The 51,502-nt window shown below is 39.4% G+C and carries 45 protein-coding genes and 1 other RNA gene (1 of these 46 running past the window's edge); 17 read left to right on the top strand and 29 right to left on the bottom strand.

All coding sequences use genetic code 11. The annotated features are described in order from the left end of the window. Positions 1-604: 604 nt before the first annotated feature. Entirely contained in the window at positions 605-1,258 is a 654-nt protein-coding gene (locus HWV58_RS21030; protein ID WP_175635973.1) for a YceH family protein, read from the bottom strand. Positions 1,259-1,454: 196 nt separating this feature from the next. On the opposite strand from HWV58_RS21030, the gene HWV58_RS21025 reads away from it, so the two are divergent. Next, positions 1,455-2,501 (top strand): NAD(P)-dependent alcohol dehydrogenase, encoded by a 1,047-nt coding sequence (locus HWV58_RS21025; protein WP_175635972.1) that lies wholly within the window; start codon positions 1,455-1,457, stop codon positions 2,499-2,501. A 47-nt stretch (positions 2,502-2,548) separates the two neighbouring features. On the opposite strand, the gene HWV58_RS21020 is transcribed toward HWV58_RS21025, so the two are convergent. The 3 genes from HWV58_RS21020 to HWV58_RS21010 form a co-directional block, all read right to left on the bottom strand. Next, entirely contained in the window at positions 2,549-4,162 is a 1,614-nt protein-coding gene (locus tag HWV58_RS21020) for a S8 family peptidase (protein WP_175635971.1), read from the bottom strand. Between the two features lie 137 nt (positions 4,163-4,299). Continuing rightward, positions 4,300-4,743, bottom strand: coding sequence for a GNAT family N-acetyltransferase (locus HWV58_RS21015; RefSeq protein WP_175635970.1), 444 nt, complete (start codon positions 4,741-4,743; stop codon positions 4,300-4,302). 145 nt (positions 4,744-4,888) lie between these two features. Next, positions 4,889-5,380: a YajQ family cyclic di-GMP-binding protein gene (locus tag HWV58_RS21010; RefSeq protein ID WP_175635969.1), complete on the bottom strand. Its 492-nt coding sequence runs from the start codon at positions 5,378-5,380 to the stop codon at positions 4,889-4,891. Between the two features lie 76 nt (positions 5,381-5,456). On the opposite strand from HWV58_RS21010, the gene HWV58_RS21005 reads away from it, so the two are divergent. From HWV58_RS21005 to HWV58_RS20995, 3 genes are all read left to right on the top strand, one after another. Further along, entirely contained in the window at positions 5,457-6,056 is a 600-nt protein-coding gene (locus tag HWV58_RS21005; protein ID WP_175635968.1) for a hypothetical protein, read from the top strand. A 100-nt stretch (positions 6,057-6,156) separates the two neighbouring features. Next, positions 6,157-8,217 carry a polyphosphate kinase 1 gene (gene ppk1 / locus HWV58_RS21000; RefSeq protein ID WP_175635967.1) on the top strand — a complete coding sequence of 687 codons (2,061 nt, stop codon included), beginning with the start codon at positions 6,157-6,159 and terminating at the stop codon, positions 8,215-8,217. Next, positions 8,217-9,098, top strand: coding sequence for a Ppx/GppA phosphatase family protein (locus tag HWV58_RS20995; protein WP_175635966.1), 882 nt, complete (start codon positions 8,217-8,219; stop codon positions 9,096-9,098). The genes ppk1 and HWV58_RS20995 overlap by 1 nt, the downstream gene beginning before the upstream one ends. Before the next feature lie 45 nt (positions 9,099-9,143). On the opposite strand, the gene HWV58_RS20990 is transcribed toward HWV58_RS20995, so the two are convergent. The 5 genes from HWV58_RS20990 to HWV58_RS20970 form a co-directional block, all read right to left on the bottom strand. Further along, the gene (locus HWV58_RS20990; protein ID WP_175635965.1) at positions 9,144-9,500 is read right to left on the bottom strand and encodes a DUF5655 domain-containing protein; all 357 of its coding nucleotides are present in this window, start codon (positions 9,498-9,500) and stop codon (positions 9,144-9,146) included. 6 nt (positions 9,501-9,506) lie between these two features. Beyond that, positions 9,507-10,232, bottom strand: a complete 726-nt coding sequence (gene pgl / locus HWV58_RS20985) for a 6-phosphogluconolactonase (RefSeq protein ID WP_175635964.1) — start codon at positions 10,230-10,232, stop codon at positions 9,507-9,509. Positions 10,233-10,326: 94 nt separating this feature from the next. Continuing rightward, positions 10,327-11,841, bottom strand: a complete 1,515-nt coding sequence (zwf, locus tag HWV58_RS20980) for a glucose-6-phosphate dehydrogenase (RefSeq protein WP_175635963.1) — start codon at positions 11,839-11,841, stop codon at positions 10,327-10,329. 29 nt (positions 11,842-11,870) lie between these two features. Continuing rightward, positions 11,871-13,286 (bottom strand): NADP-dependent phosphogluconate dehydrogenase, encoded by a 1,416-nt coding sequence (gene gndA / locus HWV58_RS20975; protein WP_175635962.1) that lies wholly within the window; start codon positions 13,284-13,286, stop codon positions 11,871-11,873. Between the two features lie 101 nt (positions 13,287-13,387). Next, entirely contained in the window at positions 13,388-14,146 is a 759-nt protein-coding gene (locus HWV58_RS20970) for an ROK family protein (protein ID WP_175635961.1), read from the bottom strand. Between the two features lie 165 nt (positions 14,147-14,311). Between HWV58_RS20970 and HWV58_RS20965 the strand changes: the two genes are divergently transcribed. From HWV58_RS20965 to HWV58_RS20930, 8 genes are all read left to right on the top strand, one after another. Then, positions 14,312-15,529, top strand: coding sequence for a sterol desaturase family protein (locus HWV58_RS20965; protein ID WP_175635960.1), 1,218 nt, complete (start codon positions 14,312-14,314; stop codon positions 15,527-15,529). A 609-nt stretch (positions 15,530-16,138) separates the two neighbouring features. After that, positions 16,139-19,357, top strand: a complete 3,219-nt coding sequence (locus tag HWV58_RS20960; protein ID WP_175635959.1) for a SusC/RagA family TonB-linked outer membrane protein — start codon at positions 16,139-16,141, stop codon at positions 19,355-19,357. A 7-nt stretch (positions 19,358-19,364) separates the two neighbouring features. Beyond that, a complete protein-coding gene (locus tag HWV58_RS20955) occupies positions 19,365-20,945 on the top strand; it encodes a SusD/RagB family nutrient-binding outer membrane lipoprotein (protein ID WP_175635958.1) in 1,581 nt (526 codons plus the stop codon). 9 nt (positions 20,946-20,954) lie between these two features. After that, positions 20,955-22,493: a DUF5689 domain-containing protein gene (locus tag HWV58_RS20950; protein ID WP_175635957.1), complete on the top strand. Its 1,539-nt coding sequence runs from the start codon at positions 20,955-20,957 to the stop codon at positions 22,491-22,493. Positions 22,494-22,574: 81 nt separating this feature from the next. Then, a complete protein-coding gene (locus tag HWV58_RS20945; RefSeq protein ID WP_175635956.1) occupies positions 22,575-23,984 on the top strand; it encodes a calcineurin-like phosphoesterase C-terminal domain-containing protein in 1,410 nt (469 codons plus the stop codon). Between the two features lie 6 nt (positions 23,985-23,990). After that, entirely contained in the window at positions 23,991-24,890 is a 900-nt protein-coding gene (locus HWV58_RS20940; RefSeq protein WP_235972788.1) for a glycerophosphodiester phosphodiesterase family protein, read from the top strand. 20 nt (positions 24,891-24,910) lie between these two features. Continuing rightward, positions 24,911-25,813: a glycerophosphodiester phosphodiesterase family protein gene (locus HWV58_RS20935; protein ID WP_175635955.1), complete on the top strand. Its 903-nt coding sequence runs from the start codon at positions 24,911-24,913 to the stop codon at positions 25,811-25,813. A 25-nt stretch (positions 25,814-25,838) separates the two neighbouring features. Beyond that, positions 25,839-26,537 carry a GDSL-type esterase/lipase family protein gene (locus HWV58_RS20930; RefSeq protein WP_175635954.1) on the top strand — a complete coding sequence of 233 codons (699 nt, stop codon included), beginning with the start codon at positions 25,839-25,841 and terminating at the stop codon, positions 26,535-26,537. Between the two features lie 332 nt (positions 26,538-26,869). On the opposite strand, the gene bioD is transcribed toward HWV58_RS20930, so the two are convergent. The 4 genes from bioD to HWV58_RS20910 all read right to left on the bottom strand — a co-directional run bounded on the left by bioD (position 26,870) and on the right by HWV58_RS20910 (position 30,000). Beyond that, positions 26,870-27,478, bottom strand: coding sequence for a dethiobiotin synthase (gene bioD / locus HWV58_RS20925; RefSeq protein ID WP_175635953.1), 609 nt, complete (start codon positions 27,476-27,478; stop codon positions 26,870-26,872). Beyond that, entirely contained in the window at positions 27,471-28,601 is a 1,131-nt protein-coding gene (locus HWV58_RS20920) for an aminotransferase class I/II-fold pyridoxal phosphate-dependent enzyme (RefSeq protein ID WP_175635952.1), read from the bottom strand. The genes bioD and HWV58_RS20920 overlap by 8 nt, the downstream gene beginning before the upstream one ends. Positions 28,602-28,691: 90 nt before the next feature. Beyond that, positions 28,692-29,144, bottom strand: coding sequence for a hypothetical protein (locus tag HWV58_RS20915; RefSeq protein WP_175635951.1), 453 nt, complete (start codon positions 29,142-29,144; stop codon positions 28,692-28,694). Between the two features lie 79 nt (positions 29,145-29,223). Continuing rightward, the gene (locus HWV58_RS20910) at positions 29,224-30,000 is read right to left on the bottom strand and encodes an XRE family transcriptional regulator (RefSeq protein WP_124559950.1); all 777 of its coding nucleotides are present in this window, start codon (positions 29,998-30,000) and stop codon (positions 29,224-29,226) included. A gap of 133 nt (positions 30,001-30,133) precedes the next feature. Between HWV58_RS20910 and HWV58_RS20905 the strand changes: the two genes are divergently transcribed. Continuing rightward, positions 30,134-30,484, top strand: coding sequence for a GIY-YIG nuclease family protein (locus tag HWV58_RS20905; protein ID WP_175635950.1), 351 nt, complete (start codon positions 30,134-30,136; stop codon positions 30,482-30,484). 73 nt (positions 30,485-30,557) lie between these two features. On the opposite strand, the gene HWV58_RS20900 is transcribed toward HWV58_RS20905, so the two are convergent. Next, complete coding sequence (locus HWV58_RS20900; protein ID WP_175635949.1) at positions 30,558-33,710, bottom strand: peptidase MA family metallohydrolase; 3,153 nt, start codon at positions 33,708-33,710, stop codon at positions 30,558-30,560. 167 nt (positions 33,711-33,877) lie between these two features. Further along, positions 33,878-36,331 carry a transglycosylase domain-containing protein gene (locus tag HWV58_RS20895; protein ID WP_175635948.1) on the bottom strand — a complete coding sequence of 818 codons (2,454 nt, stop codon included), beginning with the start codon at positions 36,329-36,331 and terminating at the stop codon, positions 33,878-33,880. 143 nt (positions 36,332-36,474) lie between these two features. Between HWV58_RS20895 and HWV58_RS20890 the strand changes: the two genes are divergently transcribed. Then, the gene (locus tag HWV58_RS20890; protein ID WP_175635947.1) at positions 36,475-37,353 is read left to right on the top strand and encodes a polyphosphate kinase 2 family protein; all 879 of its coding nucleotides are present in this window, start codon (positions 36,475-36,477) and stop codon (positions 37,351-37,353) included. Positions 37,354-37,357: 4 nt separating this feature from the next. Here the strand turns inward: HWV58_RS20890 and rnpB are convergent. From rnpB to HWV58_RS20840, 10 genes are all read right to left on the bottom strand, one after another. Next, positions 37,358-37,738, bottom strand: an RNA gene (gene rnpB, locus HWV58_RS20885) — RNase P RNA component class A. Positions 37,739-37,873: 135 nt separating this feature from the next. Further along, positions 37,874-38,296 carry a c-type cytochrome gene (locus tag HWV58_RS20880; protein ID WP_175635946.1) on the bottom strand — a complete coding sequence of 141 codons (423 nt, stop codon included), beginning with the start codon at positions 38,294-38,296 and terminating at the stop codon, positions 37,874-37,876. A gap of 129 nt (positions 38,297-38,425) precedes the next feature. After that, positions 38,426-39,076: an SCO family protein gene (locus HWV58_RS20875; protein ID WP_166211824.1), complete on the bottom strand. Its 651-nt coding sequence runs from the start codon at positions 39,074-39,076 to the stop codon at positions 38,426-38,428. Positions 39,077-39,212: 136 nt separating this feature from the next. Then, positions 39,213-39,608: a YHS domain-containing protein gene (locus tag HWV58_RS24330; protein ID WP_217707038.1), complete on the bottom strand. Its 396-nt coding sequence runs from the start codon at positions 39,606-39,608 to the stop codon at positions 39,213-39,215. A gap of 4 nt (positions 39,609-39,612) precedes the next feature. Then, entirely contained in the window at positions 39,613-40,044 is a 432-nt protein-coding gene (locus HWV58_RS20865) for a hypothetical protein (protein WP_175635945.1), read from the bottom strand. Positions 40,045-40,053: 9 nt separating this feature from the next. Continuing rightward, on the bottom strand, positions 40,054-41,031 hold the full coding sequence (locus tag HWV58_RS20860; protein ID WP_175635944.1) for a transporter: 978 nt from the start codon (positions 41,029-41,031) through the stop codon (positions 40,054-40,056). Beyond that, complete coding sequence (locus tag HWV58_RS20855) at positions 40,994-42,004, bottom strand: cytochrome-c peroxidase (RefSeq protein WP_235972787.1); 1,011 nt, start codon at positions 42,002-42,004, stop codon at positions 40,994-40,996. Before HWV58_RS20855 ends, HWV58_RS20860 begins: the two co-directional genes overlap by 38 nt. A gap of 27 nt (positions 42,005-42,031) precedes the next feature. Continuing rightward, positions 42,032-42,802, bottom strand: a complete 771-nt coding sequence (locus HWV58_RS20850) for an MbnP family protein (RefSeq protein WP_175635943.1) — start codon at positions 42,800-42,802, stop codon at positions 42,032-42,034. A gap of 172 nt (positions 42,803-42,974) precedes the next feature. Beyond that, positions 42,975-43,259 (bottom strand): hypothetical protein, encoded by a 285-nt coding sequence (locus HWV58_RS20845; protein ID WP_175635942.1) that lies wholly within the window; start codon positions 43,257-43,259, stop codon positions 42,975-42,977. A gap of 404 nt (positions 43,260-43,663) precedes the next feature. Beyond that, a complete protein-coding gene (locus tag HWV58_RS20840) occupies positions 43,664-45,400 on the bottom strand; it encodes a phospho-sugar mutase (RefSeq protein WP_175635941.1) in 1,737 nt (578 codons plus the stop codon). A gap of 262 nt (positions 45,401-45,662) precedes the next feature. Between HWV58_RS20840 and HWV58_RS20835 the strand changes: the two genes are divergently transcribed. Together HWV58_RS20835 and lysA are read left to right on the top strand one after the other, a co-directional pair. Further along, entirely contained in the window at positions 45,663-46,976 is a 1,314-nt protein-coding gene (locus HWV58_RS20835; protein ID WP_175635940.1) for an aspartate kinase, read from the top strand. Between the two features lie 318 nt (positions 46,977-47,294). After that, positions 47,295-48,467, top strand: coding sequence for a diaminopimelate decarboxylase (gene lysA, locus HWV58_RS20830; protein ID WP_175635939.1), 1,173 nt, complete (start codon positions 47,295-47,297; stop codon positions 48,465-48,467). A 64-nt stretch (positions 48,468-48,531) separates the two neighbouring features. On the opposite strand, the gene HWV58_RS20825 is transcribed toward lysA, so the two are convergent. From HWV58_RS20825 to HWV58_RS20810, 4 genes are all read right to left on the bottom strand, one after another. Beyond that, positions 48,532-48,744, bottom strand: a complete 213-nt coding sequence (locus HWV58_RS20825) for a hypothetical protein (RefSeq protein WP_175635938.1) — start codon at positions 48,742-48,744, stop codon at positions 48,532-48,534. Between the two features lie 280 nt (positions 48,745-49,024). Then, positions 49,025-49,606, bottom strand: coding sequence for a hypothetical protein (locus tag HWV58_RS20820; RefSeq protein ID WP_175635937.1), 582 nt, complete (start codon positions 49,604-49,606; stop codon positions 49,025-49,027). Between the two features lie 17 nt (positions 49,607-49,623). Then, positions 49,624-50,001: an SRPBCC domain-containing protein gene (locus HWV58_RS20815; RefSeq protein ID WP_175635936.1), complete on the bottom strand. Its 378-nt coding sequence runs from the start codon at positions 49,999-50,001 to the stop codon at positions 49,624-49,626. A gap of 83 nt (positions 50,002-50,084) precedes the next feature. Then, positions 50,085-51,275 carry an acyl-CoA dehydrogenase family protein gene (locus tag HWV58_RS20810; RefSeq protein ID WP_175635935.1) on the bottom strand — a complete coding sequence of 397 codons (1,191 nt, stop codon included), beginning with the start codon at positions 51,273-51,275 and terminating at the stop codon, positions 50,085-50,087. Between the two features lie 112 nt (positions 51,276-51,387). Between HWV58_RS20810 and folB the strand changes: the two genes are divergently transcribed. Continuing rightward, positions 51,388-51,502: the start of a dihydroneopterin aldolase gene (gene folB, locus HWV58_RS20805; protein WP_175635934.1), read on the top strand. It continues 254 nt past the right edge of the window; only the first 115 of its 369 coding nucleotides appear in the window; the start codon lies at positions 51,388-51,390; its stop codon lies beyond the right edge, outside the window.

The raw sequence follows: 51,502 nt of genomic DNA, 5'->3' as shown, positions 1-51,502 counted from the left end.
AGATTCTAAAAGGCAAAAAAGAGTGAGGCAATATCTCCGTGAGAACATACTATAAGAAGTTGTTTGGGCACAAATCAACTCTCACTCTTTTTCACTTAAATATGTTAAATTTATTATTTTTAAATTTCACAACAAACATAGGAGGCACGGAAAAACACGGAGAAATTATTGGGTAATAGTTAAATAACCAATATACAATAACCAATTATCAAGGGGGGCTGAAATGTATTCCATTCAGGAGTCACAAATAGATTAGTTATAAAGGTTTTTAGAAATGATGGTTGGATTTATGGGATTAGACTAATGGACTATTGACCAATGAACCAATTACTAAATAACCAATTATCAAACGGGTTTTGAAATACTCTCCACGAAAGCATCAATGACGATTTAGTTATGAAGATTTCTAGATTAGGCTAGGCTTCTCTATCATTGACAGTTTTCAATAGAAAATCGTCATTGCGAGGTACGAAGCAATCTTACAACTATGGGTTAATAGCGACAGGTAAGATTGCCTATCCAATGAAAAACTGGCTTCGAAATGACGTTCGGGCTATGGGTGGGGACTAATGAACTATTGACCAATAAACCATTGACCATCAAACTATTTATCCATCAATAAATTAACCAGTTCTTTCAGTTCTTCAACTTCCTTTTCCAGTTTTTCGATACGGTTTTCTAATTCTGCGGTATCGAATGGAGCTGCTGCTACGGTTGTTTCAGTTTCCGGTTCTGGGGTAATCTCAGCCTGTTCTCCAAGGAGATGAATAAAACGGGCTTCTTTTTGTCCTGTTCTTTTGGCCAATTGTTTTACAAAAGCGGGTTCCTCATCTGATAGCTTTTGAAGTTGCGCTAAAACTTCTTCAATACTCTCGAATTCGTATAATCTGCCTGAGTTACTGTTAATTTCGCCAGGAGTTAAAGGGCCACGTAATAATAAAAGGCAGATGATAGCTAGTTCAGAAGGCAACAAGGGATAAGCGATTGCCAGGTTGTGTTTATATTTAGTTGCACGACTGGAACCACCTGTAGCTGTTGAGATTAACCCTTTAATTTTAAGCTGGTTTAAGGTTAAGGTAATTGTTTCTTCATCGTAATTTACTACCGGGTTTCTCGAGCTTTTTTGGTTGCAGGCAGCGGTTAAGCTATTCAGCGTCATTGGGTAATAATCTGGGGTGGTCCGGCTTTTTTCTATTAATGCGCCTAAAACACGTTGTTCTTCTGCAGATAAATCGGGTAGTGGTTTTACGTTGTCCATTTTATAAAAATATAAATTGAATGAATATTTTGAAAATTATTTTGCTACAGCTTAATTTATAGGGGATTAGTTTAAAAGGGCTCATGTTTTAAGGTTTTTGCAAATAGAAATGCAACAATATGGCATATCCGGAAATGAAGCAGGCATGACGAATGCTAAAGCTTAATCTTCTAGCTTTGAATAAAACTTAAAATATATGATAGCTGCAAAAGGATACGCTGTTCACAGCCAAACCGATAAACTGGCTCCATGGAATTTCGAAAGAAGAAACGTTGGACCAAAAGATGTATTGATCGAAATCTTATTCAGCGGAATTTGCCATTCCGATATTCACCAGGTGCGTAGCGAGTGGGGACCTGCAAGGTACCCAATGGTTCCGGGCCACGAAATTGTGGGCCGCATAACCGAAGTAGGTTCGGCGGTATCTAAATTTAAAGTAGGCGATTTAGCGGGTATTGGCTGTATGGTTGATAGTTGTAAGGAATGCCCAACCTGCAAAGGCGGTCAGCAGCAGTTTTGCGAAAAAGGCGAAACCGTTTGGACTTACAACAGTGTAGAGCGCGATAAAACTACGCCAACTTACGGTGGCTACTCGAACAAAATTGTTTGTACCGAAGAATTTGTGGTTCATGTATCAGATAAACTTCCCCTGGCTGGTGTAGCACCTTTGCTTTGTGCCGGAATTACAACCTATTCGCCCATTAAAAGATGGGGCATTACCAAAGGACATAAAGTTGCCATTTTAGGTCTGGGTGGTTTAGGCCACATGGCGGTTAAATTTGCCGTTGCCTTTGGTGCCGAAGTTACGGTTTTAAGTACTTCTCCCTCAAAAGAAGCTGATGCCAGAAAATTAGGTGCCCATAATTTTGTGGTGACAAAAGATGCTGAACAACTGGCTCAATATGCGAAGCATTTCGATTTTATTATCGATTCGGTTTCAGCACCACATAACTACGAAATGTACTTTAAGCTTTTAAAGGTTAATGGTGTACACATTTGCGTAGGTTTACCGGCAGAGCCAATTAAATTCCCGGGTTCGGCTTTAATGCATGGCAACAGGGCTTTAACAGCTTCGAGTATTGGTGGTATTGAAGAAACGCAGGAGATGCTCGATTTTTGTGCGGCGCACGATATCGTTTCGGAGGTGGAAGTAATTAACATCAATTACGTAAACGAAGCCTATGAGCGGGTATTAAACAGCGATGTAAAGTATCGCTTTGTAATTGATATGGATACTTTATAATTCGATAAAGAAGTCAAGTTTTTAAAACTTGACTTCTTTAAAAATATTTATTTAGCAGTAGTTTTACCTGAGTAAGTAGCTGCTAATTTCAACGCATTGTAAGTATTAACGATACCTCCACTGATACAAAGATCAGAAAAAGGAACTGATACTTTCTCAGCACCTGGCTCTTCGCCTTTAGCATAAGAAACATTGTGGTTTACTTTTGTAACCGATTTAACAATGATTTCTTTAACCTGAGAAGCCGTTAATTTCGGATAGTAAGAACGGATTAAACCCGCTAAACCTGCAACAACAGGTGAGGCCATACTGGTACCATCTAAGTTTTTGTATTTAGAACCCGGTACAGTAGAGTAAATGTGTACACCTGGGGCAAAAACATCAACCTGTGTTTTACCGAAGTTAGAGAAACTGGCTTTTAATGTCTCATCGTCTGTTGGGCCAGAAGCGCCTACTGTAATCCACGATGCGATGGTTTTTTCATCCAGATCTTTATGGTTAGGGTAATTGGTTTCTACATCGATATCTTTGTTTTCGTTACCGGCAGCTTGTACAATCAATACGTCTTTAGAAGCAGCATATTTCATTGCATCATTAACAATTGCTTTATTCCAGCTATAGGCTTTACCAAAGCTCATGTTGATTACTTTAGCGCCATTATCAACCGCATAACGGATACCGTTTGCTACGTCTTTATCGCGTTCATCGCCATTTGGTGTACAACGTACACCCATAATGGCTACATTATCTGCAACACCCCAAATCCCGATTTTATTGGTTCTATCGGCTGCAATAATACCGGCAACGTGCGATCCGTGCATGGCATCCGGACCGGCAACATCATTGTTTCCGTAAAATTTCTCGTTAACATCATCCGGATTATCGCCAACAATATCGCGTGGGTTATAATCTAAGTTCAGGTTATATTCTGCCTGGCGGGTGTAATAATCGAAACCTTCTTTAATCTGGTCTTCGTAAAAATCTTTAAAGCTACCTTCTTCCAGTTGTTTTGCCAATACGCTTTGTATGCGGCCTTCAATTGGGGTGCTTGGTTTAAAGTTTTTGAAGTCTTCGGCAGTAGGATTTTCTTTGCCGATTTTTTTAACCACAGCATCAAGTGCGTTTTTAAATCCGCTAATGCCGGCTAAGTTTGCTTTAGCTTCGCCCAGTTGTTTCTCGAGGTCAGCTCTTTCTGCCTTAAAAGTTTCCCAGTCTTTCTTGTCTTTTTCTGCAACGTTTGCATCTGTTGTATTGGCAAAACGGGCCATATCGCGGCGTACCAAACGGGTTAACTCCAAGGTTTCAAAGTTTACCGATCCCTTTGGGCCACCAATGAAGTTCCAGCCATTAATATCATCGGCATAACCGTTTTTATCATCGTCTTTACCATTGCCGGCAATTTCTTTTTTGTTTACCCACATGATGCGTTTTAAGTCTTCATGTGTAGCTTCCACACCACCATCGTTAACGGCAACAATTACCTTAACCGATTTTTTGCCTTTTAAAAGCTCTTTATATGCTTTTTCGGTACTGATACCGAATGTACTATCACTTTTAAGATCAAGATTTTGCCAGTTTGCCTTTTGTGCCTGTACCAAAGCCGGTACCGCACTTACGAGCGCTGCACTTAAAAGCGCGCTGAAAATTCTACTTTTATTCATTCTATATTTTTGAATTAAACGCCGAAAGTTAATTTTAATTTTTCTATTAGACGAAAATGTATTAAAAATGATGTTTTCGGCACATTCCAAATAAAAAAATCCAGAAGGTTTTTCATCTGGATTTTAATTATGTTCGTTTATTTAGGCTCGCTGTAAATATTGGGAATTACAATACCCATTTGCCTTTCAGGGTTTTCGATTGCTGCAAAACCAAATTGTTCGTACAAGCCATGGGCATCTAAAGTAGCCAGCTGGTAGCGGCGCAGTCCCTGCAAATCGGGGTGGAAGATCATGAACGACATTAGCTTTTTGGATAAACCTTGTCCGCGGTAATTTTCTGCTACGTAAACATCGCAAAGCCAGGCAAAGGTTGCCTTATCGGTTACCCAACGGGCAAACCCGACCTGTTCATGGTTTTTATAGATGCCAAAGCAGAGCGAATTTGCAATTGAGCGTTTTACCGTTTCTAATGGGATATTTTTTGCCCAATAAGATTCTACACTTAAGTAATGATGTATGGCTTCGATATTTAAAAGCTCCTTTTTGTCAGAGAATATGAATCCGTTCTCGCTGATTTCCATTTTTTTAGGTTAATCGTAAGGGTTGGTTAATCGGTTAATTGTTTACAGGGGTTAACTGTATATTGTTCATTGGTTCAGTTGTCAGTAGTTCATTCGTAAGAATTTACTAAAACAGTTAACCGATTAACCAGTTTAAACAGTTAAACTAATTCCGCATGTTAATGTACTGCAAAGGTTGTCCGAAATCTTCGCCCCGGCATAAACTGATTACTGCCTGTAAATCATCGATTTTTTTAGCGGTAACCCTTACCTGATCGTCCATAATGGCTGGCTGTACTTTTAAGCCGCTGGCTTTAATTTTAGCAACAACTTTCTTGGCTGCTTCTTTATCCAAACCTTCCTTTATGCTGATTTCTTTTCTGATCATATTGCCCGAAGCAGCTTGTTCTTCACCAAAATCAAGGGCTTTCGGATCCAGGTTTTGTTTCAGCATACGCGAAATGATTGATCCTTCAATGGCTTTTAAGCGCATATCATCTTCGGTAACAATGGTTATCACATTGGTTTTCTTGTCCAGATCGACGGTGCTTTTCGAGCCGTTGAAATCGTAGCGGTTTAAGATTTCTTTTTTTGCATTGTTAATGGCGTTGTCGAGCGTTTGCGCATCAACTTTACTTACTATATCAAAAGAAGGCATGGTTTTAGCTTTAAAGTAAAAAAATAAGTAGATTTAGTAGAAATTATTCTGTCCTCACAAAAAAACGAAAAATAATATGAAAACCACTAAGCCGAAGTCTCAAAAAAAGATCACGAAAAAGGAAGTGAAGAAACAATTAGAGCAATCTATAACCGACAAATTTCTGGAAGTAATCAAAAGTTTAGGCCATGATGTATCAGAAATCAGTGTGGAAGTGGGGAAGGCCAGTAAGCGTGTTGCGAAAAAGCTAACCAAGAAATTTACCATCGTAAAGGCCGAAGTTGGACAAAAAATAGATGATTTGGTGCATGCATCGAAAGAGAAAACCAAAGAGGTTAAAAAGCCTGTTGCTAAAACACTGAGTAAATCGGAAAAAACTGCAGAAAAGGTGGTGAAGAAGGCAGTAGCCAAAGCCAAACCTGTAGTGCAGAGCGTTAAAGTTGCTGCTATTGCTACCGAAGAAAAAGCCGAAAAAGTATTGGCAAAACCAGAAGCTGCAGTTAAAGAAATAGTAGCGAAGGCTGTACCAGTAGTTAAGAAAGCTGTTCCGGCAAGTAAAGTGCCTGCAAAAACGGTAACAGCACCAAAAAGCGAAAAAGCCGCTCCGGTTAAGAAAACAACAACAAAAGCAGCCACAGCAGTTAAGAAAACAGCTAAAACACCAGCCAAAAAATAAATTTGTTAACGTTAATACGTCAATTAATTAACATCGATTTAACAAATTAATATGCAGTTTTGAACATCCCTGTTTTGGCAGGGATTTTTTATTTTTTTAAATGAGTAAGAAGAAGATACCGTTTTTTAACCGCGAAATTAGCTGGCTTTATTTTAATGAGCGCGTGCTGCAGGAAGCAGCCGATGAAACTGTGCCGCTAATTGAACGTATTAAGTTTCTTTCGATCTTTTCGTCAAATTTAGAGGAGTTTTACCGTGTTCGTGTCGCTACCATGACCCGTTTAACCAATCTGAACGACAAAGCCAAAGCACTCTTAGGATTTAACCCTAAAAAAATCCTGAATGAGATTAAAAACATCGTAGTAAAACAGGAACGCAAATTCGACCAGCTTTTTCAGGCTACACTGATCAATGAACTGGCGCAGAACCGGATTTTTATTTTAAACGATACCCAGCTCAATGTAAGCCGTGGCGAGTTCGTTAAAAATCATTTCAGGGATAAAATTTTATCGAACCTGGTGCCCATTATGCTGGATATGGATAAGCCTTTTCCTGAACTTAAAGACAGGTTTCTGTATTTCTTCGTTAAATTATCGAAAAAAGATACCAAGTTAAGGGAAAAGTATGCGTTGATCGAAATTCCGCCCAGTTTACCGCGGTTTCTTGTACTACCAGAAACAAACGACTTAAAATTTATTATCCTGGCCGAAGATATTATCCGCTATTGCCTGGATGATATCTTCTATATTTTTACTTACGATAATTTAGAAGCGTACTCCATTCAGTTAACCCGCGATGCGGAGTTGGATATTGATAACAATGTGAGCGATAAATTTATCGAAGACCTTAAAAACAGCCTCGAAAAGCGCAAAAAAGGTAAACCAATGCGCTTGTTGTACGATTCGGCGATGCCTTTAAACATGCTTACGGTTTTGGTAAACAAGCTTAAGCTGGAGGCAGAGAGTTTAATTCCGGGGAACCGTTACCATAAGTTTGGCGATTTTATCGCATTCCCGAATGTGGGTAAAAAGGAGTTGGAGTACACGCCTAATGTTCCGTTAAAGGTGCACGATTTACACCGTACACAAAGTGTCTTTGCCAAGGTTGCGCAAAAAGATTATCTGGTTAACCTGCCATACCAATCGTACGATTATATCATTTTGTTTCTTCGCGAGGCTGCTATCGACCCGAAAGTAACTGAAATACAGATTACACTCTATCGCCTGGCCGAAAATTCGAAAGTAATTAATGCTTTAATTAATGCAGCAAAAAACGGTAAAGCGGTTTCGGTTGTACTGGAACTGAAAGCCCGTTTCGATGAACAGGCTAATATTTTCTGGACAACGCGTTTAATGGAAGAAGGCGTTAAGGTAAATTATGGCCTTACCGATTATAAAGTGCACTCTAAAATTTGTTTGGTTAAGCGGATTGAAAAGGATAAACCGGTGTATTACGCCAATTTAGCCACCGGTAACTTTAATGAAAAAACAGCAGGTTTATATTGCGACCACAGTATTTTTACGGCCAGAAAGGAAATTACCAACGATTTAGTTAAACTTTTCGATGCCCTGAACAAAAGAACCGTTACTGGTGGTTTTAAGCATTTAATTGTTTCGCCATTAGAAAGCAGGTCGAAACTGGTTAATTTCATTAACCGCGAAATTAGAAATGCCAGGGCCGGTAAAATGGCTTACATCCTGCTTAAAGTGAATAGTTTGGCTGATGAAGGCATTATTGCCAAGCTTTACGATGCGAGCAATGCAGGGGTTAAAATACAGTTGATTGTACGCGGCATTTGCTGCTTAATTCCGGGTGTTAAGGGCTTTAGCGAAAATATTACGGCCATCAGCATTATCGATAAATTTTTGGAGCATGCGCGTGTTTACATTTTTGGCAACAACGGGAAAAACGACATGTATTTATCATCAGCCGACCTCATGAGCCGGAATTTCGAACACCGCGTAGAAGTGGGCTTTCCGGTATTAGATCACGATGTTAAGCAGGAAATACAGGATATTATCGATCTGCAACTGCAGGATAATACCAAATCAAGGCAAATTAATGCCTTGAATAACAATAAATATCATAAAAACAGATTAAGTAAAAAAATAAGAGCGCAGGTAGACATCTACAACTATTTAAAAACCAAGCATCAATCATAATGTTAAGATACGCAGCTATAGATATCGGTTCGAATGCCGTGAGGTTACTCATTGCCGATATCAGCAAACAGGAGGGAAAATACAAATACAAGAAAAATACGCTTATCCGTGTGCCATTAAGGCTTGGCGATGATGCGTTTTTGGATCAGCATATTTCGGAGAAAAAATCGGCAGATCTGGTAAAAACCATGACCGCTTTTAAAAACCTGATGGATGTGTATCACGTTTCCGAATACCTGGCCTGTGCTACTTCTGCCATGCGCGAAGCCAATAACGGACAAGATATTGTAAAGCTGATTAAGCAACAAACCGACCTGACCCTCGAAATTATTGAAGGACAACGTGAGGCTAATATCATCTACGCCAACCATATTGAAGAGGAACTGGATGAGAATAAAACCTATCTCTACATTGATGTGGGTGGTGGTAGTACGGAATTATCAGTTTTTGTAAAGGGCGTACCCGAGGCTTCGAGGTCTTTCAATATCGGTACCATCAGGATGCTCGATAACCAGGATAAGGAAGAAACCTGGGATGAAATGAAAGACTGGGTAAAAGAACATACCAAAGCTTACAAACATTTGGCTGGCATCGGAACGGGTGGAAACATTAATAAGCTCTTCCGCATGTCGGACGAGAAGGAAAACGCACCTTTATCGTTGCAAAAGCTCAATGCAATGTATAATAAGTTAACCAGTTACTCTTTAAAGGAACGGATTAATACACTGGGTTTAAATCCTGACCGTGCCGACGTAATTATTCCGGCCTGCGAGATTTACCTGACTTTAATGAAATGGACAGGTATTAAGCAGATTTACGTGCCTAAGGTAGGATTAGCTGATGGTATTATTAAGCTTTTGATAGAAGAAAAACTGGATTAAGCTGGTTGTTAATTCCTGGTCCGTAGAGATATGGACCAAGGCTTGTTAGTCATTTTTCATCGCCATTTTCAGGAACCCTTTTACTTCATCATTTACATCTTCTTCAAAATAGATTCTTAAATGGTGGTTAAACTGATTGGTTCCGGGTACCTGTGCAATTTTGGTAAAGCAAAGGTTGTCTTCATGAGCCTTATCGAACGGAATAACTACATGAATGAAATTTTTGCCCAGTTGGGTAATATAAGCGAAGCTTTTTTTGCTTTCAACAGCAATCATCGATTTAGTAGGACGAAGGCTAACTGTGCCCAGCTCCGCTAGTTGAGCAACAAAAAAACGGAATAACCCTAAGGTATATTCCGTTTTTCCGTTTAAAAAGTCTGATAACTGTTGCTCGTCAGACATGGTAATTTAATCTTCTAATAATTTAGTGGCTGCCTCGTCGGTAAACCAGGTTAATTTACCCTCAATTGGGTTAATCAGTTGAGAAGGGTAGGTATCTACATCTTTTTGTGTATCGCCAATTACATGCTTTAAAGCTTCTGCCTTGTTCTCTCCAAAAACCAGGAAGGCCACATTGTCGGCCTTATTGATTAACGGAGCAGTAAAGCTGATACGGTAAGTGTTTAATTTCTCTACAAATACCGAAGCAATGTTCACTTCTTCATCTTTAACCAAAGTAGTATGCGGGAAAATAGAGGCGGTGTGCGCATCATCACCCATACCAAGCAGAATCAGATCGAAAGCAATATCATCGCCGTTAAAATGCTTATCAATTGCTTTTTTGTATTCTATAGCCGCTTTTTCAGGTGCTAAAGTAGTATCTACATAAAAGATATGATCTTCTTTAATACCCAACGGATCTAAAATTGCTTTTTTAGCCATTAAGCCGTTATAGTTGTCGTCGGTGGCCGGTACATTGCGCTCATCGCCGAAAAAGAAATAAACTTTTTCCCAGTCAATCCTGTGCTGGCACTCTGTTGCCAAAAAGTGGTACAAAGCTTTTGGTGAGCTACCTCCGGTTAAAACAAAATTAAAGCGATCGTTTTCTTCGATAGACATTTCTGCAATCTTGATCACGTAGTCGGCTAAATCCTGATTTAACTCTTCGAGGGTTTTGTATATGAGTAAATTCATGCTGTGAGTAATATATACGTCATGCTGAATTTATTTCAGCACCTCTCTTTTAAAGAGACCCTGAAATAAATTCAGCATGACGTTTGGGTGTATTTTAATCCTTATTCTTCAATGGCAGGTTAAACCAGTGGAAACCATCTCTTGCAATTAGTGCTTCAGCTTCTTCGGGTCCCCAGCTATCGGCAGGGTAATTAGGGAAGTTGATTGATTTTTTGCTTTCCCAGGTGTTTAAGATTGGCATAACCAACTCCCAAGCTGCCTCTACCTGATCGCCGCGCATAAACAGGGTCTGATCGCCCATCATGGCATCAAGCAATAAAGTTTCGTAAGCTTCTGGGGTATCGCCTTCGTAAGTTCCTTTGTAATCGAAAACCATATCAACCGGGTTCAGTACCATATCCAATCCAGGGCGTTTAGCCTGTACCTGCATGCGGATACTCATTTCTGGCTGGATGCTGATTACCAAACGGTTTTGTTGCCAGTTTTCGGTTACACCTGAAGAGAAAATCTGGTGCGGTACATCTCTGAACTGGATGGTAATTAATGATGAAGTTTGGTTTAAACGTTTTCCTGTTCTCAAATAGAAAGGAATGCCTTGCCATCTCCAGTTATCGATGTGGAATTTAACTGCAGCAAATGTTTCGGTATTAGAATGTGCATCAACACCTTTTTCCTGACGGTATCCAGGTACTTCCTTACCTTCAACCCAACCTTTACTGTATTGCCCACGAACGGTATGAAAACGGATATCTTCTGCAGAAAAAGGACGCATAGCCCTTAAAACCTCAACTTTACGGTTCCTGATTTCATCAGCATCAAAATTAATTGGCGCTTCCATTCCAACTAAACAAAGCAATTGCAACAGGTGATTTTGAATCATATCTCTCAAAGCACCAGAACCTTCATAATAACCTCCACGATCGCCTACGCCTAATTGTTCGGTTACCGAAATTTGAACGTGATCGATGTAAGATCTGTTCCATAACGGCTCGAACAATGCATTGGCAAAACGGAAAGCCATCATGTTTTGTACCGTTTCTTTACCGAGGTAATGATCGATACGATAGATCTGTTTTTCGGTAAAAATGGTGCTCAATAATGTATTGAGCTCTTTTGCCGATTCCAAATCGTGTCCGAAAGGTTTCTCGATAACAATACGGCTGTTGTCTTCGTCTTGTGTAAGTTTATATTTCTGTAAACACTCGGCAATAATCGGGAAGAAGTTTGGAGCCACAGCAAGGTAGAAAATTACCTGTGTGTTCGGTCCATATTCCTTCTGGTATTTTTCTACCGCATCTTTCAGGTTTTCGAAAGTTTTAGGCTGTGCAAAATCGGTAGGGCAATAGTGGATGGTATTTCCAAAAGCATCCCATTTCTCCTTTTTTACTTTTCCGCTGCGCGAAAATTGGTTTACAGCTTCTTCTAAGGCAGTTTTGTAGCTGTCGTCAGTAAATTCGGTTCTACCAGTACCAATAATGGCAAACTTCTCTGGCATGTAACCCTCCATAAATAAATTGTATAGGGCAGGTGCTAATTTTCTTTTGTTCAAATCACCTGTTCCGCCAAATATTACAAATATGGTCGGGTTTAATGCGGTTTTGGTTTTCATTTTTTGTCTTTGTTCGTAAGTGTACTTGGTTATGATAATTTGTTCCAGTCGGCATGGAAAACACCTTCTTTATCAATACGTTCGAAAGTGTGCGCACCAAAGAAATCTCTCTGCGCCTGTATTAAGTTAGAAGGCATCCGGCCTGTGGTGATGGTATCGAAATAAGTCAGGGTAGAGGCAAACGCAGGAATACCTAAACCTGAGTTGATACAGGCGGCTATCGTTTTGCGTGTTCCGGCTAAAGTACCTTTAATGATGTTCTGGATTCCAGGATCGCCAAAAAGGTGCTCTAAAGCATTGTTGTTATCGTAAGCTTTATAAATATCGGCTAAGAAAGTAGCCCTGATGATGCAGCCACCGCGCCAGATTTTTGCAATTTCCTGTAATTGTAAATCGTACTGGTATTCTTTTGATGCCTGCACCAATAAGTGCATACCTTGTGCATAAGCACTGATCATCGAAAAATAGAAGGCATCTTCTAATTCATCAACGGTAACTTCAATTTTAGTGTCTTTTTTGCCAAATGCTTCTTCAAGCGATACCCTTAATTTTTTAAATTTAGATAAATCGCGGTTAGAAACAGCTTCGTTAATGGTTGGTACAGGTAACTGAAGTTCCATCGAAACTTCTGAAGTCCATTTTCCTGTTCCTTTTGAACGTGCTTCGTCTTTAATCTGATCTAAAAGATCGTTTTGAGTTTCTGTATCTTTAAAGACAAAAATTTCAGTGGTAATTTCCAGAAGGAAAGACTGCAGTTTACCTTCATTCCATTTTTTGAAAACTTTATAAATTTCGTCGTTAGAGTAGCCTAAGCCATTTTTAAGAATGCCATATACTTCAGCAATGAGCTGCATAATGGCATACTCAATACCATTGTGTACCATTTTTACAAAGTGACCAGAAGCGCCCGGACCAATGTAGGTTACACAAGGATCGGTACCAACTTTCGCGGCAACTGCATCAAAAACATCTTTTACTACATTGTAAGCTTGTTTGTCGCCACCCGGCATCATACTCGGACCGAAGCGCGCACCTTCTTCACCACCTGAAATACCCATGCCGAAGAAATGTAAACCATCTTTCTCCAGTTCATCTACACGGCGGTTAGTATCGGTAAAATGTGAGTTTCCGCTATCGATAATAATATCGCCTTTGCTTAAAAGCGGTTTCAATTCGGCAATAACGCTATCTACAATCGGGCCTGCAGGTACCAATAAAATCAGGGTACGCGGTGTTTGTAAGCTCGAAATAAAGCTTTCAATATCATTAAAGCCTTCCAATTGATGGGTTTTGCCTTCTTCTTCAAGCTTAGCAATCATTTTGGTGTCTTTATCGTAACCGGTTACCGAAAAGCCTTTATCAGCCATGTTTAATAAAAGGTTGCGGCCCATAGTGCCCAAACCAATCATTCCCAATTTATATTTTTTCGAATCGTTATTTGCCATTTTTTATTTTTTTGAATGCACCCAAAAATAGGGTTTACAAATTAATATTGCAGATTTTGTTGTTAAAAGATTGTAATAAACAGTGATTTTTTAAAATAGTGCTATTTTTTAGGAGATACCGTGAAAATATTATACTTATCAGCCAGTTTCCAGAGTTTTGCACCCCCTTTAATGCCATCGCGATTGGTTACAATCTGAATATTGCTTTCGAGTTTAAAATCGATTTGTTTCGAATTACCGCCGCCAATGTAAAGCGTATCGTAATTAAATACCGTTTTATAGGTTTCGATTACCTTTTTAAGCCTTTTGTTCCAGCGTTCTGCGCCAATTTTCTCGAAGGCTTTATTGCCAATATAATCGTCGTAATCTTCTTCTTTACTAATAGGGAAGTGGGCCAGTTCTAAATGGGGCAACAGTTCGCCATCAAATAACAAAGCGGTACCAAAGCCTGTGCCTACGGTAAAAACAATTTCAAAGCCTTTACCCGCAACCACACCTAAACCTTGCTGGTCGGCATCGTTAACCAAACGCACAGGGTGGCCCAGTACATTGGCCACGCGTTGGGCAAGATCAATATCTTCCCATTTGTTTTTTGCCAGGTTAGGGGCAGTTTTAACTACACCATTTTTAACGTAACCCGGAAAACCAATAGAAATCCGGTTGTAGGTTTTGGGAAAAGGTTTAACCAGTTCTGCTATCCCGTTAACAATATCCTTAGGTGTAGCCTCTGGTGGAGTTTTGCTTTTTACATATTCATTAAGCATGTTGCCGCTTTCATCCAACAACACCGATTTAATACTTGTGCCGCCAATATCGATAGATAATATATTGTTATTGTCAACTTTTTTCTGTGTAGCCATAGTATGTCTTTATGGGATCGAAGTTCTGTAAATATTTTAAAATGGCAAACTATAAATAGATATAGAGGTAATCAATATGTAATAAAATAAATCTATAAAATCTATGTATTTAGTAGAATATAATTATGTTTGCAACGTTAAACTTAAAAAAATATTAAAAGTGTTATGACGGTAAACTACCTCGCATTTGCTATTCCTGCGTTTTTTATTTTCGTTTTTATTGAATTTAAAATTGCTCAGCACCAAAAAAGGGCTAAGGTTTTTAAATACGAAAGTACGGTTGCAAATTTTAGTGTAGGTATTGCCGAACGTTTACTGAATTTATTCATTGCAGCCAGTTTTTATCAGGTTTACCAGTGGGTATATGCTAATTATGCCCTGTTTAATATTTCTACCGCCTGGTATGTATGGATTTTACTGCTGCTATCAACCGATCTGGTTTGGTATTGGTACCACAGGTTGGGGCACGAAATTAATTTTTTGTGGGCTGCCCACATTGTACACCACCAGAGCGAAGAGTTTAACCTTTCGGCAGCTGCGCGGATTACCACCATACAGGCTGTTTTTCGCAATGTTTTCTGGTGTATACTACCGTTAATCGGCTTTCATCCCAATATGATTATTACCATATTACTGGCGCATGGAGCTTATTCTTTTTTTACGCATACACAGCTGATTGGAAAGATTGGCTGGTTGGAAAATGTACTGATTACACCTTCTTTGCATGGCGTGCATCATGCGTCGGATGAAAAATACCTGGATAAAAATTATGGTGACGTTTTTGTTTTCTGGGATAAACTTTTCGGGACTTTCCAGACAGAAGAGGAAGCACCCAAGTATGGGCTAACGCATCCCATTAAAAGCTATAGTTTTCTGTGGCAACATTTTCATTATTACTTAGAGATAGGAGAGGCGTACCGCCGTGCAGAAGGATTTAAAGCCAAATGGAATGCTGTTTTTGGAAGTCCGGCTTTAATGGATCAGAATATTCGCCCGGTTTTGGAAGAACGTTATTTTCAAAACAAAACGCAGGATATAGCCAGGCCTAAGTTTAAAACCTATTTAAACCTACAGCTCATTTTGGTAGTAACCATGCTTACCGGCACAACTTTGATATACAGCTCCTTAACTACGCTGAACAAGGTAGCTATACTCATCTTTATTTTGGTAACGCTGATTAATATTGGCGCACTTTTGGAACAACGGAAATGGATTTATTACCTCGAATGTTTCAGGTTAATCCTCATTGTTGGCTTCTTTTTCTACACCTACAACCTGCTTGGTTTTTTAATATTCCCTGTAATTATTTTAATCGCACTTGAGCGCACTTTCTCTTTACGTAAACTTTACATGAAGCATGTTTTTGAATATGTAAAAGCCTGATAATTGTGTTTCTTTAGCTTTCGATTTGAGTTAGCATATAAATGTTACACTTAAATGTTTCGTTTTGTTGCTATCCTTTTTTACATCCCGTTTCGGTGTGTAATGAAATTATTACGCGACAGTGGAGTCTTGTTTATTTGTAAGCATTAACAGCTATTTTTCCTTTATTTAGCGCTTTTAGCTCATTTTTTAGATCAGTTTTGATATAAATTGGTCGTGTCTTTCTTTTGGTAAACCTCCAAATTCGTGTCTTTTTAAACATTCAATAGAAAAAAAAACTATTGCTGCGTTTTATTATTTTTACTTTCGATTTGTTTTTATAATTTTAATTAATGAAATATAAAGTAATATAAACGAAAATAAAACGCAACATTTCGCTGTCGTCTTTAATACGTTAATACTTGCTTAACATATTTTTAACATAAACAGGCTTACTTTGCCCGCAAATCCGGACGAAATAAATCGAAATTATGAACCCTATTACTAACCGGATATACGATAACAATTATGATTAAAAATTTTACTCAACAAATTTCGTGGCATCAGTGCGTTTTGCATGAAAAGAAAAGCAGCCCCGATTGTGGCCAAAAGAAAAGTAGTACTTTTTGTATGGATAAACTAAAACGCTTTAGCCTTTTGGTTTGTGTATTGATGGCTCAGTTTGTTCTCATTAATGAGAGTTTTGCGCAGGCACCGGCACAAAATATAGTAATTAAAGGTACTGTGTTGGATGATCAGGATGGACAAGTGTTAATTGGTACTACCATAACCGATAGAAAAAAGAAGTTTTTGGCGGTAACCAACGAGAAAGGAAATTATACAATTCCCGTTGAAAAAGGAACCGCCGTTTCATACAATATGGTAGGTTACAAAGCGCTTGTAAAGGTTTATAATAACAATGATAATAATGCGGTAGTGAGGCTTCAGTCTTCTACCAGCGAATTAAATGAGGTTGTTGTTACAGCTTTGGGGATTAAACGTTCGGAAAGAGCGCTGGGTTATGCTATTACAACTTTAGATAGTTCGGCATTTACAAATGCAGTAGCGACTAACTGGACTGATGCACTATCAGGAAAAGTAGCAGGATTGAACCTGGTTCGCAATAGCGGTTTGGCAGGATCTAATAAAATTATTCTACGCGGAGAAAATAATTTAACCGGAGATAATGAGGCGCTGATTGTTATTGATGGAGTTGTAGCCAGCAGCAGTGCAAAACGTACTGCCGGAACTGGTGGTGGTGTTTATGGAACATCGGGAGATATTTTACCTACCGATTTTGGTAGTGCACTTAGCGATTTAAGCTCTGATGATATTGAAAATGTAACTGTGCTAAAAGGGCCGGCGGCATCTGCGCTTTATGGCCAGCGGGGAGCAAACGGAGCAATTGTAATTACCACCAAATCTGCGGGTAGCAATAAGAAAAAGTTTAACATTACATACACTTCTAATAAGGCTTTCGAGCAAATTAACCGAGGACCGGATATTCAGCAGGAATATGGCGCAGGGGTAAGTGGTGCAAGTTATTATAGTTTTGGTACGAATGCTGATGGGGCTGATACTCATGCAACGAGTTCAACTTACGGTCCACGATTTGATGGTACAAGTATGTTTTTTCAGTACGACCCTGTTACTCAAAAAGGTGGTACAACCCGTACGCCCTGGGTTGCATATCCAAATGCTTTAGATGCATTTTTCAAAACAGGTGTAGAAAATACCAATGCTGTTAGCTTAGATGGAAACGCCGGAAAAGTAGGTTTACGCTTTACTGCAAGCCATGGCGATAACGACTGGATCGTTCCTAATACCAATTTAGAACGTACTTCGGTTGCTTTATCGGGAAATAGCAAAATCACTAAAAAACTAAATCTTGTTTTTAAGGCCAGCTACAATAACAGGCATAGCGATAATTTGCCAGCAACAGGTTATGGCAATCAGTCTTTAATGTATTGGTTCATGTTTGCTCATCCAAATATGAATTTAGATTGGTTTAAAAATTATTGGGTGGCCGGCCAAGAGCAACGGAAATTTGTTGATTTAACTTCGAGTTTCCCTGAAGGTCCTTATGCAATTTCTGAACAATATTTAAACGGTCAGAGACGAAATGGTGTTTTGGGAAATGTTCAGGCAACTTACAATTTTACCAACGATTTAAGCTTATTGGTGCGCTCATCAATCGATTATAATCATGATATCCGCGAAACCCGTCGCCCGTGGGATGCTGCAGGAGCAAAATTTGCTCAGGGATCTTTTAGGGTTCAGGATATAAATTCGTACGAAGTCAATGCTGACTTTTTATTAAGATATAACAAGCAGCTAACAAAAGATATTAAACTTTCTGCAACAGTAGGAGGTAGCCAGTTAAGAAACAGGTATTACAAATCGGAGTTACGTGCTGATGGATTGGTTGTTCCTGGCGATTATAGTCTGGAAAACAATCAAAATCCATTAATATCTGTACCTGATACAGCCCGTTACAATATCAACAGTTTGTACGGTACACTGTCGCTCTCACTAAAAAATTATTTGTTTTTAGATTTTACCGGCAGACAGGATTGGAACAGTACGCTTGCATCTCCGCTTCGTACAGATAATGTTGGTTTCTTTTATCCATCTGCAAGTTTATCATTCATTGCTTCAGATTTCTGGAAAATGCCTTCACAAATCAGTTATTTAAAACTACGTGGATCAATTGCTCAGGTTGGTAGCGGTGGAACAACCCCATACCGTACTGCCTATAATTATACCCTTGCTGCTAACGGGATTTATCCGGGAGAGGCAATGACAAACCCAAGCATACTTCCAAATGTTAACTTAAAACCGCTATCTACAACTACTGTTGAGATAGGTGCAGAATTGAGGTTGTTTAAAAGCAGGTTGAATTTTGACTTTGCTGCATATACCGGAAATACCAAAAATCAGATATTAAGCCGCTCGATTGACAGGTCTACAGGTTATTCAGTTGCCATATTTAATGCCGGGCGTGTAGATAACAAAGGTTTGGAAATGTCTGTAAATGCTACGCCGTTACAAAGCAAATCGTTTAAATGGACGGTTAACGGAACATTTTCGGCAAACAGAAATACCATTAGAGAACTTGCTGACAGCTCGGTAATACTTCGTACAGGGCCACTTGGAGGTACTCAAATTGTAGCAAATGTTGGAGGTAGTTTAGGTGATATTTACGGTTTTGGATTAAAGCGTTCGCCTGACGGACAAGTGGTATTCGATAATACTGGTAAAGCTATTGTGGATCAAACACAATTAAAATACCTCGGAAATACCATGCCTAAATTCAGATTTAGTTTTGGTACTGGTGTAACCTATAAAGGTTTTACTGCAAATGTTTTATTTGATGCACAGCTCGGTGCCGTTGCACACTCATTAACATTTGCAAGAATGGCCGGTCTTGGTAAATTAAAATTAACACTGCCTGGAAGATATGGTGGCTTAATTGGAGAAGGTGTAATGTTAAATGCAGATGGTGTTACTTATAGTCCTAATACAACGGTAGCAACTGATATCGGTGCATTTTATGAAGCGATGTACGGCTCTACCAATGCTGAAGGAAGTACTTTCAGAACAGATTATCTAAAATTCAGGGAAGCAAGTCTTAATTATACATTCTCTAAAAGGCTGACTTCGAGTTTAGGCCTTAGCCGTTTAACCCTGGGTGTATACGGACGTAACTTGTATACCTGGTCGCCATGGCCAGCTTTCGATCCAGAGTTTGGTACTTTATCGGGTAGCGATATTGTACAAGGTTTTGAAGTTGGGCAATTGCCATCAACCAGAACTTTTGGTGCACGTTTAGTAGTGGGAATAAACTAATAAGAAAATGAAAAAAATTAAAAATATTACAGGTTATGCTTTCTTACTAGTGATGGGGACTTCATTTTTCTCCTGCAAGAAAGATTTCGATAAAATCAATACAGATCCAATAGGTGTGCCTAAAGTTGCAGCAGAAAAATTGCTGGCACCTACTTTAACAAACGTATTAAGTGCAAACTTAATTCGTAACCGGAGCATTAACAACGAACTAATGCAAGTTACAGTTTCTACTTTGGATGAGGTGCTGGAAGGCAGGATTTACAGGTATGATATCAGGAGGCAACTATCTGATGCGATGTGGAATTCATGGTATTCTGAATTGACCAATATAAAAGATATCAATATCATTGCCAGCGAAAAAGGTACAATTAACACTTCATATCAGGGGATTTCAAGAATTGCAGAAGCGTGGACTATGCAATTGCTAACCGATACTTATGGCGATGTACCTTATACAGAAGCAAATCAGGGTAAGCTTGGTACTTTAGAGCCAGCATTTGATAAGCAGAAAGATATTTATATGTCGTTGCTGAATAAACTGGAAGAAGCAAATACACTTCTTTCGGCAGGTCAGACTATTGTGGCCAACAGTGATCCGGTTTATAACGGTGATATTAATAAATGGCGCAGATTTGGAAACTCCCTGTATTTAAGGTTGTTGCTGCGTATTTCTGGTAAAGCAGAAGTAAGTGCGCAGGTTATAGCCAAAATAAAAGAAATGGTAGATACTAACCCTGCCAAGTATCCAATTATGACTGATAATACCCATACAGCTAAAATTCTTTGGAATGGTACAAATAGCAGTACGGCTGTATATTCATCGCCATTTATGGTTAGTGTTAGGCCGGCCGATTTCAGGGCATCTGCCATCGTTGATTTCTTCATCAACAATCTAACCAGCTGGGCTGATCCTAGAATAAATCCTACATATGGAAAAAACGGGGTAAACAGATGGGGAATAGCTTCAGGACCGGCAGGATACGTTGGTGTGCCAAGCGCCTATGCGATAGGTAGCGGAGCACCAGCAAAACAGGCTTATTTTTATTCTGATGCACAATCTGGTAATCCATTCAGTTTGCAAACAGACGCTTCAACAGGAGTGATCATGAATGTGGCAGAAGTTGATTTTATTTTGGCAGAGGCGGCAGCAAGAGGCTGGATTAACGGAACTGGCGAAAACTATTATTATAAAGGTATAGCAGATGGAATTAACTACTGGATTCCGTCATTATATGCAAACGGTAATGACGCATCAGTAAGAGATTATGCTTCGAAAGGTGATTTTAACTGGAACAACGCATTACCATTGGATAGTAAAACGGTTGGTGCTAACAGTAAACTGGAGCAGATTCACCTGCAAAAATATTATGCATTGTTTTTAGTAGATTTTCAGCAATGGTTTGAATACACGAGAACCGGGCATCCACTGCTTCCGAAAGGAGCAAGTTTATTAAATGGTGGAAAAATGCCGGTTCGTCTATACTATCCGATACTTGTACAATCTACAAATCCAACTAATTATAAAAATGTTCTGGCTGCACAGGGAGCAGATGATGTTAATACACTAATGTGGTGGCAAAAACCTTAAATACTATTGATGATGAAAAATAAACTAAAATATTTTCTTTTGCTGGCCATTACTGTTGTGATTTACACAGGCTGCAAACGGGATGACGACTATCGCTATAAGTTTTCAGAAAGTGGTTTCATTTCCAACTTTGATTTAAGAAGGTACTATAAAGGAACAGATCTTGCACTTAATGCCGATGCCATAGGTGGTGCTACAAGTATTAGAGGTGTGGTGGTTTCTGATTTTAGATCGGGTAATTCTGTAGCAGGATTAATTGCTTTGCAAAATAGCCGCATTAATGGTAGCGCAGATTCACTCAGGGGCATTTCCTTTAATATTGGAGCGGCTGCTTCAAATTTTATTCCTGGAGATTCATTGCATATCAAACTTGACGGTGGTGTATTGAAAAGGGTAGATGGGGTTTTACAAATCACTGGTTTAACAAGTTCTGCTGTTACCAAAGTTGCATCGGGTAGAATCATTAAGCTTCAGGCAGCAAGTACGAGTACTATTTTAGCTAATCCAGATCGTTATGAAAGCACGCTGGTAGCCATTAATAGTGCTGTATATGATCCAGAGCCTGCTAGTGGTGTCGTTTATTCGGGAGATAAAATCCTAAATGATGGTTTCGGGGTTGCAACCTTGCGTACCAGTGCTAATGCTACTTTTGCCAATACCGCTGTTCAGCCATCGGGTAACTTTACCGGTATAGTTTATGTTACCGGCACGGGGGCTTCAAAAAAGATCGAATATAGAATGAGAGCAATAGAAGACTTCTTTTATGTTGCAATGCCTAAACTTTCGCCAGCAATTATTTCTGGTTTTCATGTGGATCCCAACGGAACAGATGGGAATTATGAATACATTCAGTTTTTAGCAACAAAGGATATTGATTTTGCAGTTACTCCATTTTCAGTATATACCAATAATAATGCTGGGGCAACTACTTTTCCTACGCAAGGGTGGAACACAGGTGCATTGAGGACTTACAAATTTAACCTTACCTCTGGTTCAGTAAAAAAAGGAAGCTTTTTCTATGTTGGTGGAGCAGGCCAGCGTATTAACGGTTCAGCCTCAACAGTTATACCTGCATCGAAATGGATTGCAAGTGTGAATTATACTACTGTGCCGGGCGCAAATGGTGTTGGAGATGTAACAGGCAACCTGTTGGCTAATAGCGGAAACGTTGCGGGTATCGCCATATTTGAAGGTACCAATATAACTCCAAACTCTGTTCCATTAGATGTAATCTTTTATGGTGGGGCAAATGGAAGTTATTATACACCAGGCCCTCCTGAATATGGATTCAGAATTACGATTACTGATAAATTTAGTACTTACGCCGGAACATCAGCGCAAGAGTATTATGGAAAGGGAACAAATGGAAACGATAAGCGTTTTGCAGGTTTCCCAACTGCTGTAAGTTTCGCCAGATTAGGAGGTGTTTACAGGGCCAATAAAGGTGGATGGGAATCGGCGCGGACAATGATTAGCGTTGTATTGACCAATACCTCGGTACTTAGTGATATAGAAACAGGAAGCGTTACCACCTTAATCGATAAATAAAAAAATGAGAAGGCCAGCGAGAACTGGCCTTCTTAATATTGCAACCACTTAATCTATATGATTTAAGATCAATAAAAATCAATGAACAGAAGATCCTTTATACAAAAGTCAACTTTATTAACCACAACTTTATTCGTTAGTCTAAAATCCTTCCCCTCGTCGCTGTTTGCTGTTGATGGTTTGGTAAGCGGAACCGTAACCAGTAAGGGCAAAGCGGTTGCCGGGGTTGTAATTTCTGATGGTTACAGCGTAGTGCAAACCGATAAAAGCGGTAATTATGAAATAAAACTCCACGAACTGGCCCGTTTTGTATGGATCAGTACGCCTGCTGGTTATGAATTTAAAACCGAAAGCAGCATCGCGCGCCATTATTACAAACCAGATACTGCCGGAAAATTAAATTTCGACCTTAAGCCGCTGAAACAGAATGATGAAAAACATAACTTTATTATTTGGGCCGACCCGCAGGTAAAGAATAAAAAAGATGTGGCACAAATGATGGAAACCTCTGTGCCTGATACCCGCGAGGTAGTAAAAAGCATGGGTAAAACACCCGTACATGGAATTGGAGTAGGTGATTTGGTTTGGGATAATTTTGATCTTTTCCCTGCCTACGATGAAGCCATAGCCAAAATTGGTATTCCTTTTTTCCAGGCATTGGGTAACCATGATCAGGATTACAGGCAGGGTGGAGACGATACTTCCGACAGGACTTTCCAGGCGCATTACGGACCAACATATTACTCATTTAACAGGGGCAAGGCGCATTACGTAGTTTTAGATGATGTACGCTATTTAGGTGTAGAGCGTACCTACGATGGCTACATCACTCCAACGCAATTAGAATGGCTGGCCAAAGATTTACAGTTTGTGCCTAAAGAGGCGTTATTGATTATCTGTTTGCATATTCCGGTACACAATTCAGTAAAAAATAATGCTGATTTCTATGCCGTTTTAAAAGATTTCAAAAACATCCACATCATGTCGGGGCATACCCACTTTAATAAAAATGTAATCAAAAACGGAATTTACGAGCATAACCATGGTACGGTTTGTGGCGGCTGGTGGACAGGCCCGATTTGTGAAGATGGAACCCCGCGTGGTTATGGTGTTTACGAAGTTGACGGAACCGAACTGAAATGGTATTACAAATCGACAGGTAGAGATCGGAAAGAACAACTGGATATTTACGTCGATACCTTAACCAACCAGAAAAGGCTGATTGCAAACGTTTGGAACTACGATCCCGATTGGAAAGTAGAATATTTCCTCGATGGTAAGCCAATGGGCACTTTAGCACAACAAGATGGTTATGATCCGCTGGCAGTAAAGCTGTATAAAGGCGATAAATTGCCTAATCCAAGGCCGTTTGTAGAACCGCGTTCAACCGATCACTTATTTTTAGCACATTTTGAGCCCAGCGTTAAAAACGTAAAGGTGGTTGCGACCGATCGTTTCGGTGAGAAATTTGAAGCAGAAATTAAAGGATAAAAACCGATGAAAACCGCTGTAACGCTTTATGGTTTAATTTTGTTGGGTGCTTTGGCGGCCCGTAAACTTAATATGGCTCCTCAAGCAACTCAATACCCTGCATTTAGTGCAGAGGCGCATCGGGGCGGCAGGGGATTAATGCCCGAAAATACCATTCCGGCTATGCTTTTTACGTTGAAGAACTACCCGGTAACTACTTTGGAAATGGATACCCATATTACCAAAGATGGCGAAGTGGTGGTAACACACGATGATTATTTGAGCCGGGCTTTTACACTGTTGCCCAACGGTAGTGAAATACCGAAAGCAGATGCAAAGAAATATGCGGTTTATCAGCTTAACTACGATAACCTTAAAAGCTTTATTGTGGGAGCAAAACCCTACGATGCATTTCCTCAGCAACAACAGGTTAAAAGTTATATTCCGCGTTTAGGCGATTTGATCGACTCTGTTCAGCATTACATTAAAAGCAACCATAAGAAACAATGCTTTTACGATATCGAAATTAAATCTACTGTGAAAGGCGATGATGTGCTGCATCCTAAGCCCGAAAAGTTTGCAGAACTGGTTTTGGCAGTAGTTAAAAGAAAAGGGATACTGAATTATACGGTTATCCAGTCTTTTGATAAGCGGGCTTTACAGTTTATCCATCAAAAATATCCAGAAGTAAGGCTAAATTATCTGGTTAACAATAATAAAAGCTACGAAGAACACATTGAAGAACTGGGTTTTAAGCCTTTTATTATCGGGGCATCTTACAAAGATTTTAATCCAGAGATAATTGGCAAGGCACATGCCGATGGGGTAAAGGTTTTAACAGCCACAGTTAATACCCAAGAAGAAATAGAAAAGTTAAAAGCTTTAAAAATAGATGGAATAATGACCGATTATCCGAACCTATTTTAAAATAGAAATAACAATATACCATGAAATTAAATGTATCAGCCGTATTCATTGCGGTATCTTTGTTCGGTGGCCATGTGTTTGCCCAAAAAACAGCAGAATTTCCGAAATTCAGTGCAGAAGCACATCGCGGTGGACGCGGGTTAATGCCCGAAAATACCATTGCAGCCATGCTTAACGCAATGAAAATTGAAGGCATAACCACTCTGGAGATGGATACCCACATCTCTAAAGATGGCAAGGTAGTGGTTACGCACGATGATTATTTAAGTCCGGCATTTATGCTTACACCCGAAGGGAAAGAAATTCCGGAATCAGATGCACGTAAATACCCGATTTTTGGGATGAATTACAATGAGATTAAGAAATTCGATATCGGAAGTAAATATTATGCACTTTTTCCGCAACAGAAAAAAGAAAAAACACAACTGCCTTTGCTGGCCGATTTAATTGATGCGGTGCAACGCGATATTAAAGCCAATAAACGTAAACAGTTTTTTTATAACATCGAAACCAAATGCAGCGAAAAGGGCGATGGGGTAACCAATCCCGACCCGGAAACTTTTGTTAAACTTTTAATGGAAGTAATTAACAGCAAGAAAATTACTCCTTTTGTGGTTATCCAGTCGTTTGATAAGCGAACCATTCAGTTGATTCACCAAAAGTACCCGGCCGTTAAAACTTCTTTTCTTGTGGCCAATAAAAAAACTTATGAAGAAAATATTGCCGATTTAGGCTTTAAGCCATTTATTTTAAGTCCGGTGTGGCAAATGGTTACCGAAGAACTGGTAACTAAAGCGCATGCTGATGGTGTTAAAGTTATCCCGTGGACAGCCAATACTCTGGACGATGTACAAAAGCTGAAAGCTCTAAAGGTAGATGGTATTATTTCTGATTATCCGGATGTTTTAGTACAGGCAAAATAGTATTTTAGGCTTTTAAACTGATAAGATGGAAAAATTTTTGAATAAGTTACTGGTTTTTGCTTTTGCACTTGTACTGTTAAATTTCAAACCGGTACAGGCGCAGGTAATAAAATGGGATAGCACTTATCGTCCGGGTAAATATGTAGAGCTGGTTGCAAAGTTTAAAGCTGATCCGAAATCGAAAAAGGATTTTGTTTTTCTGGGCAACAGCATTACCGCTGGTACCGATTGGGCTAAATTATTGGATTTGCCACAGGCTAAAAACAGGGGGATTTCGGGCGATATTACCTTTGGGGTATTGGAGCGTTTGCAGGATGTGATTGATGGTAAACCGGCTAAAATTTTCATTCTGATTGGAATCAACGATATTTCGAGAAACATTCCGGATAGTGTAATTTTAAGGAATTATAAAAGCATCATCAGCAGAATAAGAAAGGGATCGAAGAAAACCCATATCTATTTCAATACGCTTTTACCTGTGAATAGTGCCTTCGAAAAGTTTAAAAACCATTATGGTAAAGACGAACACATTTTGTGGCTTAATGATCAGATCAGGCAATTTGCGGCAAAGAACGTAACCGTTATCGATCTCTATCCGAACTTTACAGATCAGGATAAACATTTAAGAGCTGAGCTGACTAAAGATGGCTTGCACCTTATTCCTGCAGGCTATCAGGTATGGGCCGATTTTCTTAAAAAGACTGGCTATTTAACAGAACGTTAATTGGGAGGATGCCTCCAAACAACAATTTATTTTTAAGATTGTCCCGTTGAGCCTGTCGAAATGCTTCAAAATTGCTTATTGAAGTCCTTCGACAGGCTACCATTGACAGACCCAACAGAAGAATCGTTATTTCGACTGAAATCAACCGGTTTTTCACCGGTAGCGGAACGGAGAAATCTATAAAGAAAGATTTAGCTTCGCTGAGCACTGCGTGGTTATTTACTATGCGCATATCGCTCGAAATAACGACTCCGAAGGGCCTGTAACTAATATTGATTTTTATCCAATAAATTAGCCCTCAGGATGACAATTGGTTTTGATTTTTTAAGGTTTTAAAGCGAAATGTATTCGCCGGCTAGTGCGATCTGTTCCCGATCAATCTGGCTTAAATGAGGAACATAACCCAGTTTTTTTGCCTGACTATACTGCAGGATGTACCTCTCAGTTTCCGCATTCTCATCACCATTAAAGATGATTCCCTTAACCGGAATACCATATAGTTTTAGCAGATTGAGCGATAATAAAGTGTGGTTAATGCTGCCCAGGTAGTTTTGCGATACCAGTATCACTTCAACATTCAGTTTTTTAATTAAATCGATAATCAGTTCGGTTTCGTTTAAAGGAACCATTAAACCACCAGCGCCTTCAATAATCAGGTTGTTTTCTGTTACAGGTATATGAATCTGATTAAGGTCAATTTCAATTCCATCCAATCTGGCCGATAAATGTGGAGATAAGGGCTGCGTTAAGCGGTAGCTTTCGGGGTGGATAACAGTTTTAGTGTTGGAAATTAAGCTGCTAATGGTTAGGCTATCGCTGGTATCGAGGTCGCCCGATTGGATTGGTTTCCAGTAATCGGCCTTTAGTTTTTCTGTTACAATTGCACTAACCAGTGTTTTGCCTATGCCGGTGCCAATGCCGGTAATAAAATATTTAGCCATCAAGTTGAAATTCGTTTAGGTGATTAACCAATGAGGTAATTTCATCATCGGTATTAAAAGTATGAAGGCAAATGCGTAAGCGCTCTTTGCCCAGCGCAACCGTTGGACTTAAAATCGCCCTTACATCAAAGCCTGCCTGTTGTAAAGTTTTTGCTGCTTGCTTAGCACGCTCGTTCGATGAAAATAAAATGCCCTGTATCGCACTTTCGCTATCTAAGGCCGCTATATTTTTTGCTTTAAGCAATTTTCTAAAGAGCGCTATCTTTTGATGAATGATCGTGTGATCTGTTTTACCCAATAACTGGTAGGCTGCTTTTACAGTAATGATATTATGAATGGGTGCTGCGGTAGTGTAAATAAACGACCGTGCAAAATTAATGAGGTAATGGCGCAGGTTTGGACTACCCAGTACTATTGCCCCATGCGCGCCTATGGCTTTGCCAAAAGTAACAATGCTTGCAAATACGCTATGGCTAAGGTTGAGTTGTTGTACCAAACCTTTACCCATCTCGCCAAAAATACCGGTGGCATGAGCTTCATCTACAATTAAGTTGGCTGCATATCGCTCACAAAGTGCAGCTATACTTGTTAGTGGAGCAGTATCGCCATCCATTGAATAAACACTTTCTACCACCACAAAGATGTTTCCTTGCGCTGTTTTGAGTTTTGTTTCCAGTGCATTTATGTCGTTGTGGGCAAATTTGTAGCGGGTAGCATGGCTTAAACGGCAACCATCAATAATGCTGGCATGAACCAGTTCATCAGTAATGATGGTATCGCCACGTTGTGGAATGCTGGATAAAAGGCCAACATTGGCATCGTAACCCGAATTGAAGATTAAACCACTTGTTGCACCATGGAAACTGGCAATAAAATGCTCGGTTTCTTCTATGTAGCTGGTGTTACCGCTGAGTAAGCGCGAACCACCAGAACCATTTTTATAATCAGGAAGTTGCTGTGTTAAAGCGGAAACAAGTTGCTGTAATTCGACCGAGCGGACAAAACCCAGATAATCATTTGAACAAAAATCAACAGGAGGGAGGTTGGTAGACAGGTTTCTGATAGAAAGGTTATCTTTCCGTTCCTGAAGTTTGCTGTTAAGGAATTGCTCGATTTTACGCATTGGCCAAAAATACAGAAAGCGTGCTGAATAATCAGAACGCTTTCTAAAATATGACGAATTAACCCTGGAGGTTAAAACCAATATATCAAATTAACCTTGTGCCGGTGGATTAGAAACAACCGGAGCTTTATCTTTTTTGTGCTGTCCCAGTCCTCTTCTCATTTTACCTGCTTTTTCTTTGGCTTCTGCACGGAATGCATCCATTTTAGTTTTTTGATCGGCAGTTAAAACGGCATCTATTTTAGCTTTTTGTGCACCCAAAGCTGCTTTGCGCTCTTTCATTTTACCTTTCATATCGCCCTGATCGGCTTTTCTCCAGGTATCCATGGTTTTTGCATTTTCCAGCTGGATGGCATAAATTTTCGACTTCTGATCGGCTGTTAAGCTTAGCTCTTTTTCCATTTTGGCCGTTACTTTTTCAGCACGCTGTTCAGCGGTCATTTTAGGCATTTGCCTTCTTGCCCTTTTTGTTGTGTCTTGTTGAGCAAATGCAGCTGTTAAACCCATCACTGCAATTGCTATGGTTAAAATTGCTCTTTTCATGTTTAATTTTTTTATGTGTTTGTTAAACTGATAGATATAAAAAAACGTAAACGGTTTAATCGGAGCCTGTTAAAAAATGTTAATTCTTGTTCAATTGCGAAATTGATTTCTGCATTTGGGCCATCATTTGGGTTAAGGTCTCCATGGTTGGATCTGGTGCAGGTTCTGGTAGAGAAGTAGAAATATAGGCTTTTGCTTTCCAGATTTCTAAAATATCTTCGGCCGCAATGGTATAAGCATCATAAACCTTATTGTCGGAAATTAATTTCAGGTCTTTGTTTTCTTTAAAGCGGTTACCAGCTCTTTTATATACTACACCTTCATTTTTGCTAATGATGACATAGGTTTCACCGGTTTTTACTTCGTTCCAGTTATCGAGGTATTCGCCAATAATTACGCTGCCGGGTTGAACAGGCAACATGCTGTCGCCCATAATTTCGAATGCACGGAAAGTACCTTGCCTTAAAGCAGGCAGAGGTAGCTGGAATTTAGGCAGGTCGCTTATATATTGTGGATCTGAAAAACCATTCAGGTAACCAGCGCTGGCTTTAACCGGCACAAGCTCGATGTTTTCCCGATCGTTTTGATCTACTGAAATACTCAGTACCCGCAGGTTCGATCCCTGGCTTTTCGGCTTCGGTTTCCAGCTGTCTGAAATTTTTTCATTGATAAATTCATCAATGGTTAAGTCAAAATATTCTGCTATTTTTTTTAGTAATTCATATTTAGGCTCAGCACGGTCTTCCTCGTAGGCACCGATTAAAGATCTTTTGATTTCCATAATATCAGCGAAATTTTGCTGTGTATGGCCTTTTTTCTTCCTGAGGTACTTTAAATTATTTGAAATATTTGACATAAAAATAAATTTTAAAATAAATTTGGAATTACTAAAATAGTTAGTAATTTTATGCTCATAAAGTTAGTAATATTATTTTGAATTGCAAGAAGATATACTAAATAGTTTAGTTTTAATTTTTAAACATAAGATCATGAAAAAGTTTGTTTACATCGTTACCGACAGAAATCGCACCAGCATGCACGTAGGCATGAGTTCTGATTTGATTAAGACTTTGGATTTCTACAAACAGATGCCAAACTTATTCTTTGATAATGGAATGCAATTAACCCGTTTAGTTTACTTTGAAGAGTTTAAATCTGAAGCCCAGGCTTTGGTCCGTTTTAAATCTATTAGCAGGTTTACCCGCATGCAAAAGGAGCGTTTGGTACGCTCATGCAACCCCGACTGGATTGATTTAACCATAGGGCTGGATTTTGAAAATATCCTTTTACATCGAAACATAACCAATCAGGTTAAGTTATCATTCAATAGCCTATCTTAAAAAAACATATCCTGCAAAAAGAGCGATCAGTTATCTGATCGCTCTTTTTGCAGCTATTAAATTTGCTTGCTGATTACCAACCCGGTGCAAAAGTTAAACCAAATACCCCAGCTTTAACATCTTTACGCTGAAAAGGAATAGCATAATAAGGCTCTAGTACAAAATAGCCAAAAACATTTACCCTCAACGATATACCAACACTTAGCGCTGGCACACGCTCATTTGTGGTTTGGTAAGAGCCAATAACGGCACCGCTATCATCTTTTACAGGAACATCTGTATAAGTTGGTTCACTTTTGAAAACTACTTTGGTATCATTTGTCCAGGCTACACCAGCATCAAAGAAAAGATTCAAATCAGAAAATAAAAATTTAGAAGGAACAGCTGCCAGTTTTTTCGGGCCTGTAAATGGCAGGCGTACCTCAAAGTTAACTACGGCAATTTTACTTCCGCTTAACTGGTTAATATCAAAAGATTCAGAAGCTCTTGCCGATGTGGTTTTATATATAGAGTTCGATTCGTAACCTCTGATTAAATATGGATAACCCAGATACATCGGGTAAAGTTTATCCGCATCTTTACCGATTCTTAAAGTGTTGTAGCTTCTTACGGCAAAAGTAACAGGTTTAGCTCTCCAGTATTTGCGTAAATCGGCAGTTACACCAGCAAAATTATAGGTTCCGAGGAATTTCTCACCACTTACACGGTACCTGAAACCATCCAGCGGAGCCGTTAATCCAAAAATCGAATTATCGCCAACAAAACCAGCGTTTAACTGAAACAGGGTGAAGGCATTAAAAGGAATACCATAATCTAAGGAAGCCTGTTCATTCGATATTTTTGTGCGGTCAGACCCTACAAAAAATCCGTTAGGATTGTAGTAATTGCTATAACGGTCTACCCGATAGCTGTAGTGCGAAAAGGCACCCCCCAGCTCAAACCGGTGTATTTTGCTAAAAGGGTAGGCTCCAAAAACCTGCACCTGATCTTCAAACGTTCTGATGATATCGGTACGGTAATTAATTGCGTCGGTGGTTTGATTGTTGCCAACCGGCACTTTTTCGAAACCGTAAGAGCTAAACCCCGAAACATAAGGAATGTGCGAAACCGCAACTCCCCAGTTAATTCTGCTTTTTTGGTTAATATAACCTACTAAACCTCCAAAATCGTAGATTTCTCCGTTTACCGAAAGGTTGGCAATGATCTGGTTGGTACCCAATATATCGCTAAACATACCTACAATACCTCCCGAAACACCAGTTCCGAAACGGCTTGTAGATACACCAACACCACTGTTTGCCAGATAATCTAACCTGAATTTTGGTTTGTATGGCACTACTCTCATCGAATCGGCTACCGTTTTTTCGAATCGGTCGAAGTTATTCAGGTTCGAATTGATGATGTTAACACCAATATTCTCCATTGGAGGTAAAACTGCAGCATCGAAGTTTTCTTCCTGATTGCCAATGCGTTTAGCTTTAAAGCTGCTTAATTTAGCATTATAAAGGGTGTAACGCTGATAGCGGTAGTAACTGTAAACAATATCATCGGTTGCCGATACTGAAATGGCTGGCGAAAACTCGGTGATACCACTGATACCGGTAAAGTAATCGGTTAACTGATCTACACTATTATCGGCGAAGTTGTATTTGTATAAATTTCTGAAACCATCTCTGTTTGACAAGAAATAGATGTTTTGACTGTTTGAAGAGAATTGTGCATTGAGGTTATTAGCACCCGGAAATACATTCAGATTGCTAACTGTTTTCGCAGCAATATCATAAACAGCCAGATTGATTGGCAGCACTGCATTTACGGTATTGGCCTGAATGGCTGCACGATCTGATGAAAATACCAGTTTTTTGCCATCAGGAGAATAACTGGGGGCATAATCAGAATACACATCGTCGGTAATCTGGGTTATCACTTTCGTGTCCAGATTGTAAGAGAAAATATCACTCTGACCTTCAACCATACCTGAGAATGCCACATCTTTTCCGTTAGGCGACCAGGTTAAGTTGCCAAATTGCTGCACTTTTCCCATGGCCGTTTGCGATACCGTAGAACCAGTGGCTACATCAACAATCATCATCTGATTTTTACCATGACTGAAAATACTAAAAGCAAACTGCTTACTATCTGGCGACCAGGCACCGGCCGATTCTATAAAGTTAAAATCATCGATATGGCCATTAGAAATCTGGCTGGTTAGTTTCCTGATAATCCGTCCGGTTTTGGCATCGGCGAGGAACAAATCAATACCAAAGAGGTCTTTCTCTGACATAAAAGCCAGGTATTTACCGTCGGGACTAAGGGCAGGGGCAACGTTCATATTGCCGGCATTTTTGTTGTCGATAATTTTAGTTCCCGTAATTTTTATCTGCGAACTATCCGCTTTTAGCATGGGTTTGTAATGCGCATCAATCGAGTTTTTCCAAAGGCCTGATAAGGTTTTATCGTCGTAACCAAAGGTATATTTGATGGCATTCTCGTAACCGTATTTTGCCGTATTCTTAAATAAAGGAACTATAGTGGTATCGCCATATTGTGAACCAATGTAAGTCCAGAAGGCCTGACCATAACGGTATGGGAAATATTTATTGGAGTTGGTTAAGTCTTTTAGTGAAGGGATATCACGATTTAACATGGCATCGCGCATCCACATCGAAGTAAAGGCATCTTTTTTACCGATAGAAAGATACTCGGCCATCCCCTCAACCATCCACAAGGGCGTTTGTCCTACATTTTCGAGGCTGATCGAATCTTTTTCCAATAAGATGTGATACTGGAATGCGTGCACCAACTCGTGACCCAAAACGTGTCTGGTTTGGCTGTTAAGCTCCATAATCGGCATAATAACGCGGTTTTTTAGGGCTTCGGTAACACCACCGGTACCAATTCCGATTTCTCCGTTCAGAGCAGTAGTTTGTTGAAAATCAGGGTGGTTGTTGTAAAGGATAATCGGATTTTTCTTTAAGAAAGTATCTCTGAAAACCTCCTGATGCATTTTGTACCAGGTTTCGGCATCCTGCGAAAAGCGTTTCAGGAGCTTAGGGTTTTTAAGATAGTAGTAAATTTCGAAGTGGGGAGTTTGTAAAACCTCAAAGTCGAGTTTTTTATACCTTACCTTATTTTGGCCAAAGTATTGGGCTTTTACAGAGAGTGAAAGAATAAGCAGGAGCGATAAAGTAAAATATCGCTTTAATAAAGTAGAGCCTATTTTCATATGTGTAGTTTTAGTATCGATGTTCAGTAATTTACGAAAATGAAATTGTAAGAGATTTGGAAAATAAAAATAGTAATTGTTTAAAATACTATTGAAATTTTAACATTTTTTTAAACTTTTGGCTAACCAAAAACTGGTTAGCCGAAAGTTTATTGCAGGAAAATCCTTTAATTGTCGTTATTGTTTTCGTTTTTTTTCTTTTCCCGTTCTTCCTGGCGCTGTTTTCTTCTCAGTTCGCGTTCCTCTTTTTTAGTTAGGGGTACAGTTGCGGCAGGTGGGGGTTGAACTGGTTCTGGTTTCTTTTCTTCCTTTTTCACTTCAGGTTCAACCACCACAGGGGTAGCTGTTTCCGGAGTTTCTGGTACTGTAAACTCGGTCGAATCAACCATTACGCTATCGGTTGAAGTAGTATCCCTAACAATTTGTGGGCTAGGGCAGTTGTAGGTACGGGTAATATCAACTGTAGCTTTTGGAAAAGGACCATAAGTATAGCCAGTACTTGGATCGAGGTAAACTTTCTCCATAAATTTGGCAAAAATAGGTAAGGCTGTTCTCGAACCTTCTCCCTGTTCTCCATTTTTAAAGTGTGCCGTTCTTTCGTCGCAGCCTACCCAAACACCTGTTACCAAATCTTTTGTTAAGCCCATATACCAGGCATCTACATAATCGGATGAGGTTCCTGTTTTACCACCAATCTGGTTATTTTTTCTAAATAAATCGGGCCATTCCCACAAGGCCTGAGAAGTTCCTCCGGGTTCTTCCATACCACCACGAAACATGTAGGTCATTAACCAGGCAATTTCTTCGCTTAAAACCCTTTTGGTTTTAGGCTTAAATTCGTCAATTAAGTTGTTATCCTGATCGGTAATTTTCTCCACTAAAATCGGATCAGTTTTAATGCCTTTATTCATAAAAGTGGCATAAGCTTTCACCATTTCGTAAACAGTAACATCGTTTGAGCCCAAACTTACCGATGGAACAGACTCTAAATGGCTATCGATACCACATTCGTGTGCATATTTAACTACGTTATCCCAGCCTACCTTTTCGGTAACCTGTGCAGTAATGGTGTTTACCGATCTGGCCATGGCCCATCTTAAGCTCATTTCGCGGTAGGTAATGCTGTAATCGGCATTTTTAGGCTCCCAATATTTGGTTTCGCCTTTATCCTGATAAGCAATCTTAACTGGTTTATCCGTAAACTTATCGCAAGGACTCATGCCTTGTTCTAAAGCAGTAAGGTAGGCGAAAGGTTTAAAAGTAGAGCCTGCCTGACGTTTAGACTGGTTAACGTGATCGTATTTGAAGAATTTATGGTTAATTCCACCCACCCAAACCTTAATTTTTCCGCTGGCAGGTTCCATGGTCATCATACCCGTATTCATGATCTTTCCATAATAACGGATCGAATCTAAAGTAGAAAATAGGGTATCGCGATCACCTTTGTAGGTGAAAATCTGCATCCTTTTCTTTTTATTGAAATAAGCCGTTACAGAATCGGGATTATTAGGGAATTTCTTTTGCAACGCGGTATAAATCGGCAGGTTCTTCATTGCTCTGTCCGGATAATCTACTTTTTGCTTCTCCAAATCGTACCAGGGATCTTCGTTGCCCCATACGTTGTAAAACCTGCGTTGCAAAATCCGCATCTGGTCGGCAACGGCTTCTTCAGCGTATTTTTGAAGTTTAGAATCGATGGTGGTATAAATCTTTAACCCATCTTCGTATAAATCGTAACCATTATCTGTACACCATTTTTCGAGGTATTTAGCCACTGCTGCGCGTAAATAAGAATCTCCATCGCTGCCATCCTGCATTTTACCTTCTTTCAGTTTAATGGGCTCTTTTGATAAACCGGTTAAGCTGTCTTTGCTCAGGTATTTATATTTGTTCATCTGGGCAAGCACCACATTTCTTCTCTCAAGTGCTTTAGCAGGGTTTTTGGTTGGATTGTAAAGGGTAGTTCCTTTAAGCATCCCTACCAGCATGGCTGCATCGGTTGTGCTTAAATCTTTGGCTTCTTTATCAAAGTAAATCCTGCTGGCCGTTTTAATACCATAGGTGTTGTTACCGAAAGAAACTGTATTGAGGTACATCGTAATGATGTCGTTTTTTGAATAGTTGGATTCAAGCTTAACCGCTGTCATCCATTCTTTTAATTTTACTATTAACGTGCGTACCAGTGGGATTTTAACCAATAAACCCTGCGATTTATTGTATCGGGTGCGGTACAGGTTTTTGGCCAGTTGTTGTGTAATGGTACTGGCACCACCATCTTTACCTAAACCAATCACCGCACGGCCTACGGCCTGTACATCGATTCCCCAATGTTTGTAAAAACGTACATCTTCCGTAGCCACCAATGCCTGTATTACACTTGGGGCAATTTCTTCGTAATTTACCGGAGTTCTGTTCTCTTTAAAATATCTGCCAATTAGTTTTCCATCGGCGGTGTAAAGTTCTGAACCAACCCGCAAGGTTGGCGCTTTAATGTCGCGTACACTGGGAGAATAGCCAAACAGCCACAAAAAATTAAGTTGAAGTGCAGAAAAGAAAATTATTACAAAAAATAAAACAATGGAAAAATAACGTAAGTACTTGTTTTTTATCTCTTTAAACATATTGGTTAAGATGATCTTTTGGTAAATGCTAAGGCGCTAAATATAAAAAAACTCTGTATGCAAATTAACGTATTTAATTTACTTATTTTTTAGTTCTATATTTAAATTATTGATGCACCTGTTTATTTAAAATGTGTATAGGTATGAAGAACGAATTTAAGGGATTAATTGTACAAGGAGACAAGAAATTTTCATTAAAAAACCACAAAACCGACTTTACCGGCGGCTATAATAAGGAAAAGGCAAAAGATGCTTTGGTAAATTCTAAGATAGAACTGAGCCATTTGCAAGAGAAATTGTATGCATCCGGAAAACATTCGGTTCTGATTATTTTTCAGGCCATGGATGCTGCCGGAAAAGACAGTGCAATAGAGCATGTTATGAGTGGATTAAACCCTCAGGGATGCCAGGTATATAGTTTTAAAGTGCCAACCTCAGAAGAATATCAGCACGATTTTCTGTGGCGGCATTATAAAGCTTTACCAGAGCGTGGCCGCATCGGGATACACAACCGTTCGCATTACGAGAATGTGCTGGTATGTAAAGTACACCCCGAGTATATTTTGAGTGAGGATATTCCGGGGATTACCGATGTGAAAAAGATCAGTAAGGATTTTTGGAAGCAACGCTATCAAAGTATCAGGAATTTTGAGCAACACTTAACCGCCAATGGTACAGTAATTCTTAAATTCTTTTTAAATGTAAGTAAGGATGAACAGAAACAACGGTTTTTAGATAGGATAGAAGACCCTAGCAAGAACTGGAAATTCTCTTCCGGCGATATTAAAGAAAGGGCTTTGTGGGATAAATACATGGAAGCCTATCAGGATGCAATTAATGAAACGAGTACAGCCGAATCGCCATGGCACATTATCCCCGCTGATAAAAAATGGTTTGCACGTTTGGCTATCAGCGAAATTATTGAAGATAGATTGAAAAATCTGGAATTAAAATTTCCGGTGCTTGGTGCTGAAGAAACTTTGAAGTTAAGCGAAACGAAAAATGCTTTGTTAGCGGAGTAAAATAAAAAAATGCAGGTCTATAAGCCGGGTTCTGTGTCTCGATTGCTCAAGATTTCTATCATTTATCCACTATAAACGTTGCCGTTTATCTCTAACGACCTACCCACTAACATCGGACGGGCAGCCCTACGTGCGTTAGCCTATTTGGTCTTTCAACTCCCGGGGTTTACAATCCGCTACAGTCGCCTGTAGCGCTCGTGCGCTCTTACCGCACGTTTTCACCCTTATCCCGATGTAAAATCGGGACGGTATATTTTCTGTTGCACTATTCCGTAATTCAGGTTTTCATTCCTGAACCCCTTTCCGTTAGAAAGCGGGATGCCCTGCGTTGCCCGGACTTTCCTCTCTCCCGATAAATCGGGACAGCGATAGAACAACCTGCATTTTGCGCAAAGATGTGTTTTTTTAAGCAGAAAGGCGCTAAAAATGCAAAATTTTAATAGAGATGCTCGTCATGCTGAATTTATTTCAGCATCTCAATAAATTTAAAAAATAAGGTGGCAGCTCCTTTAGAATAAATTTACTTACAATTCTGCAATTGCTTCGAAACGGCTGTATAAGGTACAAATCCCTGCTTATTGCCGAAAGAATTGGTGATGTAAACCATTACTTGCGCTACATCAATATCGGCCAGCTCAGGGAAGGCAGGCATTTTTTCTTTGTACTCCTTGCCATGAATAACTAAAGTTTCGTTAGCACCGTTTTTTATAAAACAAGCCAGACGTTCTTTATTTGTTTTTAAGAAAACCGAATCGGTTAAAGGTGGGGCAAGTTCGCCTAAGCCCTCTCCATTTTCACCATGACAGTTCTGGCACCTGCTCTTGTAAATGTCTTTTCCGTTCGACATGTAATTTTGCAGATCAATGGTCTCCTGATTCTGGCAGGAAACGATAACAGCAATAACTGAAAGCAAAAAAATAGAGTTGATGATGTACTTACGCATGGATGTTTTGTTGTGATAATCGTCATTTCGAGTGGAATGAAATGGAGCCGAGAAATCTATGAGGATAGATTTCTCCATTACGCTTCGCTTCATCCGATAACTATCGGATCGAAATGACGATTTAGATTATTACTTTTTGTATTCTGCCAGTAAAACCGGAATGTCCTTCTTTAATTGCTCAACCTGGTCTTCCTTAGTACCATCATAAGCGCCACGGATCCGGCGGTCTTTGTCAATTAAAACCAGATAACCCTGGTGAATATAACCGTCTTTTGCTGTGCTATCTTCGCCAACAGCAACTAAATAGTTTTTTTCTGCCAGCGTGTAAACACTGTCTTTGCTGCCATAAAGAAATTGCCATTTCGGACCATCAACCCCTAGTTTTTTAGCATACTTTTTTAATGCTGATGGTTTATCGTATTTAAAATCGATGGTATGCGAAACGAACATCACATCCGGATTGCTTTTGAAATCGTTATAAACCGTCATTAAGTTGCGGTGCATGGTAGGGCAGATGGTAGTGCAGGAAGTGAAGAAGAAATCGGCAACGTAAATTTTTCCATCCGTTGCTTTATTGGTGGTTAAAACACTGTCCTGGTTTAAAAAAGCCCAGTTGGGAATGGTTTGGTATACGGTATCAATTTTTTCTACTCCGGCAGCATCTTTAACGATTTCTGCGTGGCGTTCGCCATAAAACGGAAGCTTTTTTTCTTGTTTGCAAGCGGTAAATATAGAAACGAACAACAGACTGGCTGCTGCATAAGAAATGATTTTATTCATGTTTTGAATTTAAAAATGTAAATATACAACCTAATTTGTTTGTGATATCTTCATGCTGAATTTATTTCAGCAGCTAACCAATAGGTGAGACCCTGAAATAAATCCGATAGCTATCGGATCAGGGTGACGAAGAAGTTTATTTTTTTGCATACTTCGCCGGTTCAGCTATAAATTTCTGTTTGCAGCTTTCGGAACAAAAAAAGTAGGTGGTTTTGTTGTAAACTGTAGTTTTTGCCGATGCTGCTTTTATTTTCATTTTGCAAACCGGGTCTGTTACTACTTTTTTAGCGGAATCAACCACCGCTGCTTTTTGTTTAGTGATAATTGTATTCGCATTTACAGCGAATGTGCCTAATCCCATCAGGATTATCATGATGCTTAATTTTTTCATATCTATTTTTTTGTAAAGGCCAGGGTCGGAAGTGAGAAGACCGAAGTAGAGTTTGCACTTCAGCTTTTGGCTTTCGGTCTTTGCACTCGTGACTAATAAGTCGATGGCCAGATTTGCTTCATATCTTCCTTCTCCCGACATCTGACTATTTAATATTATAAACTTTTAAAACTGAATCTGATTGGCGGGTAACTTTAATATAGCCATCTTCCACCTCCCTGATTTTGATCATTTGCGATTTGTAATAATCCAGGTCTTCCTGCTCGGTTTTGCCTTTAAAATCATCTTTAAAAAAATGCATCCAATCCATCATTTTCTCGTCTGCAGCATTTAAACGAGCAATTATGTCGCGTACCTGTTGTTTTGAAGTAGCAGAATCTGAAGATTTTTTCAGTTGGTCGGAAAGCAACACCGTATCGAGCTTCATTTTGTTTTTTACAACTTTCTCCCCGTCAATCATTAACTTATCGTGGATGTTTAAAACCTCTTTACGCACGGCTTCGGCATTGGGTTCGGTTTTGCAGGCAGCGAAAAAGATCGCTAAGGCACCCATTACAAACGTGATTTGTTTTTTCATTTTTATGGATTAAAAATTATAAGTAAGTCCAACGTAAGCCTTACCAGCACTCATTGGGTGGTCGGTTTCGGCTTCCCAGATATTTTTCTGCACCCCGATATTTAATGCAACGTTTTTATAAAAGATATCTGCACCTATACCGCCCATTAAATTGTTCATTACGTGCTCACCTGTTTTTTGTCCTTTGTATTTTTCGCCGGCCGAATACTCGTAAAAGAACTGTGCCGAAGGCATAACCTGCCAATCGTTACCGATACTTTGTTTATAAAAAATATTCAGAAAACTGGTTGTACTGTTGGCAATTCCCTCATCACGACTGTTGGTGCCATTTACCTTGTAAGATGTATTTAAACTTGCACCAAATTTACCCAGGCCAGCCAGGTAGTTCAGGTAAACAAAACCATCGGTACTGCCGGTTCCGGCCTGCATGAGCGAAGAATAACGGATACCAGCCGTATTTTTGAAATCATTTTTTCCGGTAGGCAATTTAATTCCGGCACCTGCAATAAGCTGTTGCTTAAAATTGGCATCAAGCTTTTGCACCAGGTGATAGCCTGCGTACACGTTGATATCGCCTACGCCACCAATGGTTGAGGTGTAGCCATTATAACGCTCGCTATTAGAAACATAAGGCAAAATAGCATTCACTTCTAATCTGTTGCCAATAAAATATTTACCTCTCACTTCCAGCGAGCGGTATAATTCGTAGTCGCCGGGATTACCTGCATGGCCGGTAATTGGCGAATCCTGGCTACGGGCCGGAATGAAGAATTTTCCACCGCTCGGGAACAGCGAATGTGATTGCCCTTCGTAACCGTTAAATGAGCGGTAGCGGTATAGCAGGCTGATGCTGTTACGGTTGTAATAGGGGGTAATGCCCATAAAACAGCCGCAGATATCGCATGCAAAAGCCTTACTGCCCAACATCAGGAAAGCCAGAATGAATAATTTACGATTCGCTAAATAGTGTATTTTTGATAAACTCATGATCTGTTAATGTTTTTAAAAATGCTTTAATCTGCTCTTTCTGGGTACTGTTTAACGGAATGCCGTTTTTTAAGGAAGCATCAAGGTTTTCGGCTGCTTTTACGCCAGAGTCGTAATGGTTTAATACCTCATCCAAACTGTAAAAACGGCCATCGTGCATGTATGGGCCGGTGTATTCGATATTACGTAGCGTAGGCACACGGAATTTGCCAAAGTCAGTCTTTTCGCTGCTGATATGCGACCGGCCCTCATCAGCGCTCAATAAATCTAAACCGTTGCTGCGATAGGAGAAATCGGTAAAAAAAGGCTCGGCATGACAAGAACTGCACTTTTCTTTAAATAACGTATAACCAGCCTGCTCGGTCGCCGTAAAAGCGGCACCACTTTCTTTGCGCATTACCTGATCGTATTTTGAATTAGCCGAAACGAGCATGGCGGTAAACTGGGTAATGGATTTCAGTATCAGCTGCGAATTGATCTCAGTAGAACCAAAGGCTTGTTTAAACATATCGGGATATGGCGCGGTGGCCTTTAAAAAAGCTACAATGGTTTGGATATCTGTACCCATTTCGCAGGCATCGGTGATGGCATTTAGCGGCGAAGTTTCAATGTTCTTTACACCACCATCCCAGAAGAACGCTTTTTGCCAGGCCAGATTAACCAGAGGAGGCGTATTGCGCTTGCCCTGGCAATTGTTTACCCCATGACTCACTTTATGATCGAGTTGCGTAAAAGCCGCAAATTGCTGGTGACAGCTCCCACACGAAACACTTTTATCGGCCGATAAGCGGGCATCATAAAATAGTTTCTTGCCCAGTGCAAAACCAGCATTGGTTAGCTTGTTATCTTCGAAATTGTATGCCGGAGCAGGAAAATTTGAAGGAACGCTGAAGGCAATTTTAGTTTCTTGCGGAATTGCTTCATCCTCGTTTTTACTGCAGGCATACATCAACGCAATGCTTAAAACAAGCATTGCGAAGACGGTTATTTTCCTCAGCATTTAATTATGGATATGATCTAAACGGAATAATCCGCTGGCATAATTATTTGCCACAATTACCGAATTTGGCCCACCCATTGTAAAGTTCAGTGTAGCAAAACTAACATCGGTTTTACCGGTAAACAAAGCTGCAGCATTTACAATAAAGTGCATTTTTGGTTTACTGTCTGTTCTAACGCGAAGTGGATTGGCCGCATTAATTTCGGTAGCAAATGTTCTGATGGTGTTGTTTGGATCAACTACACCGCCAATATGAAAGGTAAGTGCATTGTTTGCGGCTATAGATTGTGGCGATGTGCCTTCCAGTTTCACAAAGATATAACCACTGTTCCAGGTCCAGAACATGCCATTTACCGGATCTAAAGCACCCGTTTGGGCTCCTGCAAAATTACGGGCATAATCTACACCAATGGTATATTCGATTTTGGTATAATCGCCGGTTGGTACATCTTTTAAGGTTATGTTTGTAGATTCTGCTTTTGAAGCATCGATTAAAAAGTAGCTTTCCGGAATAAGATAGCTGCTTCCATCGGCTTTGCTTAATTTAATATTGCTAACGTAGTATTTAAATACATTGATTTTAAAATCTTCGCCTTTGGCATTTTTGTAAGTTGCAGTATTTAAAACTAAAGCACTTCCGTTTACCTGGTTGTCGAACTCGATAGTGAAAGTTGATTTTGTTTCAGCAGCAGTTTCGTTGTTATCTTTTTTGCAGGAAGTCAAAAGTAGGGCTGGGCACAATAATGCCAATAAGTATGTTGTTAATTTCATTTTAAGAAAATTGGATAAGTAAAAAAATGTTACGGTCATTCTGAATGCAATGAAGAATCTCTGGAATAATTGGCAGAAATTAATATTACATGGAATAACAGATTTAGCCGTTCTTAATGAGATGCTTCGTTGCGCTCAGCATGACAAATAAAAACCGCGAATTAAAAATTACTTAAACCGTTTTCGGAGGATGAAAAATAGAAATAGAAAGGTCTTTAACTGGTTTTTCCAGATAACCACTTTCTGATTTTATGATGAAGAATGGGATAGTATGGTTAACTACAACAAGCTTAAAGCCTGGTTCGGCCTCAACAACCCGTTTCAGGTTTTCTTGTGCCTGTTTGTTCTTACCGTCTAAATCTTTTAGTTTTTTAGCCAGAAAACACTGACCGTCGCAATGTAGCTCAGGGTGAGCTTTGTTGATACAAAATACACTGGTAATATATTCTTTATTCATTTGGTAACCCGAATACACAATTAACTGCATGTAGCAATTGGAAATTGTACAGATTACTAAAAGATATATCAGAATTCTTTTGGACATGGGTATTGAGCTGCAAAAGTATTAAAGAAATTGGTTGCAGCAAAGAAAAAACAGATTGATTTATTCAATCGCAGATTCACATGTGTTTTTTGCCACGGATTCACAGAAAATCCTTCTGTCATTTATAATTAATCCCTCCGTGTTAATCAGAGCTTCGGTGGCTAAATAGGTGATTATTAAAAGAGTTGTCAACTTTAATAGCCAATATGCTAGAAAGTTGACAACTCTGAAATTCATATCAATTCCTAAGACAGGCTCAGAATGATAATTATGTGTTTATGAAACAGCCTCTTATCTTTTTTTGCTATGCTAAAAAACTATGCCTGCAAATCAGTCATTACTGCTTTAATTTTGTCACCTAAGGCTGCATTTACTTTTTCGAAATCTTTTCTGTCAGCTAATGGTGCATTTACACTGCAATAGAATTTAATTTTTGGCTCGGTACCACTCGGACGGGCAGAAACAATGCTTCCATCGGCAGTAATAAACTGTAAAACATCAGAGGTAGGGTAATCCAGTTTGGTAACCTTACCAGTAGCCAAATCCGTTTCCTGGCTTAATTCATAATCTTTAAGTACCGAAACTTTAGAACCACCAAGACTGGCAGGAGGGTTCTCCCTGAATTTAACCATCATGGCTTTAATTTCTTCGGCGCCGGTTTTTCCTTTTTTGGTTAACGATACCAGATCTTCCTTATATAAACCGTACTCTACATACATATCTAACAAAGCATTGTACAAGCTGGCACCTTTATCTTTATAATAAGCGGTCATTTCGGCAATAAAAGCAGCAGAAACTACTGCATCTTTATCACGTACCAAATCACCAATCAGGTAACCATAACTTTCTTCACCACCACCAATAAAGTATTTTTTACCTTCCAGTTCGGTCATTAACTGGCCGATATATTTAAAGCCGGTTAAAGTATTGTAGTAGGTTACATTTTTCTTTTTGGCAATTTCCTCAATCAGGTTAGAGGTAACAATAGTTTTCACGATAAACTGATTGCCATCCAGTTTTCCGCTTTCCTGCCAGGCCGACAATAAATAGTTAATGAGTAAACAACCGGTTTGGTTACCGTTTAATAACACCCACTCGCCGTTATTGTCTTTCACAGCAATACCCACACGGTCTGCATCAGGGTCGGTAGCTAAAACCAAATCGGCATCGATTTCTTTTGCCTTGTTCATGGCCAAAGTAAGGGCCTCTTTTTCTTCAGGGTTTGGATAAACAACCGTAGGGAAATTTCCATCCGGTTTGCTTTGTTCTTCAACCACCGTTACATTGGTAAAACCAAATTGCTCAAGTGCTTTTGGTACCAGGGTAATACCAGTTCCGTGGATAGGAGAAAACACAATTTTTAAATCGTGCTGTCTTTTAATCGCTTCTGGTGAGATCGACAAAGCAGTGATGCCATCCAGGTACAGTTTATCTACATCTTCACCAATTAATTCGATGTTTGCATCTACGCGGTCAAATTTAACCTCATCAATGCTTTTAATTTTATTTACTTCATCAATAACCAGCTTATCATCAGGAGAAGTAAACTGGCCTCCATCAGCACCATAAGCTTTATAACCATTATACTCTTTCGGGTTGTGCGATGCCGTTAACATTACACCGCTTTTGCAACCAAAATGACGCACTGCGAAAGATAATTCGGGAGTTGGCCTTAATGCCGAAAAGAAATAAACATGAATACCGTTTGCAGAGAAAACATCGGCAGTAATTTTAGCAAAATAGTCAGAATTGTTACGGCTATCGTGTGCAATGGCAACTTTAATCTTTTCGTTAGGATATTTATTGTTTAAATAGTTGGCCAAGCCCTGTGTAGCAGTACCAATGGTATATTTGTTAATGCGGTTTGAACCGGCACCCATAATACCGCGTAAACCACCGGTACCAAACTCTAAACTTTTATAAAAGGCATCGGTTAATTCGGTAGTTGCATCTTTATCAACAAGAGCCTGAATTTCGGCCTTGGTATTCTCATCATAATTTCCACTTAACCACTGATTAATTGTGGCTTGCGTTGATTGATCAATTGCTTGCATTGAGCTGTTTTTTAAATTTAATATCTGGTATTGAACAAATTTTGATGGATGAAGTTTGGCTAAAAACCTATTTAATTTCATTCATCCAAATTTTATTTTGTTGAGGATGTTGCTTTTAAGCTTGTTTTGCTTATTTTCACGCCCCGATACAATAATAAAGAAAATCCGGTATTAAAGTGGGTAGACTGTAACTTTTTTAAAATAGTTGTAAACTTAGAAAGTTGCCACCGCTTTTTCGCCGGGAAAAACAACAAAGAACTAGATGAAAATATTAAAATTTGGGGGTACTTCTGTAGGTAGTCCCGAGCGCATGACGAAATTATTGGATATTATTAATCCAAATGAAGAGCAGATTGTGGTACTATCAGCTGTGTCTGGTACCACAAACAGTTTAGTAGAAATTGCAAATCATTTTTTAGCTGGTGATAAGAAGAAGGGAAGCGAGTGCGTCGAAAACCTTTACCAAAAATATAAAACCTTTGTAATAGAGCTTTTGCCGGCTGCCGAATTTCAGGAGCAGGGAAATGAAGTAATTGATTACCACTTTGGCTTTTTAGCTGGCTTGGCTAACGACCTTTTTACTCCAATTGAAGAAAAAGTTGTTTTGGCGCAGGGCGAATTGTTATCTACAACTTTATACCACATTTATTTAAAATCTATTGGCGTACCTTCAGTATTGTTGCCAGCTCTGGATTTTATGAAAACGGATGAGGATAACGAACCGGATATTCCTTTTACCACCAAACATTTAATGCCATTATTGGAGCAGCATAAAGATAACAAGCTGTTTATTACCCAGGGTTACATTTGCCGCAACAGTTTTGGCGAAGTTGATAACCTGCGTCGTGGTGGAAGTGATTACACTGCATCATTATTGGGTGCTGCAATTCTGGCCGAAGAAGTTCAAATCTGGACGGATATTGACGGGATGCACAACAACGATCCGCGTATTGTGAAAGGAACTAAGCCGATTGCCCAGTTATCATTTGATGAAGCGGCCGAGTTAGCTTACTTTGGTGCGAAAATTTTACACCCTCAGTCGGTTTTCCCGGCACAGAAATATAAAATTCCGGTTCGTTTATTAAATACCATGGAGCCAGCCGCTGCCGGTACTTTAATTACGCACGATAGTGAAAAAGGAAAAATTAAATCAATTGCAGCCAAAGATGGCATTACGGCAATCCGTATTCAATCCAGCCGCATGTTATTGGCTTATGGTTTCTTGCGCAGGGTTTTCGAAGTATTTGAACGCTATAAAACACCAATCGATATGATTACTACTTCTGAGGTGGCCGTATCGTTAACGATTGATGAAACAGCTCATTTACCACAGATTATCGAAGAACTGGAAAGCTTCGGAACAGTTGAAGTAGATACCGATCACAGCATTGTGTGTGTAGTAGGCGATTTCGGTTCAGAAAAACATGGCTTTGCAAGTAGGGTTTTGGAAGGTTTAAAACACATTCCAATCCGCATGATTTCTTACGGTGGCAGCAATTACAACGTATCGCTTTTAATTTTAAGCGAATATAAAACTGAAGCTTTAAGAAGCCTGCACAACCGTTTATTCGAATAAGAGAAAAAACGCACCGGTTATTACCAGCAATCCGATAAGGAAATGAACCGCCAGAAAGTTTGCTGGTAATAATCCGTTTTTATACTTTTTGCAGGAATTAAATAAGCCAAGCGAAAGGATAAGCACAATAAATAGGGCTGCTGCTATCTTCATTTTTTGATAAATATGAGAAATAATACAATGAGCAGTAAAACGATAAAAAACCGGATTTTGCCATTGTATTGTTTATGGGTAATTCTTCCGTGCTTTAAATCGAGGTAGTTACCTATATATACCAGCCCAAAGAATAAAATTAAAATTATAATAAGGAATTTGAACATGTTCGCCGATAAAGATATATCAAAGTTTAACAATATAGAAACACCTTTTTACTATTATGATACGGAGTTGTTGCAGAAAACTTTGCGCACCTGCGCAGATGCTGCTGCTCCGTACCAGTTTCATATCCATTACGCGTTGAAGGCTAACTTCAATGCTGTTTTGCTTGAGCAGATTAAAGGTATTGGTTTCGGTGCCGATTGTGTGAGTGCAGGCGAAGTGAGAAGGGCCGTTGAAGTAGGCTTTGAAGCCGGTAAAATTGTTTTTGCCGGAGTGGGTAAATCAGATAAGGAAATAAATGAAGCACTTGATCTTGATATTTTTTGCTTCAATGTAGAGTCGATCCAGGAACTGGAAGTGTTAAATGAATTGGCGGCTAAAAAAGGTAAAACGGCTCAGGTAGCCATCCGTATTAACCCTAATGTAGATGCACATACGCACCACAACATTACAACCGGTTTGGATGAAAATAAATTTGGTATCAACTCTTGGGATTTACCAGAGTGTGCCGATACTTTAAAAGCTTCTGCTAACTTAAAATTCATCGGAATCCACTTCCATATTGGTTCGCAAATTACCAATTTAGATGTTTATAAAAACCTTTGCGTACGTGTAAACGAATTTGCGACCTGGTTTGAAGATAAAGGCTTTACTTTAAAAGTTTTAAACGTTGGTGGTGGTTTAGGGATCGATTATCATAATCCTGATAACCAGATTCCTGATTTTGAAGCTTACTTTAAAATTTTTAATGAATTTTTAGAAGTTAAAGCCGGTCAGGAAGTACATTTCGAACTGGGCAGGGCATTGGTTGGCCAATCGGCTTCGTTAATTACACGGGCGTTATACATTAAAAAAGGTAAGAAAAAGAATTTTGTAGTTTTAGATGCTGGTATGACTGAATTGATGCGCCCAGCTTTATATCAGGCTTATCATAAAATTGAGAACTTATCTCAAACTCCAAGCGCCAAGCTCCAAACTCCAGGCTTATTTAAATACGATATCGTTGGACCAATTTGCGAAAGTACAGATTGTTTTGGTAAAGAGGTAGAACAACCTGAATCGTTCAGAGGTGATATTTTTGCTATCCGTAGTGCGGGCGCTTATGGTGAGGTTATGGCTTCAAAATACAATTTAAGAGATGCTATAAGATCAGTTTATAGCACTGAATTATAAAAAAACATGTCGGTTTGGGCTTGTCGGAATACCTTAATATTATCGACAAGTCCAGCAAGACAAATTATTTTTTTCTGGAAGCCACCAGCACAAATACCCCGGCTACCAAAATAATTCCGCCAACATAGGGAGGCCAGTTAACCGATTTTTCTTTATCAGCAGAGATCTGGATTGGGCCAGCATCTACCAGTTTTTCTTTTTTGGTGTAGGTAAAGCCTGTCCAAATGAGCATGGCTATACCAATAACGATTAATACAAGTCCTACGGTTCTGTTCATAACGATTAAGTTTACAACAGAACAGCATCAAATCAATTATGTTTTATTGGAATGAATAGCCTAAGCTGATCTTATTGGCAAAATTTACGTTATTGGCCAATTCGTAAGAAAGAGAAAAGCGCTTTATCGATAAGAAATAATTAAAAACCCAGCCTATAGAATTTTTTCCTTTAATATCTTCTGCTGCGCTGGTACCGTATCTAAAGCTATTTACAAAATTAGGCGTACCACCGATAAAAAGCCGAAAGGCGTGTCTAATGTCATGAGCGCGCCTAGCCCTTCAGATTACCTCAGTTGATAATCCGGTAGTCCAAAGCACTTTTCTATTGGTAACGGCTACGTAATCAGGTATTTTGCTGCTGTAAACTTCTTGTCTAAATTTAGTGTAATCGCCTCCTTCAAAACTTAATGCATTTTCAAGGTTAATAAACCTAAAATCGGTGTTCCCATTAATTGAAGTGCTGTGCAGGCCTGTAGAGAACCTTAAGCCAATACCACGTACAGATTTTTTAAAATAGGGAAGATCATCGCTTGAGTTTTCTAAAGCGTTCTTATTGATATCTCCATAAGAAGAAGTGCCGGTATAGGCGAAAACTCCGTAGGATACATTAGATTTTTCGAAGGTTTTTGCGCGGCTTAAATTTATCATTCCCATTTCGAAATCAATTCCGCCATCTGGCGACACAGAACCGGCATAACTCGCAGAAACATGGGTTAAAGTTTTAATACTATCTGCACCCATGGCCCGGGGTAGATAGCCCATATTGTTCCCCATAATTGCTGGAGTAAGAAAAGTAGAGCAAGAACTGAATGATAATAAGAGGAGTAAGGAGTAAGCGAGAGCGGTAATTTTAGTTTTCATTTTTTTGTTTATCTGATCTATTCGTCAAAGAAATCTACCAATCCACCCAGGAAATATGCCTGGATCCCTTCAGTGAAATCTTTATAATCTTCATCAGGAATATTGGTTTGCTTAAATTCCAATGAAGTACCTTTTTTATCTTCGTGCAGTTTTATGGTTACAATAGAAGGCTCGTTATCTTCGCCAAAATACCATTGCTGTACAATCTGCTTGCCGTAAATAAATTCAATATTTTTTCCTGTAATATCTCCATCCCAAAAAGAAAATTCAGTTTCAGGTACTTCTTCAAACTCAACTTCGGCACCAGTCCATAATTTAATACTGGTTTCTTTGGTAAGTGCTAAATAAACTTCTTCTGGTGGTGCGGATATATAGGTATATTTTTTAAAATCCATAAAATATTTTAGACTATAAATTGTAAAAGTAAGGTGATTTATGTAAAGTTAAGATGTTGTAATTGTTATGATAAAAGTTCGTTTTATTTAAAGGCGTTTAATCCGGTTACATCCATTCCGGTAATCAGTAAGTGTATATCATGAGTGCCTTCGTAGGTTACAACAGATTCTAAATTCATCATGTGACGCATAATCGAGTATTCGCCTGTAATACCCATTCCACCAAGCATCTGGCGGGCGTTACGGGCAATATCCAGGGCAATTTCTACACTGTTTCTTTTTGCCATCGATATCTGTTCGGCAGTTGCACGGTTTTCGCTTTTCAGTGTACCCAAACGCCAAACCAAAAGCTGACCTTTGGTAATTTCGGTAACCATTTCAGCCAGTTTTTTCTGCTGAAGCTGGAAACCACCAATAGGCTTACCAAACTGTACGCGCTCTTTCGAATAACGTAGCGCAGTATCGTAACAATCCATCGCTGCGCCTAATGCACCCCAGGCAATGCCGTAACGTGCCTGGTTTAAGCAGCCCAGGGGCCCTTTGAGTCCGCTTATTTCGGGGAAAACATTTTCTTTCGGGATTTGCACGTTATCAAATACCAGTTCGCCTGTGGCCGAAGCCCTTAAGCTCCATTTATTGTGTGTTTCGGGAGTAGAAAAACCTTCCATGCCACGCTCAACAACCATTCCCCTGATTTTACCGGCTTCATCTTTCGCCCAAACTACTGCAATATCGGCAAAGGGTGCATTGCTGATCCACATTTTAGCTCCATTTAAAATATAATGGCTCCCTGCATCTTTAATGTTGGTTACCATGCCGCCCGGATTCGAACCATGATCAGGTTCGGTTAAGCCAAAACAACCCATCATTTCGCCACTGGCCAGTTTAGGCAGGTATTTTTTACGCTGTTCTTCTGTACCATAAGCATAAATCGGGTACATAACTAAAGAGCCCTGAACAGATGCGGTAGAACGGATACCCGAATCGCCACGCTCTATTTCCTGCATTAAAATGCCGTAGGCGGTATAATCTAAACCTGCGCCCCCATATTCAACCGGAATAGTCGGACCAAAAGCACCTATATCAGCCAATCCTTTTATTAAATGTTTGGGAAATTCGGCTCTTTGGGCATAATCTTCAATAATAGGGCTTACTTCTTTTTTTACCCATTCGCGCGCTGTTGCACGGATTAGTTTATGCTCATCGGTTAACAATTCGTCCAATAAATAATAGTCTGGCGCTTCGTATAAGTCTTTTTTTGCTGATTTGCTCATGGTTGTTTACTAATCTGGTTAAGCAATTGGGTTCATTTCAAAGGTAACAATTTACGGCAATGGGCATTATATTCGTGAATAAAAATTTAATTTTGCAACATACAAAACATAGATGGGCCACATAAAACAAACCGTAGCTTTAAAAGATGTAAAATGCTTTGCCTTGCACGGCTATTATCCGGAAGAACAATTGACTGGAAATCATTTTATTATAGATTTAACGACCG

The organism is Pedobacter ghigonis, from assembly GCF_903166585.1.
GTDB lineage: Bacteria > Bacteroidota > Bacteroidia > Sphingobacteriales > Sphingobacteriaceae > Pedobacter > Pedobacter ghigonis.
Note: the sequence above shows the minus strand (reverse complement) of the source record. Positions and strands in the feature narration are given on the sequence as shown.

Coding starts and splice junctions, on each gene's coding strand:
- lysA (WP_175635939.1), top strand. CDS start 47,295: ATGTTCGCCGATAAAGATATATCAAAGTTTAACAATATAGAAACACCT.
- zwf (WP_175635963.1), bottom strand. CDS start 11,841: ATGAAAACCAAAACCGCATTAAACCCGACCATATTTGTAATATTTGGC.
- HWV58_RS20920 (WP_175635952.1), bottom strand. CDS start 28,601: ATGCGTAAAATCGAGCAATTCCTTAACAGCAAACTTCAGGAACGGAAA.
- HWV58_RS21025 (WP_175635972.1), top strand. CDS start 1,455: ATGATAGCTGCAAAAGGATACGCTGTTCACAGCCAAACCGATAAACTG.
- HWV58_RS20940 (WP_235972788.1), top strand. CDS start 23,991: ATGAAAACCGCTGTAACGCTTTATGGTTTAATTTTGTTGGGTGCTTTG.
- HWV58_RS20890 (WP_175635947.1), top strand. CDS start 36,475: ATGAAGAACGAATTTAAGGGATTAATTGTACAAGGAGACAAGAAATTT.
- HWV58_RS20835 (WP_175635940.1), top strand. CDS start 45,663: ATGAAAATATTAAAATTTGGGGGTACTTCTGTAGGTAGTCCCGAGCGC.
- HWV58_RS20810 (WP_175635935.1), bottom strand. CDS start 51,275: ATGAGCAAATCAGCAAAAAAAGACTTATACGAAGCGCCAGACTATTAT.
- HWV58_RS20935 (WP_175635955.1), top strand. CDS start 24,911: ATGAAATTAAATGTATCAGCCGTATTCATTGCGGTATCTTTGTTCGGT.
- HWV58_RS24330 (WP_217707038.1), bottom strand. CDS start 39,608: ATGTCGGGAGAAGGAAGATATGAAGCAAATCTGGCCATCGACTTATTA.
- HWV58_RS20995 (WP_175635966.1), top strand. CDS start 8,217: ATGTTAAGATACGCAGCTATAGATATCGGTTCGAATGCCGTGAGGTTA.
- pgl (WP_175635964.1), bottom strand. CDS start 10,232: ATGAATTTACTCATATACAAAACCCTCGAAGAGTTAAATCAGGATTTA.
- HWV58_RS20960 (WP_175635959.1), top strand. CDS start 16,139: ATGGATAAACTAAAACGCTTTAGCCTTTTGGTTTGTGTATTGATGGCT.
- HWV58_RS20845 (WP_175635942.1), bottom strand. CDS start 43,259: ATGAATAAAGAATATATTACCAGTGTATTTTGTATCAACAAAGCTCAC.
- HWV58_RS21005 (WP_175635968.1), top strand. CDS start 5,457: ATGAAAACCACTAAGCCGAAGTCTCAAAAAAAGATCACGAAAAAGGAA.
- HWV58_RS21020 (WP_175635971.1), bottom strand. CDS start 4,162: ATGAATAAAAGTAGAATTTTCAGCGCGCTTTTAAGTGCAGCGCTCGTA.
- HWV58_RS20820 (WP_175635937.1), bottom strand. CDS start 49,606: ATGAAAACTAAAATTACCGCTCTCGCTTACTCCTTACTCCTCTTATTA.
- HWV58_RS20840 (WP_175635941.1), bottom strand. CDS start 45,400: ATGCAAGCAATTGATCAATCAACGCAAGCCACAATTAATCAGTGGTTA.
- HWV58_RS20865 (WP_175635945.1), bottom strand. CDS start 40,044: ATGAAAAAACAAATCACGTTTGTAATGGGTGCCTTAGCGATCTTTTTC.
- HWV58_RS21010 (WP_175635969.1), bottom strand. CDS start 5,380: ATGCCTTCTTTTGATATAGTAAGTAAAGTTGATGCGCAAACGCTCGAC.
- HWV58_RS20990 (WP_175635965.1), bottom strand. CDS start 9,500: ATGTCTGACGAGCAACAGTTATCAGACTTTTTAAACGGAAAAACGGAA.
- HWV58_RS20825 (WP_175635938.1), bottom strand. CDS start 48,744: ATGAACAGAACCGTAGGACTTGTATTAATCGTTATTGGTATAGCCATG.
- HWV58_RS20945 (WP_175635956.1), top strand. CDS start 22,575: ATGAACAGAAGATCCTTTATACAAAAGTCAACTTTATTAACCACAACT.
- HWV58_RS20955 (WP_175635958.1), top strand. CDS start 19,365: ATGAAAAAAATTAAAAATATTACAGGTTATGCTTTCTTACTAGTGATG.
- HWV58_RS20915 (WP_175635951.1), bottom strand. CDS start 29,144: ATGAAAAGAGCAATTTTAACCATAGCAATTGCAGTGATGGGTTTAACA.
- HWV58_RS20965 (WP_175635960.1), top strand. CDS start 14,312: ATGACGGTAAACTACCTCGCATTTGCTATTCCTGCGTTTTTTATTTTC.
- gndA (WP_175635962.1), bottom strand. CDS start 13,286: ATGGCAAATAACGATTCGAAAAAATATAAATTGGGAATGATTGGTTTG.
- HWV58_RS21030 (WP_175635973.1), bottom strand. CDS start 1,258: ATGGACAACGTAAAACCACTACCCGATTTATCTGCAGAAGAACAACGT.
- HWV58_RS20815 (WP_175635936.1), bottom strand. CDS start 50,001: ATGGATTTTAAAAAATATACCTATATATCCGCACCACCAGAAGAAGTT.
- HWV58_RS20970 (WP_175635961.1), bottom strand. CDS start 14,146: ATGGCTACACAGAAAAAAGTTGACAATAACAATATATTATCTATCGAT.
- HWV58_RS21015 (WP_175635970.1), bottom strand. CDS start 4,743: ATGGAAATCAGCGAGAACGGATTCATATTCTCTGACAAAAAGGAGCTT.
- bioD (WP_175635953.1), bottom strand. CDS start 27,478: ATGGCTAAATATTTTATTACCGGCATTGGCACCGGCATAGGCAAAACA.
- HWV58_RS20905 (WP_175635950.1), top strand. CDS start 30,134: ATGAAAAAGTTTGTTTACATCGTTACCGACAGAAATCGCACCAGCATG.
- HWV58_RS20860 (WP_175635944.1), bottom strand. CDS start 41,031: ATGAGTTTATCAAAAATACACTATTTAGCGAATCGTAAATTATTCATT.
- HWV58_RS20850 (WP_175635943.1), bottom strand. CDS start 42,802: ATGAAATTAACAACATACTTATTGGCATTATTGTGCCCAGCCCTACTT.
- HWV58_RS20895 (WP_175635948.1), bottom strand. CDS start 36,331: ATGTTTAAAGAGATAAAAAACAAGTACTTACGTTATTTTTCCATTGTT.
- HWV58_RS20950 (WP_175635957.1), top strand. CDS start 20,955: ATGATGAAAAATAAACTAAAATATTTTCTTTTGCTGGCCATTACTGTT.
- HWV58_RS20855 (WP_235972787.1), bottom strand. CDS start 42,004: ATGCTTGTTTTAAGCATTGCGTTGATGTATGCCTGCAGTAAAAACGAG.
- HWV58_RS20875 (WP_166211824.1), bottom strand. CDS start 39,076: ATGAATAAAATCATTTCTTATGCAGCAGCCAGTCTGTTGTTCGTTTCT.
- HWV58_RS20910 (WP_124559950.1), bottom strand. CDS start 30,000: ATGTCAAATATTTCAAATAATTTAAAGTACCTCAGGAAGAAAAAAGGC.
- ppk1 (WP_175635967.1), top strand. CDS start 6,157: ATGAGTAAGAAGAAGATACCGTTTTTTAACCGCGAAATTAGCTGGCTT.
- HWV58_RS20900 (WP_175635949.1), bottom strand. CDS start 33,710: ATGAAAATAGGCTCTACTTTATTAAAGCGATATTTTACTTTATCGCTC.
- HWV58_RS20930 (WP_175635954.1), top strand. CDS start 25,839: ATGGAAAAATTTTTGAATAAGTTACTGGTTTTTGCTTTTGCACTTGTA.
- HWV58_RS20880 (WP_175635946.1), bottom strand. CDS start 38,296: ATGCGTAAGTACATCATCAACTCTATTTTTTTGCTTTCAGTTATTGCT.